The following is a 56158-nucleotide window of genomic DNA, read 5'->3' on the forward strand; positions in this document are numbered from 1 at the left end:
GCCTCGGGGTCGAGGTACTCGCCGCCGGCCACGGTGGGCCGCAGGTCGTCGTCGAGGCGGTAGACCAGCGGCATGCCGGTGGGGATGTTGAGCCCGGCGATGTCCTCGTCGCTGATCTGGTCGAGGTGCTTGACCAGCGCCCGGAGGCTGTTGCCGTGGGCGGCCACCAGCACCGTCCGACCGGACTGCAGGTCGGGGACGATCTCGGACTCCCAGTAGGGCAGGAAGCGCGCGATGACGTCCTTGAGGCACTCGGTGCGCGGCATGTCGTCGCCGAGGTCGGCGTAGCGCGGGTCGTCGGCCTGCGAGAACTCGTCGGTGTCGTCGAGCGGCGGCGGCGGGACGTCGAACGAGCGGCGCCAGAGCATGAACTGCTCCTCGCCGTACTGGTCGAGCGTCTGCTTCTTGTCCTTGCCCTGGAGGGCGCCGTAGTGGCGCTCGTTGAGCCGCCACGAGCGCCTGACCGGGATCCAGTGGCGGTCGGCAGCGTCGAGCGCGAGCGCGGCGGTGTTGATCGCGCGGCGCTGCAGCGAGGTGTGCACGACATCGGGCAGCACGCCCGACTCGCGCAGCAGCCGGCCCCCGTGGACCGCCTCGCCGCGACCCTTCTCGGTCAGCGCGACGTCCACCCAGCCGGTGAACAGGTTCTTGGCGTTCCACTCGCTCTCGCCGTGGCGGAGCAGGACCAGCGTGTGGGTCATGAGGCGTCGTCCTCAGTGGTGGTGTCAGTGGTGGTGTCGGTGGTGTCGGTGGTGGTGTCGGTGGTGGTGTCGGTGGAGCCGGAGGCGTCCATGCCCTCCCAGTAGCCGAAGTCGTCGCGCACGACCGGCACCTGCATCATCACGCGGTCGCCGTTGCCGAAGTCGATCGTCAGCGGGACGAAGTCGCCGGCGGCGAAGTCACCGGTGAGCACGATGGCGGCGGGCGGGTCGGCCAGGTTGACCAGGCCGCCGGGCGCGATCTGCACCGGCTCGAAGTCGGAGGAGGAGATGGTGGCGCCGTCGTCGCCGGAGACGGCGGTGAAGGTCTGCTCGGTCTCGGTGTCGTTGTTCGCCAGCGACGCGACGAACGTGCCCGAGCCCTCCTGGGCCGACACGACGACCGCGGACAGCACGTCGACGTCGCCCTCGCGGTTGTTGACCCCACCGGCCACGGTGTAGTCGCGTTCGGTGGCGTAGTCGAAGCCGCACGAGGAGAGCGCGAACGCCAGCACCGCTGCGCCGGCCGCGAGGTGTCGAAGCTGCATGGCGCACAGCCTAGCGTCGGCTCAGGCCAGTCCGACCGTCTGCCCCGCGATGAGGACGGCGACCGCCAGCAGCCCCGTCACGACCGAGGTCGTGAGCAGCAGCCGGGGAGTGCCGGTGCGCAGCGCCAGCACCATCGGCAGGGACCGCTCGCCCTCCTCGTGGTCGTCCACCAGGCCGGGCAGCGCGAGCAGGACGTGGACCGCGAGCCCGAGGGCGGCGGCGAGCCCTGTCATCACCGCGGTCGGCGGCGTGGAGGTGCCGACCCCGCCCCACCCGCCGTAGGCGAGGAACGCGGGGTAGAGCGCGAAGCTGACGACCCAGGGCACGAAGGAGAGAGGACGCGCGTGCAGGAGCCGGTCGCCGACCGCAGCCACGGCGAGGGAGGCGAGGTAGGCCAGCGCGGCGCTGCGGCCGTTGGCGACCGCGAGCGGCACGACCAGCAGCACGCCGCAGGCCACCGCGAACCAGACCGTGCCCGGGTCCACGAGCCCGGCCGGCAGTGGACGCCCCGGGCGACGCCGGGCGTCGCGGTCGCGGCCGGCGAGGTCGTCGAGCCAGCCGAGCACGGCCTGCCCGACCAGCACCGTCGCGCCCACCAGCGCCACCTCCCGCAGCGGGCGCCCGGCGACGGCGGCACCCGCCGCCAGCACAGTCGCCGTGCCCACCGCCTGCCGGGGGTGCGCGGCGCGGAGGAGGGGCAGCGCGGGGGCACTCGGCATGGACGGAGTATGGACCAGACGGTCCCCCGGGAGCCTCGCGCACCACAGGAACAGGCGATCTGTCAAGCCCGGAAGTGGCCTCTGACCTGCGGAAACGCGAACAGAGGACCATTCGAACCCGTGTTAGAATGGTCACCTAGGAAGGGGAACTGAACATATGACTTTCACCGTCGGCGAAACGGTCGTCTATCCCAATCACGGGGCCGCAGTCATCGAGGACATCGAGATGCGGAAGATCAAGGGGGAGGACCGCCAGTACCTCGTCCTCAGGATCGTCGCCCAGCAGGACCTGGTCGTGCGGGTCCCGGCCTGCAACCTGGACCTCGTCGGAGTCCGCGACGTCGTCGACAAGGAGGGCCTCGACCGCGTGTTCGACGTCCTCCGTGCCGCCCACGTCGAGGAGCCGACCAACTGGTCGCGACGCTACAAGGCCAACCTCGAGAAGCTGCACTCCGGCGACGTCATGAAGGTGTCGGAGGTCGTGCGCGACCTGTGGCGCCGCGAGCGCGACCGCGGCCTCTCGGCCGGCGAGAAGCGGATGCTCGCCAAGGCCCGCCAGATCCTCGTCTCCGAGCTCGCGCTCGCCGAGAAGACCAACGAGGACAAGGCCGAGGCCATGCTCGACGAGGTGCTCGCCTCCTGAGCGGCGACGACCTCGACCGAGGCCCCTGGGACGACGTTCCCCGGGGCCTCGGTCTCGTTCTGGACGAGGACCGCGGCTCCCTGCCGTACGCCCTCCTGCACGGCGAGGCGCTCGTCGCCTGCGCCGCCTGGGCGCTGGGCGAGGCGGAGGTCGACCTGGTCGACGCCAGCGTCGCGTGGGACGACATCGCCGGCTCGGGCCGCGACCTGGTGCTCCACGACGCGCTCTGCCCGATGACGCCCACCTCCTTCCTCACCGACTGCCTCGACCACGCGCGTGCCACCGGCCGCCCCGTGGTGGGTGTCCGGCCGGTGACCGACACGGTCAAGACGGTCGCCGACGGCCTCGTCGGCGCCACCCTCGACCGCGACGACCTGCACGCGGTCACCTCGCCGCTCGTCGTCCCTGCGGCGGTGCTCGCACACCTGGCGCAGCGACCGTCGACCGACCTGGCCCGGGCCGTCGCCGACCTCACCGCCGCGGGTCAGCGGGTCGAGGTGCTCCCGGCGCCGCCCGAGGGTCGCCGCGTCTCCGGGCCCGACGACGTCAGGCTGCTCGAGGCGCTCACCACCATGGCGCGGTGAGCCCGGCGAGCTCGTCGGCGAGCGCGACGTCCTCCGGGAAGGTCACCTTGAGGTTCGTGGCGCTGCCGGGGACCGCCGCCACGTCCACCGCGCGGTAGGTCGCCACGCAGGCGGCGGTGTCGGTGCCCTCGAAGCCGTCGCGGTCGGCGTCGGCGTAGGCCGCCAGCACGTCCGCGGCGCGGAAGGCCTGGGGCGTCTGCACCCCGCCGACCTGCTCCGTGACGGGGGAGAGGTCGGCGTGCAGCAGGTGCGTCACCGGCACGACCGGGATGGCGCCGCCGACCTCGCGCGCAGCCGCGACCACGTCGCTCCAGAGCGCGGCACCCGCGAGCGGACGTGCGCCGTCGTGCACGACCACGACGTCGACCTCACCCGCCCGGACGTCGTCGGCGAGGACCCGGATCGCCGCCCACTCGGACGCGTGCCGGGTCGCGCCACCGTCGACGACGAGCACCTCGCGCTCCCCGAGGTGGGGCGCGACCGCCTCCGCCACGGCCTCGCGGTCCTGCGGGCGCACCACCAGCACCACCCGTCGTACGTCGTCGAGCGCCAGCGCCTCGCGCAGCGACCAGACCAGCACCGGCACGCCGCGCAGCGGCAGGAGCACCTTGTTGACCTCCGCGCCGACGCGGCTGCCCGAGCCCGCGCCGAGGACGACGACGGCGACCGGCATCAGGCGGGCACCACCAGGGCGGTGGCGATCGCGGCCACGCCCTCGCCGCGGCCGGTGAGGCCGAGGCCGTCGGTGGTCGTGGCCGACAGGCTCACCGGTGCCCCGACCGCCTCGGTCAGCGCGGCCACCGCCTCGCCGCGGCGCGGACCGAGCCGCGGGACGTTGCCGACCACCTGGACCGCGACGTTGCCGATCTCGAAGCCGGCCGCGCGCACCCGGCGGGCGGCCTCGCCGAGCAGGGTGGCGCCCGATGCACCGGCCCACTCGGGCTCCGACGTCCCGAAGTGCGTGCCGAGGTCGCCGATGCCGGCGGCCGAGAACAGGGCGTCGCACAGCGCGTGGGCGGCGACGTCGGCGTCGGAGTGGCCGTCCAGCCCGGCGGGCTCGTCGGGCCAGTGGAGGCCCGCCAGGTGCATCGGGACCCCGGCCACGAGGCGGTGGACGTCGGTGCCGATGCCGGTGCGGGGGAGGGGCGCGGAGGCGCCGGTGGAGGACGTCACGTCGGCATCATGCCCGAGCACGGGACACAATGGAGCCGTGACCACTCGTCGCCCGCCCTGGGCGCTGGCCGGTGTCCTCGCCGGCTGCGCGGGCCTCGCCACCAGCTACGCGACCGCGATGGTGCTGACCATCCGCGAGTCGCCGCTCGTCGCCGTCGCCGAGCTCGTCATCCGGCTGACCCCCGGGTCGCTCGCCGAGCGTGCCATCTCGGTCCTGGGCCACCTCGACAAGCCCTTCCTCGTCGCCGTCATCCTGCTGCTCCTCCTCGCCCTCTTCGCGTGGGCCGGGAGGCTCGCCGCCCGGGGCTGGTGGCAGCCGACGCTCGTCTGGCTGGCCCTGGCCGCCGCGGGGCTCGGCGCGGTCGCCGCCCAGCGCGGAGCGGGGGTCGTCGACGCCGTGCCGGTGCTGGTGGGGCTGATGACCTGGATCGCCGTGCACTCGGCGCTGATCGACGCGCTGCGTCGCGAGCAGCGCCGGCCCGAGCTGGAGTCGCGCGAGCGGCGGGTGTTCGTCATGGTCGCCGGCGTCGTCGCCGTCGCCAGCGTGGGGATCGCCGTCGCGGGCCGCTTCGTCGGTGCCGGTCGCCGTCACGTCGAGGCCAGCCGCCGGCTCCTGCGGATCCCGGGCGTGACCCGGCGCGAGCCCCCGGCCGCAACGTCGATCGGCGTGGCCGGCGTGGCGACGTGGCAGACGCCCAACGAGGACTTCTACCTGATCGACACGACCATCGCGAAGCCCACCATCGAGCCCGACGAGTGGTCGCTGCGCATCCACGGCATGGTGGAGCGCGAGCTGGTCCTCAGCTACTCCGACCTCGTCGCGCGCCGGATGACCGAGTCGTGGATCACCCTCAGCTGCGTGAGCAACGAGGTCGGGGGCGGGCTGGTCGGCAACGCACGCTGGAGCGGCGTGCGCCTCGCCGACCTCCTGGCAGGCCTGGGCGTCGACCCGGCTGCCGACTGCGTCCTGCAGACCTCCCACGACGGGTGGACGTGCGCGACGCCCATCGAGGCGCTGACCGACGACCGCGACGCGATGCTGGCCGTGGCGATGAACGGGCGCCCGCTGCCGATCGAGCACGGCTTCCCGGTGCGCACCGTCGTGCCCGGGCTCTACGGCTACGTCTCGGCCACCAAGTGGGTCGTCGACCTCGAGGTGAGCACCTTCGCCGACTCGATGGGCTACTGGACCGACAAGGGCTGGTCCGAGCTCGGCCCGGTCAAGATCGCCTCCCGCATCGACGTCCCCCGCTCGGGCGACGACGTCGAGGCCGGCCAGGTGACGTTCGGCGGTGTCGCCTGGCACCAGCACACGGGCGTCGAGGCCGTCGAGGTGCAGGTCGACGGCGGCTCGTGGCAGCGCGCCCGGCTCGCCGCGACGCCGTCGGTCGACACGTGGGTGCAGTGGGCCGTCGACGTCGACGTCGCCGAGGGCGACCACGAGGTCCGGGTGCGGGCGATCGGCAAGGACGGCCAGACCCAGACCAGCGTCGTGCGCGCGCCGGACCCCGACGGCGCGACCGGCCTGCACACGATCGGGATCCGCGCCTCCTGAGGTCGGCGCGGCCCGCTCAGCCGTTGCGGATGACGTAGGCCGTGCCGCCGCTCGCCGCGATCCAGACCCGCTCGAGCTGGGCGCGGTCGTAGACCCGCCGCACCTGTGCGTCGTCGGCGCCGGCCGGGTCGTTGACCACGACGTCGCCGTCGGCCTCGAAGCCGACGATGACGAGGAGGTGACCGTTGCTGGCCGAGATCGGCGCGCCGGTGAGCTCGCCCCTCGCGAAGGCGACGGACACCACCAGCGGCACGCCGGCGGCGATGTAGTCCTCGGCCTCACGCAGGTCGCGCAGCCGGGTGACGTAGGAGTCGCCGGCGACGAGGGTCGCGGCGTAGGCGGTGTTGAAGGCCCAGTTGCCGGTCCCGTCGTAGCCGTGGTCGTAGACCATCTTCGCGGTGTGGTCGACGACCGCGTCGGCGTGGCCGGGCGTGATGCCGGTCGGCGTCGGGGCCACGCCGTAGTAGCCGAGCACCATGGCGGTGGAGGTGGCCGAGCACCACGCCTCGCCGCCGCCGCCCCACTGCGGGTAGTGGCCGGTGTGCACCATCTGCGACAGCGTCGGCACCGGCAGGACGGTGCCGGCGGCCGGACCGGGCGTGGAGGTGGGGCGCGGGGTGGAGGCGTCGACCGACGCCACCGCGCCGACGCGCTCGAGGCCGACCGCCTGGCTGCCGCCGCGGGGGCGCAGCAGGGTCACCCGCACCTGCCACGACGTGACGGACGTGCTGGCGACCCACGTGTCGACGTTGACCGCTCCGAGGTCGTCGGCCTGGCCGGAGTACGTCGTCCGCGGCACCGGGCGGTTGCCGGTCGACCAGTCCGCCACGGTGTCCCACGAGCCGGTGGTCCCGGCGGCCGTGCGCCCGCGCACCTCGACCCGCACCATGCTGCGCCCGGGCGTCGTCGCCTCCCAGCTCGGCACCAGCTGGGTGGCGCCGAACGGCAGGTCGGCCCACGGCGAGGTCCAGGTCCCGGCGTCGAAGGAGCGACCTGCGACCGTGCGCGGCCTCGGGTCCTGCAGGGTGACCTGTCCGCGACCGAGCTTCAGTCCGCGACGCTGGCCCGCCTTGAGGTCGCGGTAGGTGCTCCACGAGGTGAGCTGCACCTGCGGCGTCGCCCGCCGCGCGGCCGCGGCGGCCGGGGTGTCGGCCGCACCGGAGGCCTGGGCGGCCGGGACCGTCGTGCCGGCGAGGGCGAGGGCGAGGGGCGCGGTGAGGAGCAGGGGCAGGAGCCGGGAAGGGGGTCGGAGCACCGGTCGACGGTACCCCGAGAAGTCCCATGCGTCCCGCGAGTCACAGATGTCACCGGACTAGGGCGAATGTTCACCAATTTGAGGGATGAGTTCATGGGGTGGGATGTGCCACATGTCTGACAGGACACCTAGCGTGTGCTCCGGTCGCCACCCCCACGTTCGGCGGCCCCTGACCAAGGGACACACAGAACTTGTCTGCACGCATGCCCGGACGGGCCACCAGCTTCGCTTCCCTCGTGGCCCTGGTGGCCACGCCGTTGGCTCTTGGGCTGAGTGCCCCGGCCAGCGCCGTGCCCAGCACAGGACTGGTCATCACCGAGGTCTTCGGTGGGAACAGCGCCACCAACCTCTACAACCAGGACTTCGTCGAGATCTACAACCCGACGTCCGCAGCGATCTCACTGGACGGGAAGTCGGTCCAGTACCGGTCCGCGACCGGCACCGCGGCCCCCAGCGGGGTCACTGCCCTCACCGGCTCTGTCCCCGCTGGCAGCTACTTCCTCATCGGGATGGCCGCCACGGCCGGAGGCACGTCCCTGCCGGTGACTCCCGACGCCACCAGCAGCATCAACCTCAGCGGCACGACCGGCACCGTCATCCTCGCCAACAAGGCGACGGCCCTGACGGCCACCGAGCTCCCCGCCGGGGATGTCGCGACCAACGGCGCGACCAACGTCATCGACCTGCTGGGCTACGGGGGGTCGAACACCTTCGAGGGCGCCGTGCGCGCCGGCGCGCCGACCAACACCGCGACGGCGATCCGCACCCAGAACGACACCGACAACAACGCCAACGACTTCACGGGGTCGAGCAGCGCGCTGCCGCCGTCCCCGACGAACAAGGCGGCTTCGTCGACCCCTCTCGCCGCCACCGACCCCGGTGACAGGACGCTCTACGTCACCAAGGCGATGGCCCCCATCGCCCTGCAGGCCACGGGCGGGACCGCGCCGTACTCGTGGACGGCCTCGGGGACGCCGGACGGCATCTCGGTCAGCGCCGCCGGTGTCGTCTCCGGCACCCCGACCACGCTCGGCACCTCCACCGTGACCGCGACCGTCACCGACAGCGCCTCGGCGACCGCGACCACCCAGTTCGACCTCGTGGTGTCGGAGATCCCGGTCCGACCGCTCAAGACCATCCCCGAGATCCAGGGAGAGGGCGCCACCTCGCCGCTCGACGGCCAGGACGTGGCCGTCACGGGCGCCGTCACCGCGCGCTACCCCGACGGCGGCATCAACGGCTTCGTGATCCAGACCCCGGGCTACGACCCGGAGGACGACGCGACGCCCCAGGCCTCCGACGCCGTCTTCGTCTACGCCGGCGGCACGGTCGGCTACACGCTGCCCGCCATCGGTGACGTCGTCACCATCGCGAGCGGTCGCGTCAGCGAGTTCAACGGCGCCACCCAGGTCACGGTGACCAACGGTGACTTCGTCACCAGCCAGCCCGCCACCGCCGAGCAGGCGGTCACCCCGGGCACCGTCGTCCCCGGCACGGACTGCGCCCAGGGCAGCTGCCCCAGCGGCGCCGAGCTCGACGCCCTGCGGGAGGCCCACGAGTTCGAGTCCTTCCTGCCGTCCGGCACGCACACCGTCACCGACTCCTACAGCGGCGGTGTCGGCTCGTCGTCGATGCGCGGCGAGTTCGAGGTCGCGATGCGCTCGGACGAGCCGCTCTACATCGCCCTCGACCGGGTCCGTCCCACCGAGACCGCGCAGATCGCGGCCATCAACGCGTTCAACGACGCGCACGGCGTCGTCCTCGACGACGGCGCGACGGTGACCTACACCGCCACCACCGCCTACCCGTGGCTGACGCTGACCAACACCGTCCGCGGCGGCGCCCACGCCACCTTCGTGAAGCCGGTCGTCCTCGACTACCGGTTCAACAGCTGGCGCCTCCAGCCCTCCAGCCGGATCCAGCCGGGCAACGACGGCAGCGGCCAGGTGGCCTTCGAGCAGGACCGTCCGGCGGCGCCCGACGACGTCCTCGGCGCTCAGGGCAACCTCAAGATCGCCACGTTCAACATGCTCAACTACTTCGTCCACCCCGTGGACCAGTGGGTCGCGACCGGCGGCGACGCCTACCCGGGCACGAACCGCACCTGCACGACCTACAAGGACCGCAACGGCGTCCCGCTCACGGCCAACACCTGCACCTGGCGCGACCCGCGCACGCAGCCCCCGGGCGCCCTGCCCGACATCGGCCCGCGTGGCGCCGCGACCAGCGAGAGCCTCAGCCGCCAGCAGGTCAAGGAGGTCGCGGCGATCAACACGATGAACGCCGACGTGATGAGCCTCGAGGAGGTCGAGAACCCGGTCAAGCTGGGCTACTCCGACCGTGACGCGGCCCTGAAGGTGCTCGTCGCCGCGCTGAACGCCGACTGGGACGCCACGCACCCCGGCCAGGACCCGCAGACCCTCGGCAAGCGCTGGGCCTACGTGCCCACCCCGCGTGCGGAAGCGCAGCCGACGATCCAGGAGCAGGACGCGATCCGCTCCGCGTTCATCTACAACCCGCGGGTGGTCGAGACCGTCGGTCGCTCGGAGATCCTCGTGAACTCCCCGCCGTTCCGCAACGCGCGCGAGCCGCTCGCCCAGGGCTTCAAGCACGTCGGCGGCACCCACGACGACGCGTTCCTCGTGATCGTCAACCACTTCAAGTCCAAGGGCGGTCCCGACGACCCGTCGACCATCGCCGGCACGGACAACGAGGACACGGGCAACGGCGCCGGCTCCTACAACGGCGACCGGATCCGCCAGGCCAGGGCGCTCGACGCCTTCGCCGACGCGCTCGTGGAGGACAAGGGCATCGCGTCGGTCTTCATGACCGGTGACTACAACTCGTACTCGCAGGAGGACCCGATCACCACGCTCGAGGGCCTGGGCTGGAACCCCCTCGACGCCGACAACGGCGAGACCAGCTACTTCTACGGTGGCCTCGCCGGCTCGCTCGACCACGTCTTCGCCAACGACGCGGCCCTCGGCCTCGTCGAGGGCGCCACGATCTGGCCGATCAACGCCAACGAGCCGATCTACTACGAGTACTCCCGCTACAACTACAACGTCACGCCGCTCTACGACCAGACCGCCTTCCGGTCCTCCGACCACAACCCGGAGATCATCGGGATCACGGCGCCGGTCTCCGCGGCTCCCCCCGCGGTCGACACGGTCCAGGTCCTGGCCTCGAACGACTTCCACGGTCGCCTGCTCGACGACCCGGGCAGCGCGTCGGCGGGTGCCGCCGCGATGGCCGGCGCCGTCAAGGGCCTGCGGGCGGAGAACCCCGACACGACCTTCGTGATGGCCGGCGACATCGTCGGCGCCTCGACGTTCGAGTCGTTCATCCAGGACGACAAGCCGACGATCGACGCGATGAACGAGGCCGGCCTCGAGGTGTCCGCAGCGGGCAACCACGAGTTCGACCAGGGCTACGACGACCTGATGGACCGCATCATGTCGGCCGACGACCCCGAGGGCGGCGCCGACTGGCCCTACCTCGCGGCCAACGTCCGCGACGCCGACGGCGACTACGCCCTGGGGTCGGAGCGGACCGACGGCAACTTCGCCCACGCCAACGGCGCCACCTGGTGGAAGAGCTTCGACGACCTCGACGGTGGCGCGGGCATCCGCGTCGGCTTCGTCGGCGCGGTCACCGAGGACCTGCCCTCCCTGGTCTCGCCCGACGCCATCCGCGGCCTGGCCATCACCAGCGTCGTCGAGGAGGTCAACGCCGCCGCGGCCGACCTGAAGGAGGACGGGTGCGGCGGCCAGCCGTGCGACCTGGTGGTCGAGCTGGTCCACGAGGGCGCCCCGAGCCCGAGCTGCGCCACCATCGGCAGCGACACCGACAGCACCTTCGGGCGGATCGTCCACGAGACCAGCGACGACGTCGACGCGATCATCTCCGGGCACACCCACCTGAAGTACAACTGCAAGGTCCCGGTCGCCGGCAAGGCGCTCGAGCGCCCGGTCGTCTCGGCCGGCCAGTACGGCTCGTACCTCAACCAGCTGCAGTTCGACTTCGAGCCCGGCACGGACACCCTGGTGGGCATCCGCCAGCACGTGCTGGCGATGAAGGACTACGACGAGGACGCCGCCACGAAGGCGGTCGTCGACGCCGCCGTCGTCGTCGCGAACGACAAGGGCTCGGTCGAGCTCGGCCGGGTCGAGGCGCCGTTCAAGCGCGCTCGCCGGGTCGACCCGGCCAGCGGCGTCGTGGAGAACCGCGGCGGTGAGTCCACCCTGGGCAACCTGGTCGCGGAGATGCAGCGCGAGGAGACCGGCGCCGACATCGGCGTGATGAACCCCGGTGGCCTGCGCGACGACCTGGTCGGCACCGCCGACGGTCCCGGTCCGGTCACCTACCGCGAGGCGGCCAACGTCCAGCCGTTCGCCAACACCCTGGTGACGGTCGACCTGACCGGCGCCCAGCTCAAGCTGCTCCTCGAGCAGCAGTGGCAGCGCGACCCCGACGGCAACATCCCGTCGCGGCCGTTCCTGCGGCTCGGCACCTCGAAGGGCTTCACCTGGACCGAGGACGCCACCCGGAGCGAGGGCAACCGCATCACCGGCATGTGGCTCGACGGCGCCGCCGTCGACCCCACGGCCACCTACACCGTGTCGGCCAACAGCTTCATCGCCTCCGGAGGCGACAACTTCCGGGCGCTGACGCTGGGCACGGGACGCCAGGACACCGGCAAGACCGACCTGCAGGCGACCGTGGACTACCTGGCCGCCCACGCGTCGTCGGAGCCGCTCGCGGTCGACTACGCGCAGCACGGCGTGGGCGCCCGGGCCCCCGCCGGACCGTTCGCCCCCGGTGACACCGTCACCGTCCCGGTCGACTCCCTGTCGATGACCGGCGGCGGCACCTCGGCCGACATCACCGACGAGGTCGACACCCAGGTGACGGTCTCGCTGGGCGGCGCCGACCTCGGCACCGCCCCGGTCACCTCCACCCTGCCCACCACGCCGTACGACGTGCCGGGCGCGGCGACCGTCAGCTTCACGCTGCCGGCCGGCCTCCCCGCGGGCACGCAGTGGTTCACCCTCACCGGTGCCACCACCGGCACGGTCGCCCACCTCCCCGTCACCGTGGCGGCGGCGACCTCCACCGTGACCGGCACGGCCGACCCGATCACCTGGGGCCAGGCCGGCTCCGTCGCGGTGACGGTCACGCCCGGCACGGCGACGGGCACGGTCGAGCTCTACGACGGCGCCACCAGGGTCGGGCAGGGCACGGTCGTCGGCGGCACCGGCACGATCACGGTGGGCGCCCGGACGCTGGGCGTGGGCAGCCACACGCTGACGCTCCAGTACCTCGGCGACGCAGCCCACGCGGCCAGCACGGGCACCGTCACGGTCCAGGTGGTCCCGGCGACCTCGACCACGACCGCCACGGCCACCCCGGCCTCGGTGGTCCAGGACAGCGGCACCAGCTCGATCGCCGTCGCCGTCACCGGCACCGGCGTCGTCCCGACCGGCCAGGTGAGCGCCTGGCTCGACGGCGCGCAGCTGGCCACCGCCACCCTGGTCGACGGCCAGGCCACCCTCGCGGTCGGCCCGTTCGCCGCGGTCGGGTCGAAGGCCGTCGAGGTCCGCTACGCAGGATCGACGGACGTCACCGCCTCGTCCAGCACCGTGTCGATCACGGTGACGGCGAAGCCCGTCCCGCAGCCGACCGCCACCACGGTCACCGGCACCGACACCTCGGTGCAGTGGGCCAGGGCCGGCGCGGTCGCGGTCTCCGTGGCCCCGTCCGCGGCGACCGGCACCGTCGAGCTCTACGACGGCGCCACCCGGATCGGCACGGCCACCGTCGCGGGCGGCTCGGCCCGCGTGGCGCTGGCCCCGCGGTCGCTCGAGGTCGGTCGCCACGTGCTCGTGGTGAAGTACCTCGGCTCGGCGTCGTACGCCCCCTCGCAGGGGACGGTGACCGTCACGGTCACGAAGGCGAAGCCGAAGGTGAAGGTCGAGCGCCCCGACCGGATCGACGCGGGCGACAAGGCCAGGATCGCGGTCGACGTCGTCGGTGACGGCTACCGCGCCACCGGCAAGGTCGAGATCGTGCTCGAGCAGGGCAAGCGGGAGATCACGGTCCGCACGTCCCTGGACGGCGGGTCCGCCGTGGCCCGCGTCGCTGTCGGCAAGCCCGGCACGTGGAAGGTCACCGTCACCTACCTCGGCGACGAGCACACCCTCCGCGGCGAGGACACCACCACGCTGAAGGTCCGCCGCTGACCGACGGCACTGCACGAGCAGGACGTCCCGGGTCGCCCACGCGGCCCGGGACGTCGTGCGTCCCGGGGTCCCCGCCGCGAAGCGGGGAGTTCGGCGGGGGGCCACTAGGATCGACCGGGTGACACTCCGGCTCCATGACACCGCCACGCGCGAGACGCGCGACTTCGTCCCCCTCGTCCCGGGCCGGGCCGGCATCTACGTCTGTGGTCTCACCGTCCAGTCCGAGCCGCACGTCGGCCACGTCCGGTCGGCGGTCAACTTCGACGTCCTGCGCCGCTGGCTCACCGCCACCGGGCACGAGGTCGACTTCATCCGCAACGTCACCGACATCGACGACAAGATCCTCAAGAAGTCCGCCGAGCAGGGCGTCCACTGGTACGCCCTCGCGGCGTCGATGAAGCGCGCGCTCGACAGCGCGCTGGCCTCGATCAACGTCCTCCCGCCGACCTACGAGCCGGGCGCCACCGGCCACGTGCCCGAGATCGTCGAGCTCATCGAGCAGCTCGTCGCCCGCGGTCACGCGTACGCCGCCGACGACGGCAGCGGCGACGTCTACTTCGACGTGCGCAGCTGGCCCGCCTACGGCGAGCTGACCCGCCAGAAGGTCGAGGACATGGAGCCGGCCGGCGACGCCGATCCGCGCGGCAAGCGCGACCCGCGCGACTTCGCGCTGTGGAAGGGCTGGAAGAAGGAGTTCGAGCCGGGCACCGCGTCGTGGCCCTCGCCGTGGGGCCCGGGGCGTCCGGGCTGGCACATCGAGTGCTCGGCGATGGCCGGGAAGTACCTCGGCCCCGCCTTCGACATCCACGGAGGCGGCGTCGACCTGCGCTTCCCGCACCACGAGAACGAGCAGGCCCAGTCCCGCGCCGCCGGGCGGCCCTTCGCGTCCTACTGGCTGCACAACGCCTGGATCACCACGGCGGGCGAGAAGATGAGCAAGTCGCTCGGCAACTCGCTGCTCGTGCCCTCGGTGCTGGAGCGGGTCCGCGGCGTCGAGCTGCGCTACTACATGGTCGCGGCCCACTACCGCTCGCACGTGGAGTTCAGCTTCGAGGCGCTCGAGGAGGCCGCCAAGGCCTACCGGCGCATCGAGGACTTCCTCGACCGCGCGGCACCGGTCGTCGGCTCCTGGTTCGCCTCGATGCCCGACGCGTTCGTCGCCGCGATGGACGACGACCTCGGCACCCCGGCTGCCGTCGCGGTGATCCACGACGCGGTCCGCGAGGGCAACCGGCTGCTGGCCGAGGGGCCGTCCGAGGCGCTGGGGCAGAAGTTCGGCGAGGTCATCGCCATGCTCGACGTGCTGGGCCTCAACCCCGCCGACGAGGCGTGGCGCACGACCGGCGGCGACGACCGGCTGACCGCCGTCGTCGACGCGCTGGTGCAGGGCCTCCTGGCGGACCGCACCGCGGCGCGCGAGGCGAAGGACTGGGCGCGTGCGGACGCGATCCGGGATCAGATCAAGGCGGCCGGCGTGGAGGTCGAGGACACCCCGACCGGCCCGAAGTGGACCCTCGGGTCCGGGAGCGTGTGACGTGGCAGGCAACAGCAAGCGCAAGGGCGCCATCAAGAAGACCGGCAAGGGCAACCCCACCGCCGGCTCCGGCGGCCGGGTGCGCCGCGGTCTCGAGGGCCGCGGGCCGACGCCCAAGGCGGTCGACCGCCCGTACCACAAGGCGCACAAGGCGGCTGCGAAGGCGGATCGCGACAAGGCCAAGCAGGCCCCGCGCCGGCGCACGTCGTCCGACGCCGAGTGGGCGGCGGGCCGCAACTCCGTCGTCGAGCTGCTGCAGGCCGGCGTGCCGGTGACGGCGGTCTACGTCGCGGAGGGCGCCGAGCGCGACAACCGGCTGCGCGAGGCGTTCAAGCTCGCCGCCGAGCAGGGGGTCAAGCTCCTCGAGGTCACCCGCAACGAGATGGACCGGATGACCTCCGGCGCCGTCCACCAGGGCCTCGCCGCGCGGCTGCCCGCCTACGAGTACGCCCACGCCGACGACCTCCTCGAGCGCGCGGCGCACGACAGGGAGCCCGCGCTCGTCGTGGCGCTCGACCAGGTCACCGACCCGCGCAACCTCGGCGCGGTGATCCGCTCGGCCGCCGGGTTCGGCGCCCACGGCGTGCTGATCCCCGAGCGTCGAGCGGCCGGCATGACCGCGTCTGCGTGGAAGACCAGCGCCGGCGCCGCAGCCCGCCTCCCGGTCGCGCAGACGGTCAACCTGACCCGCCAGCTCAAGGCCTACCAGGACGCCGGCTGCATGGTCGTCGGCCTCGCCGCCGACGGCGACCTGTCGCTGCCCGAGCTCGTCGCGCCCGGCGGCCTCGCCGAGGGCCCCCTGGTCGTGGTCGTGGGCTCCGAGGGCAAGGGCCTGGGCCGGCTGGTGGCCGAGACGTGCGACCAGATCGTCTCGATCCCGATGGCCGGGCAGCTCGAGTCGCTCAACGCCGGCGTGGCCGCCTCGGTGGCGCTCTACGCGATCTCGCAGGCCCGCCTGGCATGACCGACGGCCCTCGGGCACCTCGCGCCGGCAGGTCGCGCCGCCTCCTCGCCGGCGCGCTGCTGCTCGCGGTGTCCGTCGTGATCGGGGTGACCGTCGCGGTCTCGCTGTTCCTCAGCAGCAGCCGCACCGTGGTCCTCGTGGGCCACGACACCGTCGTGCGCCCGACCACGACCGGTGACGCGGTCGTGCAGACCGGGCCGCTGCTGCCGGACTTCCGGTTCCGCGACGTCGGGCCGGTCGGGGTGACGCTGACCCTCGGCAAGACCGAGGTCGGCTCGATCGAGGAGCTCGTCCAGCGCTACGGCTTCATCGCCAACGACCCGACCGCGCAGGTGGGCAAGGTGCGCGCGGTGGTCGTCGACATGGCCGTCTCCGCGGCGGTGCGCGGCCTGGCCGCGGGCCTGATCCCGGTCGCGGTCTACCTGCTGCTGGGCCCCCACCGGCGCGGCGAGCTGTTCCGCGGCGTACGCACCGGCCGCGGCGCCGTCGCCGCCGTCCTGCTGGTGTCCCTGCCCGTGCTGCTCTGGCAGCCGTGGGAGTCCGACGAGCGGACCCAGGACGAGCAGGAGTCGTGGCAGACCCTCGCCGACCTCGCCGGACCCGACGTCACGCTGCCGGCCGAGGCGCGCGACATCGAGGTGCGGGTCGGGCCGGTGACGACCGAGACCAAGAAGCTCGTCCTCAGCGCGGTCGACACCTACGACCGCAGCAAGGCGTTCTACTCCACGGCCGCCGAGGAGGCGGCCGACCTCGACGTGCGCCAGCCCGAGGACGGCGAGACCCTGGCGCTGCTCGTCAGCGACCGGCACGACAACATCGGCATGGACCGGGTGGCGCGGGCGATCGGCGAGGCGGCCGGGGCCACGGTGGTCCTCGACGCCGGCGACGACACCTCGACCGGCCAGCCCTGGGAGGCCTTCAGCCTCGACTCCCTCGCCGGCACCTTCGACGACTGGGACCGCTTCGGTGTCGCCGGCAACCACGACCACGGGTCGTTCGTCAGCTCCTACCTCGCCGACCGGGGCTGGACGATGCTCGACGGCGAGGTCGTCGACGCACCCTGGGGCGGCACGTTGCTCGGCGTCGACGACCCGCGCTCCAGCGGGCTGGGCAGCTGGCGCGACGAGTCGGGCCTCAGCTTCACCGAGGTCGGCACCCGGCTGGCCGACGCCGCGTGCGCGGCGCAGGAGGACGGCGAGCGGGTGAGCACGGTGCTGGTGCACGACGCGAACCTCGGTCGCGAGGCGCTGAACCGCGGCTGCGTCGACCTGGTGGTGGGCGGCCACACCCACGTGCACGCCGGCCCCGACGCGGTCGAGGGCGAGGACGGCGAGGTCGGCTGGACCTGGACCAACGGCACCACCGGCGGCGCGGCGTACGCCATCGCGGTGGGCAGCAAGCCGCGCCGCGACGCCGAGGTCAGCCTCGTCACCTACGCCGACGGCCGCCCGGTGGGGCTGCAGCTGGTGCGCCTGCGCACCGACGGGTCGTGGCTCGTGGGGGACTGGGCGCCGGTCACTCCTGCCCCGTGATCGCCTCGTCGGGGCGCCGGGTGAGGAACCGCTCGATGTAGTCGCGGGCGGTGTCGTGGATGTCGACCTCGTGCCCGGCCTGCTCGGAGAGGTACCAGCGGTGCTCGAGGATCTCGTGGAAGACCTCCGCCGGCTCGAGCTTGCCGGTCGCGTCGGGCGGGATGAGCGCCATGATCGGCTCGAAGATCTGGTGCATCCAGCGGCTGGCGACGAGGTGGCGGTCCTCGCGGCCGAGGTCGTAGTGGGCGGTGAAGGCGGCGAGGTCGTTGAGGATGCGACGCGCCTGGTTCTCCTCCACCGACATCCCCGTCAGCGCCTGCAGCTCGCGGGCGTGGTGGCCCAGGTCGACGACCTTGGGCTGGATGCGGATGGTGTCCCCGCCCAGGTCCGTGACGATGTCGAGCTCGTCGACGTCGAACCCCAGGTCGTTGAGCCGCTCGACGCGCCGCTCGATGCGCCACATCTCCTCGGCGCTGAACTCCTCGAGGTCGGTCAGCTCGCGCCACAGCGCCTCGTAGCGGCCGCGGAGGTGCTCGATGATGGCGAACCCGTCGATCGGCTGCTGGACGGCTCCGCTGGCGCTGAGGTCCATCAGCTCGGCGAAGATGTTCTCGCACCCCACGGTGATGTCGTACTCGCGCAACCGGTCGCCGACGACGTCGTGCAGCTCACCGGTCTCGGCGTCGACGAGGTAGGCCGCGAACTCGCCGGCGTTGCGCCGGAACAGCACGTTGGACAGCGACACGTCGCCCCAGTAGAAGCCGGCGAGGTGCAGGCGCACCAGGAGCACGACCATCGCGTCGACGAGCAGCGGCACGTCCTCCGCCGTCGCCCCGCGGCTGAAGAGGCTGCGGTAGGGCAGGGAGAACTGCAGGTGGCGGGTGATCAGCGCGGCGGGCAGCTCCTCGCCGTCGGGTCCCTCGCGGCCGGTGACCACGCCCTGCGGGACCACCGACGGCATTCCCATCCGCTGGAGGTCGCGGAGCATGCGGTACTCGCGGAAGGCGATGTCGTCCTGCGTCTCCTTGACGGCGTAGACGTTGCTGCCGAGGCGGACGATGCGCACCACGTGGCGCGACAGGCCGCGCGGCAGCGGCACGACGACGTCGTCGGGCCACTCCTCCAGCGGGGTGCCCCACGGGAGGGTCAGGACGGCCGGGTCGGGTCGGCTCGCGGTGATGCGGAGCGCCATGTCGGCAAACTACTGCGACTGCTCGGCCACGGACCAGACGTCGAGGCGGGCGCCGGGGGACGACGGCACCACCACGCCGCCGTCGCCGCCGTCACCGGGCTCCAGGTCGGCGCCCCCGGGCTCGGTGCCGAAGAGGTGGGTCCCGCGGGCGAGGGGGAGCGTGAACGCCTCGCCGCCGGCGCGCCGCGCCACCACCAGCACCGTGCCCTCCGGGTGCTCGCGGAGCCACGCGATGGTGTCGTCGTCGACGTGGGCCCAGCGCAGCCCGCCGCGCAGGAACGCCGCCCGCGAGCGTCGCAGCCCGGCCAGCGCGCCGTAGGCCGCGAGCGTCTCGCGGTCCCAGCGCTCGGGCGCGTGCCACGGCATCGGCCGGCGCGAGTCCTCGCCCAGCACGCCCTCGAGGCCGATCTCGTCGCCGGCGAACACCATCGGCACGCCCGGCAGGAGGAACTGCAGCCCCGCCGCGACGCGGTGCACCGCGGCGTCGCCGCCCACCAGCGTGCGGATCCGGGCGGAGTCGTGGGAGCCGAGGATGTTCCAGCTGCTGCTCGTCGCGCGCCAGCCCAGCGAGCCCAGCCAGTCCTGGAAGGTGGCCACCACGCGCTCGCCCGAGCGCCGCGGCACCGCGGCGGGGCGACCGAACGGGCGGGCGGGGGAGGCCGGGTCGCGCAGCCACGACCACACCGGCCAGGAGAAGCCCGAGTAGTTCATCGACCCGTGCCAGCCGTCGCCGTCGACGTCACCGGTGGCGTCGTGGTTGTGCTCGGCGATCACCAGCGGGTCCTCGCGCAGCTCGGCCGCGGTGCGCCGGGCCGCGCGCGCGACCTCGTGGTTGACGTCGATCGCCCCGAGCCGGCCGGTCATGTTGGCCACGTCGATGCGCCAGCCGTCGACGTCGTAGGGCGGCCGCAGCCAGCGCCCGACCACCGAGTCGGGGCCCTCCACCATCGCGGCACGCAGGTCGGGGTCGGCGTGGTTGACCTTGGGGAGGGTGCCGTGCCCCATCCAGCACGCGTAGCCGCCGGCCTCGTCGAAGTAGTAGAAGGTGCGGTGCGGGTCGGTCGGGTCGGCCTGCGCGGCGCGGAACCACTCATGGGTGTCGCCGGTGTGGTTGGTCGTGAGGTCGCCGAGGATCCGCCAGCCGCGGGCGTGCACGGCGCTGCTGAGCCGGGCGTAGGCCTCGTCGCCACCGAGGAGCGGGTCGACCTCGCTGAACGTCGTCGCGTTGTAGCGGTGGTTGCTCTCGCCCGGGAAGACGGGCGTCGTGTAGAGGATGTCGGCCCCCACGTCCCCGACGTGGTCCAGGTGCTCGACGACGCCGTCGAGGTCGCCGCCGTAGAACTGCAGCGGGGTGCGCGGGTCGTGGGGCTCGAACGCCACCTCGTCGTCCCACTCCGCCGGCACCGCCCAGGCCGGCACCTCCCGCTCGTCGGCGGCGGCGGAGCGCGCGAAGCGGTCGGGGAAGACCTGGTAGACGACGCCGTCGCGGCCCCAGTCGGGCGCCGGGTCGAAGGCGCAGACCTTGAAGTCGCCCGCGTCGGGCACGTCGTGCTGGACCAGCCCGCGCCCGGTGAGCCACTCCTGGTCCTCGCCGCGCACGAGGAGGAAGCGGTAGTGGGTGACCGGGTTGTGCACCGGCAGGGAGCCCTCCCACCAGCCGCCGTCGGTGGGGTGCATCTGGTGGTAGACCGGCTCGGCGTCGAACGTCGTGCGCAGCCAGACCGCGTCGACCGGGTGCGCGGGGTGGGTGCGCACCCGCACCCGCACCGACGTACCGAGCCGCGGTGCCTCGTCGTCGAGGTAGATCGGCGACCCGTCGTGGTGGGGGAGGTGCAGCAGGCTCACGGGGCCCATCCTCCCAGCCTCGGCTGCTTCGCGCAGGCGGTGCTCACCTAGGATGGCGCGCGCCCGGTCGCGAACGGTCCGGGCACGCCGGTGTAGCTCAGTTGGTAGAGCGCATTACTTGTAATAATGATGTCGCGGGTTCGATTCCTGTCACCGGCTCCGGAGCGCACGTCTCCCTCGTGCTGCTGCTGCTCCACCATGGGATGTCGCCGGGTGCGCACTTCCCGTACGCCGTTGCGTGAGGAAGGTGCAGGACGTCCCCACATCCCATGGTGGAGCGTCAGCGCACCTGCTCGACCGCGAACTCGCACGCGGGGGACGCGATGGCGTCCTGGGCGGCGATGAGGCGCAGCTCGCGCTCGCCGGAGTCGAGGGTCTCCTTGAGCACGGCGTAGACCGACGAGGCGGTGCGGGCGAGCGCGTCGGCCGGCGAGCCGGTCCCGTGGAGGTGGGCGGTGAACAGCGCGGCGGTGATGTCGCCGGAGCCGTTGGCCTTCATCGGCAGCCGCGGCGTGGTCACCAGCCATGCCCCGTCGGCGGTGACGGCGAGCATCTCGATCGAGTCCTCGGGCGCCCCCTCGCGGATGACGGAGGTCACCAGCACGGTGGCCGGGCCGAGCGCGCGGACCTCGTCGACGGCCTCGAGGATCGCCTCCAGCGACGACGCGCCGCTGAGCGCGTCGCGGTCGGTGATGAAGCCGAGCTCGAACTGGTTGGGCGTGAGCACGTCGGCGACGGGGATGACGGTCTCGCGGTACTTCGGCGGGATGGCCGGGTTGACGAAGCACCCCGACGTCGCGTTGCCCATGACCGGGTCGCAGGTGTAGGTCGCGTCCGGGTTGGCGGCCTTGACCTGCGCGACCGCGTCGACGATGACGTCGGCGATCTCGGGGGAGCCCTGGTAGCCGGACAGGACGGCGTCGCAGGTCTCGAACGCCCCGCGCTCGCCGATGCCAGTGATCACGGCGGCGACGTCGTCGGCCGCGATCAGCGGTCCGCGCCACGCGCCGTACCCGGTGTGGTTGGAGAAGTTCACCGTCAGCACCGGCCACACCTCGTGGCCGAGGCGCTGCAGCGGGAAGACGGCGGCGGAGTTGCCCACGTGGCCGTAGGCGACGTGGGACTGGATCGACAGGACGCGCATCCTCCGAGGTTAGGCCACCTGCAGGGACCGCTTCGACAGGCCCATCCAGTAGCCGTCGATCACCTGGGTGCCGGGGGTGTCCGCGGCGGTCGCTGCGCCGAGCGTGACGAAGAGCGGCGTGTAGTGCTCGACGGTCGGGTGGGCGTACGGCATGCCGGGGGCCTTGGCCCGGTAGTCCGAGAGCAGGTCGACGTCACCACGCGCGAGGGCGTCGGCCGCCCAGAGGTCGAAGTCGACCGACCAGCCGGGCGCCGCTGCGTCGATGCGGAACTCCTCGAGGAACGGCAGGCCGTGGGTGAGGAAGCCGGAGCCGATGATCAGCACGCCCTCCTCGCGCAGCGGCCGCAGCCGCTCGCCGAGCTTCATCAGGCGGGCCGGGTCGTCGGTGGGCAGCGACATCTGGAGGACGGGGATGTCGGCCCCGGGGTACATGATCTTCAGCGGCACCCAGGCGCCGTGGTCGAGCCCGCGCGAGACGTGCTGGTGCACCGGCTCGGTGCTGGGCATCATCGCGGCCACGCGCTGGGCCAGCGCCGTGGCGTCGGGCGTCTCGTAGGTCATCTGGTAGTACTTCGGCGCGAAGCCGCCGAAGTCGTAGACCAGCGGCGCGCCGCTCGCGCTCAGGCTCACCGGCGCCGACTCCCAGTGGGCCGAGACGATGAGGATCGCCTGGGGGCGCGGCAGGTCCTTCGCCCAGGCGGCCAGCTGGCCCGACCACGTCGGGTCGTCGAGCAGCGGCGGGGCGCCGTGCCCGATGTAGAGGGCGGGCATGGGGGCGGCGGTCGCGTCGGTCATGGTCACCTCAATAGTCCGGATTTCAACTATATTCCCTCGGTGGTCCACCCGCAAGTGGGCGGCCGAGCCGCCGACCGACGACCAGGACCCGGTGGTCCACCTGCCCGAACCCGGTGGACTACCGGGGCGGCACGTCGTCGTACGCCGGCAGCGACCAGTCGACCGGCTCGGCGCCCTGCTCGACGAGCAGCGCGTTGACCCGGCTGAACGGCCGCGAGCCGAAGAACCCCCGCCGCGCGCTGAGGGGCGAGGGGTGGACCGACTCGACCGCGGGCACCGGACCCAGCAGGCGCTTCAGCGACTGCGCGTGGCGGCCCCAGAGGACGGCCACCAACGGCCCGCCGCGCTCGGCCAGCGCGGTGATGGCGCGCTCGGTCACCGCCTCCCAGCCCTTGCCCTGGTGGCTGTTGGAGTCGCCGGGTCGCACGGTCAGGGCGCGGTTCAGGAGCATCACGCCCTGGTCGGCCCAGGCTGACAGGTCGCCGTGCCTGGGCGGGACGACGCCGAGGTCGTCGCGCAGCTCGACGTAGATGTTGAGCAGGCTCGGTGGCAGCGGCCACACGTGCCGCTCGACCGCGAAGCTCAGCCCGATCGGGTGCGAGGGGTTGGGGTAGGGGTCCTGTCCCACGACCAGCACCCGTACGTCGGCCAGCGGGCGCTCGAAGGCCCGGAAGACCCGGTCGGCGGAGGGCTGGAAGCCGCGCCCGGCAGCCTCCTCGTCGCGCAGGAAGCGGCCCATCGCGGCGATCTGCTCGTCGACGGGCGCCAGCGCCTCGGCCCAGTCGGGCGCGACCCGGCCCTGCTCGACGAGCGCGGCCAGGGAGCTCATCGGAGCACCCCGCGCACCGGGCGCTGCAGCCGGTCGAGGAACGCCACCAGCAGCGCCTCGCGCATCGCCGGCGACGCCACGTCGAGCATCGCGTTGACCTCGGCCATCCGCGAGGGCAGCTCGAGGTCGCCGTCAGCGGACGTGCCGACCAGGCCGGAGGCCGCGAGGAGGCCGTCTAAGTCCTCGTCGCCCAGCGCGGCCGGGTCGAGGGCCTCGATGAAGGCGACGACCTGCTCGTCGACCGCCACCGGCCCGCTCGCCTGCGCGGCTGCCACCGACGCGTGCAGCGCGGTGCGCAGCTCGTCGACGTGCGCGAGCGTGCCCGCACTGACCGAGAGGTGGATCGTGGGTCCGTGGTCGCCGAAGGACAGCTGCGGCTGGACGTACCACCCGCGGGCGACGAGCTCGTCGGTGAGCGTGAACGGGTCGCACGAGTCGTCGGTGGCCAGCGTCACGAGCGTGGAGTCGGGCGGCACGACGACCCGCAGCGCGGGCTCCGCCCCGACCATCTCCACGATCGCGTCGACGGCCTCGAGCGCCCGGCCGGCGAGGCGGAGGTAGCCCTCGTCGCCGATCTGCTGGACGACCGCCCACGTCCCGGCGACCGGCCCGCCGGAGCGGGTGGACTGCGTCGTGGCGTTGAGCATCGTGTAGCCCGGCCACGCGGCCGAGGCGAAGAACTGCGGCCGGCGCAGCGCGGCGTCGCGGTGCACCAGCACCGAGGTCCCCTTGGGGGCGTAGGCGTACTTGTGGGTGTCGACCGAGATCGAGGTGACCCCCTCGACGGCGAACGTCCAGGGCCGCACGTCGCGGCCGAGCCGGGCGGCGTACGGCAGCACCCACCCGCCGATGCAGGCGTCGACGTGGCAGCGCACCCCGCGCGCGGCGGCTGCCGCGGCCACCTCGGCGACCGGGTCCACGACCCCGTGGGCGTAGGACGGGGCGCTGACCACGACGAGGACGGTGTCGTCGTCGATCGCCGCGGCCATCGCCGCGGGGTCGGCGCGGAAGTCCGCACCGACCGGCACCAGCACGGCCTCCACGCCGAAGTAGTGCGCGGCCTTGTGGAAGGCCGCGTGGGCGGTGGCGGGCAGCACCATCCGCGGACGTACGACGTCGGGGCGGCTGTCGCGCGCCCCCTGCACGGCCAGCAGGATCGACTCCGTGCCGCCGGAGGTGACGGTGCCGACCGCCGAGGCCGGCGCGTGGAGCAGGTCGCAGGCGACGCCGACGAGCTCGTTCTCCATCTGCAGCAGCGAGGGGAACGCGGTCGGGTCGAGCGCGTTGGACGCCGCGTAGGTGGCGACGGCCTCGCGGGCCACCCGGTCGACCTCGGGCTCCCCCGAGTCGTAGACGTAGGCCAGGGTGCGGCCGCCGTGCACCGGGAGGTCCGCGCCCTGCAGGGCCCGCAACCTCTCCAGCGGGCTCGTCGGGTCAGGCATGCAGGGCTCCTTCCGCGGCCGCCACCTCGGCGGCGTCGAGGGTGTACTGGCGCAGCCACCAGAGGCTGAGCAGGGTGAGCACGGCGGGCACCACCGAGAAGCCCATCGTGATGGCGTCCAGCGCGGAGTCGGGCTGGCGCACCTCGCGCCCCTCGCTGGACAGGTAGCCGCCGAGGCCCAGTGCGACGGCGAACACCGCCGGGCCGAGGGCCAGGCCCAGGGTCTCGCCGGCGGTCCACACGCCCGTGTAGACGCCGGTGCGGTTCTCGCCCGTGCGCGCGGAGTCGACCGCCGCCGCGTCGGGCAGCATCGCCATCGGGAACACCTGGCACCCGGCGTAGCCGACGCCGACCAGGGCGGTCGCCGCGAACACCACGGCGGGCGGGGCCACGCGGGCGGTGACCGCCAGCAGGGCGCCCGCGGCGAGGACCAGCGAGGCGAGGACGTAGCCGCGCTGCTTGCCGACACGCGTCCCGAGCGCCGTCCACGCCGGCGTCAGCACCAGCGCCGGGCCGACGAAGCAGACGAACAGCACCGTCGAGGCGCTGCTGCGACCGAGCACGTCACCGGCGAGGTAGTCGACGCCCGCCAGCATGCAGCCGGTCGCCAGCGCCTGCAGGACGAACGTCGTCAGCAGCACCCGGAAGTCGCGGGCCCCGGCGACGACCCGCAGCTGCTCGCGCAGAGAACCCGCGCCCGCCGCGACCGCCCCGACCGGGGCACGACGGGTGCCCCACCATGCGCTGAGCACGCCGACGACGATCACCGTCGCCATCACCACGCCCATCACGCGGTAGCCGTCGCGCCCACCGACCGCGTCGCGGATCACCGGTGCGCTCGCGCCGGCGAGCATGATCGTGAGGGCGAGGATGGCCACCCGCCACGTCATCAGCCGCGTGCGCTCGTCGTAGGAGGCGGTCATCTCGGCCGGCATCGCGACGTAGGGCACCTGGAAGAACGCGTACGCCGACGCCGCCAGCACGAAGAACACCAGGACCCACGCGGCCTCCAGCGCGGCGCTGCCCAGGTCGGGCGCGGCGAAGACGAGCGCGAACGCCCCCGCCAGCATCAGGCCCGCCCGCACCAGCCAGGGGCGTCGCGGCCCGGCCGGGTCGACCGTGCGGTCGCTGACGCGGCCCGCGACCGGGTTGAGGAGCACGTCCCACGCCTTGGGGGCGAACACGATGACGCCCGCCCAGATCGCGGCGATGCCGAGCTCGTCGGTGAGGTAGGGCAGCAGCATCAGCCCCGGCACGGTCCCGAAGGCGCCCGTGGCGACCGACCCGCTGCCGTAGCCGATCCGCACCGAGCGCGGCAGTGACGTGCCGGGCGTGCCGGTCGGTGTCGTCCCGGTGGCGCGCATGGCCCGCACTCTAGGCCGGAGCAGGCGCGGCGGGGCGGATCAGCGCTGACCCAGCGCCCGCGACCCGCCCGAGCCGTAGCGGCGCGACGGGTTGGACCCGATCGTGGCGGCGGACGCCTTCTTCGCCGGTGCCGTCTTCGCGGTGGCCTTCCTCACCGGTGCCTTCTTCGCCGGCGCCTTCTTGGCGGGCAGCTTGGCGGACGGCGTGGACGCGACGGTCTCCGTGACGGCCGGCGTCCTCGTCGGGGCCTTCGGGGTGGGGGCCTTCCTCGCCGACTTCTTGGTGGCTGCCTTCTTCGCCGCCGCCTTCTTCGCCGGGGCCTCGGGTGCGGGCGCCGAACCCGACCAGCGCTCCACCCAGGCGTCGATCGCGGTCCACGTAGTGGCGCGGGCGGCCCGGCCGGTGAGCATCCCGAGGTGGCCGCCGGGCACCACCTCGAACTGGACCTCCGGCGCGCCGCTCAGCAGCGGCAGCACCGGTCGTACGGCGGGCAGCGGGGCGATCCCGTCGGTGTTGCCGGCGAACACCAGCACCGGGACGTCCACGTCGGCGAGGTCGACGGTGCGCGCGCCCACCTCCATCCGGCCGCTCGCGAGCGCGTTGCCCTTCACGAAGCGGTGGTAGAGCTGGCCGAAGGTGCGGCCGGGGTAGGCCGTCATGCTCTGCATGAACCGGGTGACCGCCTGCATCTGGGCCAGGTAGTCGGTGTCGTCGAGGTGCGTCAGCACCGCCAGCGGCTTGGTGACGACCTTCTGCGCCGACGCGGCCGTGAACGCCCAGTTGACCAGCGGGATCGGCACACCCCCGAGGGCGCGGTAGGCCCGGGTGACGGCGCCGCGGCCCTGGGTGAGGTTGAGCAGCGGGCGCACCGGCGCGACCAGCGGCACCTTGGTCACGTCGACGGGGGAGCCGACGACGGTCAACGACGCGATCGGGAGGTCCTGGCGGTCGGCGGCGACGAGCAGCGCGAAGATGCCGCCCAGGCTCCAGCCGACCAGGTGGACCGGGCGCCCGCCGGCGTGCTCGTGCACGGCGCGGATGGCCTCGGGCAGCACCTCGTCGACCCAGTGCTCCATCCCGAGGGCCCGGTTGCGGAACGACACCTGGCCGTACTCCACCAGGTAGGTCGGCCGGCCGAGCTCGACGAGGTGCTCGACGAGCGAGCAGCCGCGCCGCAGGTCGTAGCAGAGCGACGGCGCGGCCAGCGGCGTCACGAGCAGGACGGGGTCGCCGGTCTGCGCGACGTCGCGCAGCGGGCGGTAGTGGTAGACCTCGCGCAGCTCGCCGTCGTCGATCAGCGTCCGGGGCATCGGACGCAGGTCGGCGAGGCCGCCGTAGAGCAGCGAGTGCGCCACGTTGCCCGCGGCCGAGACCACCTGGTCGGGCGTCGGGATGAGGTCCATGGAAAGAAATCTACGGGCAGGTGCATCCGCAGGCACGGCTCCGGCCGAGAAGGTGGTGACGGGCGCGAACGGCGCCCCCGACGGAAGGACCCCCCATGAAGCGACGCGTACCTGCCCTGCTCGCGGCCTCCGCTCTCGCGCTCGGTGCCGTGCAGGCCACCGCGCCCGCCGCCAACGCCGCGCCCGCCACCCAGAGGGCCGCCGCCGGCGAGGACAGCCTGGCCGGGCTGCTGCTGTCGGACAACGACGAGTTCGACAAGAACAAGAACGACTTCGACATCCTCACCCAGGCCGCGCTCGCCGTGGTCACGGCCAAGCCGGACTCGCCGGTCGCGCTGGTCACCGACGGCTCGAAGCGGCTCACGGTCTTCGCCCCCACCGACGAGGCCTTCCGCAAGCTCGCCCAGGACCTCACCGGCAAGAAGATCCGCAGCGAGAAGAAGATCTTCGACACCCTCGTCGCGGCCGCCGGCGTCGACGCCATCGAGCAGGTCCTGCTCTACCACGTGATCCCGGGCAAGACCCTCACGAGCGCCAAGGTGCTCAAGGCCAACGGTGCCAAGCTCACCACCGCCGAGGGCGCCAAGATCAAGGTCAAGGTCACGATGCACCCCGTCTCGGTCACCCTCAAGGACCGCGACAAGAACGCCGAGGACCCGCAGGCCATCCTCAAGGCGCTCGACCTCAACAAGGGCAACAAGCAGATCGCGCACGGCATCGACCGCGTGCTGCGCCCGTTCGACCTGTGAGGCCCAGCCCGGGGTCCCGTCGCGGACCCCGGGCCGCACCACACCGCGCACCTCTGCAGCACCAGCGAGGCCCGGACCGGGAGGGAGGATCGGCGATGACCGTCGTCAGGCTCCCCGCCCGGTCGGGCCCCCGCTACGGTGGGCGCGTGGTCGGAGCAACGGTCTTCGAGGAGACGCCCGAGGAGGAGTCGGTCGAGGGGCTCGCGCTGCGCTTCCGCGACGGTGACGAGCTCGCCCTCGGCCGGGTCTTCGACCGGTGGTCCGCCCTGGTCCACACCTACGCGCTCCGCTCCCTCGGCGACACCCACGACGCCGAGGACGTCACGCAGCAGGTCTTCGTCGCCGCGTGGCGCAGCCGCGCCACCCTGACGCCGAGCCCCTCGACGTTCCCGGCGTGGCTGCTGGGCATCGCGCGCCACAAGGTGGCCGACGCCCGCGCGGCGCGCGCCCGCGACGCCCGCAAGGTGCACGCGGTCGCGGCGGTCACCACTCCCGACGACGCGGTCGCCGCGGACGACGCCGCCCTCGCCGACCGGCTGGTGGTGCGCCAGCTCGTCGACGAGATGGACGAGCCGCGACGCACCGTCCTGCTGCTGGCCTTCTGGGGCGACCAGCCCCACTCCGACATCGCCGCGACCACGGGCCTCCCCCTCGGCACCGTGAAGAGCCACCTGCGCCGCGGCCTCGCCCAGCTCCACCGCGTCCTCGAGGAGGTGCGCCATGGTCCACGCTGACCCCGACTCCCTGGCCGACCTCGTCCTCGACCCCGACGCGGTCGCCGACCAGGTCCGCGCCCACGTGGCCGAGTGCCCCGACTGCTCCGCCGCTCTCCTCGCGCTCACCGACGTACGCCGCTCCGCCGGCGCCGAGCCCCTCGTCGCCCCGCCGGCCGGGCTGCGCGAGCGCGTGCTCGCCGAGGCCCTCGCCAGCCCCGGCGGCGCCACGCACCCGGAGGTGCCCGACCGCTCCGTCGTCCCGTTCCGGCGCCGCGGTGCCGTGCCGCTGTGGCTGGCCACCGCCGCCGCGGTGGTCGGGCTGGTCGCCGGCCTGGCCGTCGGCCGCTGGACCGCCGACGACCCGGTGGCCGCCCCCCGCCCCGCCCCGACCCCGACCGTGGTGGCCAGCGCGGCCCTCACGTCGCTCGACAGCGACGCGCCGCGCGGCGACGTGGAGGCGTTCGACGCCTCGCCCGAGGTGGTCTCGGTGTCGGTGCGGGCGCGTCAGCTCGGCGGCGAGCCCGGCTACCACGAGGTGTGGCTGATCAACGTCGACGGCAAGCGGATGGTCGCCCTCGGCTTCCTGGCCCACGGCGACGACGGCACGTTCGACGTGCCGCGCCGGCTGCTCGACGAGGGCTACCGGATCCTCGACATCTCCGTCGAGCCCGACGACGGCGACCCCACACACTCCGGGGTGAGCCTGGCACGCGGGCAGCTCGCCTGACGCTCGACATCGGGCCCCGCGGGGTCTAGGAACGACCCATGAGGTGGCGGTACGCGATCCTGGGCGGCACGGCGGCGGCAGCAGCGGCGACGGCGGTGCACGACCTCGTGCAGACCCGTCACGCGATCCTGCGCAACTTCCCGGTGGTCGGCCACGGGCGGTTCCTGGTGGAGCGGATCGGTCCCGAGCTGCGGCAGTACATCGTGACCGGCAACGACGAGGAGCGGCCCTTCAGCCGCGACCAGCGCAGCTGGGTCTACGCCAGCTCCAAGCTGGAGAACAACTACTTCGGCTTCGGCACCGACAACGACGTCGAGCGAGGCGAGGGCTACCCGATCATCAAGCACCGCACCTTCACCGGTCCGGGCGCGGCGGTGATGCCGCACGCGCAGGAGGAGATCCGGCTGCCCTGCGCGAAGGTGATGGGCGCCGCCCGCGGCCGCCGCCACGCCTTCCGGCCGGGGTCGGTGGTCAACATCTCGGGGATGAGCTTCGGGTCGCTGTCGGGCAAGGCGGTCGAGGCGCTCAACAAGGGTGCCCTCGCGGCCGGCTGCCTGCAGAACACCGGCGAGGGTGCGCTCGCCCCGCACCACCGGCACGGCGGCGACATCGTCTTCCAGATCGGCACGTCCTACTTCGGCTGCCGCGACGACCGGGGACGCTTCGACCTCGCGCGGCTGGTCGACGTCGTGCAGTCCGCGCCGGTACGCGCCATCGAGGTCAAGCTCAGCCAGGGCGCCAAGCCCGGCCTCGGCGGGATGCTGCCCGGGCCGAAGGTGAGCCGGGAGATCGCCGAGATCCGCGGCATCCCCGAGGGCGTGGACTGCGCCTCGCCGAGCCGCCACACCGCCTTCCACGACGTCGACTCGATGCTCGACTTCGTCGAGCAGGTCGCCGACGCCACCGGGCTCCCGGTCGGCATCAAGTCGGCCGTCGGCAACCTGGCCGTGTGGGACGAGCTCACCGAGGCCATGGCACGGGGCGGGCGCGGCGTCGACTTCGTCAACGTCGACGGCGGCGAGGGCGGCACGGGCGCGGCGCCGATGATCTTCGCCGACTCGGTCGCCTACCCCTTCCGCGTCGGGTTCGCCGAGGTGCACCGCCGCTTCGTGCAGGCCGGCCTCGCCGACGACGTGGTCTTCATCGGTGCCGGCAAGCTCGGCATCCCCGAGAACGCCGTGGTCGCCTTCGCGCTCGGCGTCGACATGGTCAACGTCGGTCGCGAGGCGATGATGGCGCTCGGCTGCATCCAGGCCCAGAAGTGCCACACCGACCACTGCCCGGTCGGGGTGGCGACGCAGGACCCGCGCTACACCCGCGGGCTCGACGTGACGCTCAAGAGCGAGCGCGTGGCCAACTACGTCCGCTCCCTGCGGCGCGACCTGCTCAAGGTCTCCGAGGCCGTCGGCGTCGTGCACCCCGGCCTCATCGGCCCCGGCGACGTCGACCTCCTCGACGGCACCCGCACCGCGGAGGGGCTCGCCGAGGTCTACGGCTACGACCCGTCGTGGCCGCGGCTCGCGCCGCGCCTGGTAGAGGAGATCGAGGCGATCATGGTCGCCCAGGACGCGACCCACCGGGCGGCCGACGAGGAGCCGGCCTGAGGCCCGGTCGAGCCAGGCTGGGCCGGGCGGGCCGGGCTCAGTGGGCGCGGGAGCGGCGGACGGTCTTGTCGTGGTGGTCCGGCAGGCCGTTGAACTCGCTGAGGAAGTCGCGGGCCCACCGCGCCACGTCGTGCTGCACCACGGTCTTGCGCATCGCCCGCATCCGGCGGGTGCGCTCCTTGGCGTCGGCAGCGGCGGCGTCGAGCAGTGCGGCCTTGATCCCGTCGATGTCGTAGGGGTTGACCAGCCAGGCCTGCCGCAGCTCGGCGGCGGCGCCGGCGAACTCCGAGAGCACGAGCGCACCGTCGCCCTCGACGCGGCACGCGACGTACTCCTTCGCGACGAGGTTCATGCCGTCGCGGAAGGGGGTGACGACCATGACGTCGGCCGCACGGTAGAGCGCGGCCATCTCCTCGCGCGGGTGCGAGGCGTGGAGGTAGGAGATCGCCGGGCGCCCGATGCGGCCGTGGTCGCCGTTGACCCGTCCCACGAGCAGCTCGATCTCGTCGCGGAGGATGCGGTACTGCTCGACCCGCTCGCGCGACGGGGTGGCGACCTGCACGAAGACGGCGTCCTCGACGTCGAGCCTGCCGTCGCGCACGAGCTCGCCGTACGCGCGCAGCCGGGAGTGGATGCCCTTGGTGTAGTCGAGGCGGTCGACGCCGAGGAAGACCGTGCGGGGGTTGCCGAGCGCCTCGCGGATCTCCGCGGCGCGCGCCACCACCCCCTCGGAGCGGGCGAGCTCCTCGAAGCCCGCGGTGTCGATCGAGATCGGGAACGCCGTCGCCTTCACCGGGCGGCCGTCGGGCAGGTAGATGGTGTCGCGGTGGGTCTTGTGCCCGACGCGGCTGCGCACCAGCCGCACGAAGTTGGCTGCCGCTCCGGGAAGCTGGAACCCGATCAGGTCGGCGCCGAGCAGCCCCTCGAGGATCTGGCGGCGCCACGGCAGCTGGGAGAACAGCTCCGCGGGCGGGAACGGGATGTGGAGGTAGAAGCCGATCCGCAGGTCGGGGCGCCGCTCGCGCAGCATCTGCGGCACGAGCTGGAGCTGGTAGTCCTGCACCCACACCGTGGCGCCCTGGGCGGCCACCTCGGCGGCGCGGTCGGCGAACCGCTCGTTGACCGCGACGTAGCTGTCCCACCACTCCCGGTGGAACTCCGGCTTGGCGATGACGTCGTGGTAGAGCGGCCACAAGGTGCCGTTGGAGAAGCCCTCGTAGAACTCCTCGACCTCCTGCGCGCTCAGCGACACCGGCACCAGCTGCAGGCCGTCCTCGACGAACGGCTCCACGTCCTCCTCGTCGGCCGAGCCAGGCCAGCCGATCCAGGCGCCGTCGTTGGCCCGGAGCACCGGCTCGAGCGCGGTGACCAGGCCGCCGGGGGAGGTGCGCCACGACACGGAGCCGTCGGGCGCCGTCACGCGGTCCACGGGCAGCCGGTTGGCCACGATGACGAGATCGGCCTGGGGGGTAGCACTCACCCGCCCGACCCTACCGAGGGCGGAGGTGGGGCAGACCACCCGCGACGGTGGCCGCCCGTGGGTTTTGTCCAGACGACTCGCCGGAGGCGAATGACATCGTTGTCGTTCGTCGCCTAGACTCGGGTCCAGTCCACCTGCTCCCGGTGGACGTGGGGTCGACAAGGAGTGGTTGATGGACGCCGCGAAGCACATCGCAGCCGAGCAGGAGGCTGCTGCCGGGCTGAGCCAGCGCGACCGCGAGATCCTCGAGTTCGAGCGCCACTGGTGGAAGTACGCGGGCGCCAAGGAACAGGCCGTCCGCGAGAAGTTCGACATGTCCTCCACCCGCTACTACCAGGTCCTCAACGCGCTGATCGACCGTCCCGAGGCGCTCGAGGCCGACCCGCTCCTCGTGCGCCGGCTGCGCCGCCTGCGCGCCTCGCGCCAGCGGCAGCGCTCGGCGCGCCGCCTCGGCTTCGACGTCTGACGCCCACCCGTCCACCCCTCACGGATCGGTTCCTTCCCCATGGCCTCCTTCCCCAGCCCGGGCCGCACCTCCACCCGCACGTCCACCCGCCCTTCCACCCGCACCTCTGCCACCGCGCCCGCCCGTCGCGTGCGTGACGAGCGCGGGGTCGCCTTCCCCTCGCCCCTGGTGATGCTCTCGGTGCTCGCCGTCGCGATGGCCTCGATCACCTTCGTCGCCACCCGTGACCAGGCCCCCACCGAGCGCCGCGTCGACACCGCGACCATCGCCAGCGCCGAGCAGACCGCGAGCGAGGAGCCCACGCCGACGCCGGTCGAGAAGCCCGAGCCGAAGCCCGAGCCGCAGGTCAAGCGCGGTGAGGTCTACGTCGAGGTGTTCAACAACTCCGGCATCACCGGGCTCGCCGCCGACATCGCCGCACGGGCCACCGACGTCGGCTGGTCGGTCGTGGGCGAGGACAACTGGGTCGGCAACATCCCGACCACCACCGTCTACTTCCCGCCGCGGCTCAAGGCCGCCGGCGAGCAGCTGGCCCTCGACCTGGGCATCAGTCGCACCATGCCGGCCGTCGGCGTGATGAAGCGCGACCGGCTCACCGTCATCCTCACCACCGACGCGCCCCGCTAACCCCCTGGGGGGTGACCCCGACCCGGGACGGTGCGGCACCGCGCGGCCGGGTCTGGTTGGCTTGACCCATGGAGTTCACCTCCGAGGCCGCACGCACCCACTACGACGCCGTGCGCGAGGTCCTCGCCGGCGTGGTGGTGGGCCTCGACTTCGACGGCACCCTCTCCCCGGTGGTCGACGACCCCGAGTCGGCGCGGCTGCACCCGGGCGCGCCCGGGGCGCTGCTCGAGCTCGCCGAGGCGGTGCGCGCGGTCGCGGTGATCACCGGGCGGCCGGCCCGCCAGGCCATCGCCATGGGTGACCTCGACGCCCTCGGCGACGCGATGCTCGACCGCGGCGCCGAGCTGTTCGTCTTCGGTCAGTACGGCAACGAGCGCTGGTCGGCCACCGAGCAGCGGATCCGCTCGCCCCGTCCGCCCGCCGGGCTGGCGACCTTCGAGCGCGAGCTGCCCTCGGCACTGCGCAAGGCCGGCGTGCCCGAGGCCTACATCGAGGAGAAGGGCCTCGCCGTCGCGGTCCACACCCGCCGCCTGGACGACCCCGCCGGCGCCTTCGCCCGCCTCGTCGACCCGATCACCGCGCTCGCCGAGCGCCACCACCTCAGCGTGGAGCCGGGCCGCAACGTGATCGAGGTGCGCTCGGGCGACATGCACAAGGGGCGCGCGGTCCGCACGTTCGTGGCCGAGCAGGAGGCCACCGGCGTGGTCTTCGGCGGCGACGACCTCGGTGACGTCGAGGCCTTCGAGGCCGTCCGCGACCTCCGCGCCGACGGGCTGCCCGGCCTCGTGGTCTGCTCCGCCTCCACCGAGCAGCCCGACCTCGTCGAGCTCGCCGACGTCGTCGTCGACGGGCCCCCCGGCGTCGTCGACCTGCTCACCCGCCTCGCCCGCTGACCCACGCCCGGGGCTGCCGCGCCTGCCCCGTTGGTCATCTGAGGACGCTCTGGGACCCCGGACGGCCTCCTGCGTCCCGCCACGTCCTCAGACGCCTCGCCGACGACGCCGGCGGGGCCGCACGCTTCATCTCGCATCGCGGACTTCGTGTGCACATCGTGAGACACGGATCTACTGTTGACCTCGCTCATCACGAGGGACTGAGGGAACGGCCCGACGAAGTCCCGGCAACCGCCCATGAGCCTCCTGCCGGACCCCGTCCGGCAGACATGGGAGCAGGTGCCAAATCCGACCCGCGCGATCGTCGCCGGGACAGATGAGGAGGAGGACTTCCATGAGCACCCTGCTGGACGAGAACACCACCCACACCCTGCGCGAGGGTGCCTTCGGCAACGCCCGCGCCCTGGCCTGTCGCGAGTGCGGGCACGAGGTCGCGCTCGGCCCGTCGTACGCCTGTCCGGAGTGCTTCGGACCGCTCGAGGTCGCCTACGACTTCCCGACGGTGACCCGCGAGGAGATCGCCGCCGGACCGCGCAACATCTGGCGCTACAAGGCGCTGCTCCCGGTGCCGTCCGACATCGAGCAGAGCCCCAACACCGAGCCCGGCTTCACCCGGCTCCTCGAGGCGAAGAACCTGGCCCGCGAGCTCGGCCTCGAGAAGCTCTGGGTCAAGGACGACTCGACCAACCCCACGAACTCCTTCAAGGACCGCGTGGTCGCCTGCGCGCTGAGCGCCGCCCGCGAGCTCGACGCCAAGGTCTTCGCCTGCCCCTCGACGGGCAACCTCGCCAACGCCGTCGCCGCGGCCGGTGCCCGTGCCGGGATCACCACCGTCGTCTTCATCCCGAGCAACCTCGAGACGCCCAAGCAGGTCAACAGCGCGGTCTACACCGACCGGCTGGTCGCCGTCGACGGCAACTACGACGACGTCAACAAGCTCGCCTCCGAGATCGCGGGCGAGGAGGAGGGCTGGGCGTTCGTCAACGTCAACGTGCGGCCCTTCTACGCCGAGGGCTCCAAGACCCTGGGCTACGAGATCGCCGAGCAGCTCGGCTGGCGGCTGCCCGACCAGATCGTCATCCCGGTGGCGTCCGGCTCCCAGCTCACCAAGGTCGACAAGGCGTTCCGCGAGCTGATCGCTCTCGGCCTGGTCGAGGACAAGCCCTACAAGGTGTTCGGTGCCCAGGCCACCGGCTGCTCGCCGGTCTCGGTCGCCTACAAGGCCGGCACCGACGCGATCCGGCCCGTCAAGCCCGACACCATCGCCAAGAGCCTGGCGATCGGCAACCCCGCGGACGGCATCTACGTCCTCGACGTGTGCCGGCGCAGCGGCGGTGCGGTGGAGGACATCACCGACGACGAGGTGCGTGACGCGATCGTGCTGCTGGCCCGCACCGAGGGCATCTTCACCGAGACCGCCGGCGGCACCACCGTCGGCGTGCTGAAGAAGCTCGTCGAGACCGGCCAGCTCGACACCTCGCTGGAGACCGTCGTGATCAACACCGGCCACGGCCTCAAGACCCTCGACGCGGTCTCCGACCGGGTCTCCGCCGCCGCAACCATCGCCCCCAGCTACGACGCCTTCGTGGCGTCCGGCGTCCTCTGAGAGGAAGATCGGCAGACATGAGCGTCTCGGTCCGCATCCCCACCATCCTGCGCACCTACACCGGCGGCGAGTCCGAGGTGAGCGCCGAGGGCGAGACCCTCGCCGCGGTCCTCGACGACCTCGACAGCAACTACTCCGGCATCAAGGGTCGCATCCTCGACGAGGCCGGCGCGCTGCGCCGGTTCGTCAACGTCTACGTCGGCAACGACGACGTGCGCTTCCTCGAGGACCTGCAGACCCCGACCCCGGACGGCGTCCAGGTCTCGGTGATCCCCGCGGTCGCCGGCGGCTGAGCGGCGGCGGGTCGCGGGAACCGGAGGGGCCTGCCGCGGCGTCAGAGCGGCATGATCCCCTCGACGCTCCGGCGCACCCTCGCTCCCGCCCTGCTCGCCGTCCTGCCTGCCGTCCTGGTCGCCGCGGCAGCCCCGTCGGCGCACGCCGCAGCGGACCCGCGGCCCGTACGCCCGTTCGTGCCGGCCGCCGACGAGGATCCCGACGTGCTGGCCGCCTGGCAGGACTGGGAGGCCAGGGACGTCGACGACTACGTCATCAGCGTCCGGCTGAGCTGCTTCTGCGTGCCGAGCGAGGCCGTGCGGACGGTGGTCCGCGGCGACCGCACCGTCCGCGTCACCCGCGGTGAGCGCGTCCTCCCGCCCGGCCGTGGCTGGTCGGTCGACGAGGTGTACGAGCTGGTCAGCCGGGCCCTGCCGGAGTCGGACTCCGTGGACGTCGAGTGGAGCCGCCAGGGCGTGCCCACCCGTGTCGCCGTCGACCCCAGCCAGCTGGTGGCCGACGACGAGAGCTACTACACCGTCTCGGTCCGTCGGCTCGGCTGACCGGGAGTCGTCAGGGAGCGTGCACGCCGACCACCGCGGCGTGGCCGCGGTCGTCGATGCGCACCTCGGCCACCGCTCCGTCGCGCAGCAGCCGCTCGGCCGCCGCGGCCCGGTCCTGCGGCAGGAACCAGGTGTCGACCCCGCACCGCACCTCCCAGCTGCGGTCGTCGCAGGACAGGTAGGGGCCGTCGTCGGGCCGCTCGCGCGTCCACCGGTCGCCGACCCACACCTCGCCGTCGCGACGCAGGGTGACGAAGAGGTCGCCGGATCGTCCGTCGTCGAGCGGCCCGATGACGCCCGGGGCGTCGCGCCGTGACGCAGGTCGGGGTAGTCGAGGGCGACGTACGCGCCCCGCAGGGGGTCGATCGGGTCGACCAGCGCCACCCGCAGGTCGTAGGTGTCGCCGGTCAGGCGCGCGGAGAGCTGCGGGGCGACGGCCGTGCCGACGAGGGCGAGCTGCGCCAGGGCGACCACGACGGTGGTGACGGTGCGCCTCATCGGGTGGCTCCTCGGGCGTCGGTGTCGCTGTCGGTGTCGAGTGCCTGGGCCACCTCGCGTCGGGCCCGGTCGAACAGGAACCCGGTGCCGAGGAAGACGCTGCCGAGCACCACGAACAACCAGGCACCTGTGACGATCGGGGCGAACACCGCGAAGGCCTGGAAGGTCGTGAAGACCACCAGCCCGCCCATCGCCATCCAGGTGGTGGGGGCGTGGTCGCGGACGGTGCCGAGCACCACCAGGGCGACGGCGAGCACGACGTAGACCGCGACCGAGACGGCGGCGTGCAGCCAGTCGGCGGTGTCGACCGACGCGGTGTCGCTGCCGGTGTGCCAGAGCGCGAGGCCGGCCGCGACGGCGAGGACGCCGACGGCCCCGACCGGCTCGAGGACGGGACGTGCGGCGCGGTGGACGGCGAGCGCGCCCACCAGACCCGCCGCTGCGGCGCCCAGCGCGACCACGAGCCACGGGTTCCACACGAGGTCGTTGGACCCGAGGTCGGGGACCGCCGCCAGGAACACGGCTGCGAGGGCCATCCCGACCCCGACGGTGCGCCAGGTCCGGGCGAAGGTGCCGAGGCGTCCGGTGTGCAGCACCGCCAGCGAGGCCGCGAGGACGGCGCCCGCGCCGAGCAGGACCACGACGGCCAGGCCCGAGGGCTGCTCCCACAGCGGCTGCGCGAACCACCAGGCCACGCCGGTCGCGACGCCGACGGCGAAGGGCAGGTGGGCGCGGGCCAGGTAGCCGTGGAGCAGCGCGCCCACAGACCACAGGCCGAGCAGGCGGGGCTCGAACGCCGGCACCTGGAGCGACTGGGCCGCCTGGAGCAGGAGGGCGCCGAAGGCGAGTGCTGCGAGCAGCCGCAGCGCCCCGACGAGCGCCCGGCTCGAACCGCGGGCGGCGCGCACCTCGCTGCCGACCAGCAGGCCCAGCCAGAGGACGGCGACGGCGCCGAAGCGGGCGCCGGGGGAGAGCTGGTCGAGGTTGGCGGCGACCAGCCACAGGATCCCGACGCCGATGAAGCCGCCGCCCAGGAGGAGCAGCATGCGGCCGGCGAGCGTGCGGTGCGCCTCGTCGCGGTAGCGGGTGGAGATGCGCGCGGCCTGCTCGTCGGAGACGAGGCCCTCCGCGGTCCAGTCGGCGAGCTCGCCCCGCAACCACGCGAGCTGTCGGGGTGGCACGGGACGGTCGGTGTCCGGAGCGGGGTCGAGGGAGGTGTCCATGACGCCAGCGTGGCGCGGCGCGGGCGTCGCGGCCTGAGTACTCGGACCCAACTGTGGGGTGCCGTACGGACGGTCGTCGCGCAGGGTTGACCGCCCGTTCAGCGGCCGGTGGTTGAACTGCCCCGTGGACGATCACGACGCGCCCGGTCCCGCACGAGCGGCTGCGGAGGGCCGGGTGCCGGTGGCGGTGGCCGTCACCGCGCTGGTGGGCGGCACGGCCGCGGCGACGGCGTACGCCACCGGGCGGGTGCTGCGCCGCCAGGCCGCCCAGGCCCGGCGTGCCATCGGCAAGCCGCTGGGGGAGGAGGCGCCGCCCGGCGACCGGCACTGGCGCAGGTCCTACGGCGACCCGATCGACCTCCTCGTCCTCGGCGACTCGATCGCCGCGGGGCTGGGTGCGGAGAAGGCGAAGCACACGCTCGGCGGCCGGCTCGCGCGCGGCCTGGCCAAGCGGACGAAGCGCTCGGTGCGGCTGCGCACGGCGGCCGTCGTGGGCTCCGAGAGCAGCGCGCTGGCCGGCCAGCTCGACGCCCTGCCGCCGTCGTACCGCCCCCACGTCGCGGTCGTCGTCGTGGGCGGCAACGACGTGACGCACCGGGTGCCCGTGGCGGACTCGGTGCGGCACCTCGCCGAGGCGGTCGACGCGCTCCGGGCGCGCGGCGCGGAGGTCGTCGTGGGCACCTGCCCCGACCTCGGGGCGCTGCGGCCGGTGCCGCAGCCCCTGCGCGCGCTCGGCTCGCGCGCGTCCCGGCAGCTCGCCGAGGCCCAGCGCGTGGTCGCCCTGGAGCACGGCGCGCGGGTGGTCTCGCTGGCCCACGTCGTGGGCCCGTTCTTCGTCGCCAACCCGGACGAGATGTTCAGCCTCGACCGGTTCCACCCGAGCGCGCAGGGCTACAAGCGCACCGCCGCTGCGGTGCTGCCGTCCGTCCTCGCGGCGCTCGGGGTGGTGCAGGAAGTGCCGTTCGGGCACCACGCACCGGCCGTGGGTGCGTCAGGCTAGGGTCTGCGGGTGCGCACCACTGCTCGACGGGCCGGCGAGGTCGTGAAGAAGGCTGCCCGCAAGGCCGGCCTGCAGGTGTCGTCGCCCGAGCCGGGGCCGGCCGAGCCGGTCGCCGGCCGCACCCCCGACCCCAAGGCGGAGCGTCGCCGGCGGCTGCTGGCGAGCAACCTGACCGAGCTCGCGATCGAGTTCCGCACCGACAAGTGGGGCGTGCACCGCTACACCCCCCACTACGAGCGCCACCTCCAGCACCTGCGCGGTGAGTCCTTCACCCTCCTCGAGCTCGGCATCGGCGGCTACAAGAAGCGTCGCCGCAGCGGGGCGTCGATGAAGATGTGGCGCTGGTTCTTCCCCAAGGCACGCATCGTCGGCCTCGACATCGAGGACAAGACGTGGCTCACCAAGGGCCACATCCACGCCTACCTCGGCGACCAGACCGACCCCGAGGTGCTGCACCGCATCATCGAGGAGCAGGGTGCCCCGCTGGTCGTGATCGACGACGGCAGCCACATCCCCGCCCACGTGCGCGAGTCGTTCCGGATCCTGTTCCCGCTGCTGCCCGACGGCGCGATCTACTGCATCGAGGACATCCAGACCTCCTACTGGCCCGCCTGGGGCGGGCAGCTCGACCCGCGCGCACCCGGCACCTCGATGGACCTGGTCAAGGACCTCGTCGACGGCCTCAACCACGAGGAGTTCCTCGTCGAGGGCTACGAGCCGACCTACACCGACCAGTGGGTGCGGTCCGTGCACTGCTACCACAACCTCGTGATCATCGAGAAGGGCGACAACCGCGAGGGCACCAACCGCGACGCCGTCGCCCACGAGCTCTACGGCGCCAGTGAGATCCCGGCCGACGACTCCAGCGAGGGCTGAGGACGCGATGACCGTCCTGCTCGCCACGAGCGGTGACTACCCGGACGGCGAGTCCGGAGCCGCCCTGCTCGACGCCGCCCTCGCCGAGCGCGGCGTCGAGGCGGCGTGGGCACGCTGGGACGACCCGGAGGTCGACTGGGACGCCGCCGACCTCGTCGCCCTGCGCTCGACGTGGGACTACGTCACCCGCCACGACGAGTTCCTCGCCTGGACCGCCCGCCTCGACCAGTCCCGCCTGCTCAACGGCGCCGACGTGTTCGCCTGGAACCACGACAAGCGCTACCTCACCGAGCTCGGCGACCTGCCCGTCGTCCCGACGCTGCTCGCCGACGACCGCGACGCGCTCGCCGACGCCGTACGACGCCTCGGCACGGCGGTCGTGAAGCCGCGCGTGGGTGCCGGCGGAGCGGGACTGGTCGTGGTGACCGACCCCGACGACCCGCGGCTGGGCCGCCCCGTGCGCAGCCACCCCGACTACCCCGAGGTCGGCGGCCCCTGGGTCGTGCAGCCCCTCGTCGACTCGGTCCGCACCCACGGCGAGTCCTCCGTCTACGTCATCGGCGGCGCCGTGACCCAGCGCTTCGACAAGCGACCGGGGGAGGAGGACGTGCGCGTCAACGAGGAGTTCGGGGGCACCGTGCGCGCCGTCGAGCTCGGTGACGTCGGCGACCTCGTGCTCCGTGCGGCCGACGCGATGGCCGCCCGCTTCGGCCGGCCGATGGACTACCTGCGCGTCGACCTGCTCCGGTGGGAGGACCACTGGGTGGTCAGCGAGCTCGAGCTGATCGAGCCGGGCCTCTACCTCGGGGTGTCGCCCGCCAACGCCGCTCCCTTCGCCGACCTGGTCACCACGCGCCTCTTCTAGTGCCGTCCTGGCGCGCCGCACATGGTCATTTCGGGCTATTAAGTCTGGCTCATCTGCTGAGGCATCCTTGGTCGGCTGTCACTAGCGTTCCCCAAGATCGGGCGCGGTGCGCCCTCCCGCACCGACACTGGGCGGAGGGCGAGAGGTACGCCCGTAGTCGGGGCAACGAGGGAGTGAACAGGTGAGGTTCTTCATCAGGCGGCGCGACGACCGTGGAGCGGTCGCCGTCGAGTTCGCGCTCACGGTGCCCATCCTCCTCACGTTCCTGCTCGGCACCGTGGAGCTCGGGCTCTACATGAAGGACTACATCTCGATGAGCAGCAGCGTGCGCGCAGGCGCGCGCTCGGCCTCGGCAGCCGCCGACGCCGGCCCCGGCACCTGCGAGGCCAGCGCCTCGCCGCCGCCGTGCTCGCCGGCCTCCGTGCCCGCCTTCGCCCAGGCGGCGGCGGACACCATGCAGACGGCCGGCATGGCGATGAACAGCCAGGACATCCAGTGGGTGATGATCTACAAGGCCAACGCCAACGGCTACCCCGGCTCCGCCACCAGCATCCCCTCCTCGTGCGGCGGCGTCGCCAACTGCGTCGTCTACGTCTGGGACCCCGGCGTGGTCACGGCCAACGGCACGGGCCGCTTCCGCTACGCGAGCGGCTCGTGGGCCTCTGCCTCGGTCAACGCCTGCCTCAACGAGACGGACGCCGTCGGCGTCGCGCTCCGCGCCAACCACAACTGGATGACCGGCCTCGTCAGCGGGCTGATGGGCGGCAACAAGGTGATGACCGAGCGCACGGTGATGAAGTTCGAGCCGCTCGAGCAGGACCGCTGCAAGCCCGGCACGCCCAACGCGCACAACTGATCGGACCTGGCATGCGAATCCCCCGGATCTCCCGTCGCAAGCGCGACGAGGTCGGCGCCACCGCCGTCATCGTGGCGATGTTCTTCGCCTTCATCGCGCTGCCGCTCGGCGCGGCCGCGGTCGACATCGCCCGGCTCTACGTCGAGCTCGAGCGGGTGCAGGCGGGCGCCGACGCCGCCGCGACCGCCGGGGTGACCTACATGCCCGACGACTTCAACGCCGCGCGTGCCCGCGCGATCGAGGTCGCGGAGGACAACGGGTTCCCGAACTCGGGCACCTCCGCGGTGCAGGTCTCGGTCGGCGACAAGCCCACCCAGCTGCGGGTGACCGTGTCGTCGACGGTGCGCAACTCCTTCGCCAAGGCCTTCGGCGTGCCCACCTCGACGATGTCGCGCTCGGCCCTCGCGGACTTCAACGGCCCGGCCCCGATGGGCAGCCCGTGCAACAGCTTCGCCAACGAGCCCGCCGGGTCTGCCCAGCAGGGACCCCAGACGTCACAGACGAAGGTGCCCACCTACGCGAACTGCTCCAGCCCGCAGTTCTGGGGCGCGATCACCGGTCCCGAGACCTGGAAGGACCAGGGCTCGGAGTTCGACGCCCGCAAGTGCGGTGGCACCGAGGACGGCTGCAACGGGTCGACCAACAAGGAGTTCGACCCGCGCGGGTTCGTGTACCTGGTCCGGGTCGCCCCCTCGGGCGTGGGTCAGTCGGTGAACCTGCAGGTCTACGACCCGGCCTACGTCGAGACCGCCGCCGACTGCTCGGCCGGACCGGTCGCCATGACCGACCAGCACTACTACGCCAACAGCAACATCGCCTCCGGCGACAACAACAAGTACCCGCTGGCCACCTCCGACGCCAACGTGCGCTACGACAACGACAACGTCGCGTCCAACATGTTCTGCACCGGTGACTCCGACAACGCGGGCAGGCGCTTCGGCAGCGAGGTGCCGACCATCACCTCGTTCACCCTGCGCAGCCCGGTCGACAACCTCGACCCCTACAGCGCCCCGGCGCTGAACCCGTCCCAGTGCACCAAGCAGTGGCCCGGCTACTCGAACACGGTCGCTGGCCAGTACAACCACAACGACGGCCAGGGCAACCACTACGACTGGACCGGCGGGATGCGCGAGCGCAACCTGCGCAACTCCGGCGACAACAACGACTACAAGCCCGAGCTCGCCAGGGTCTTCCACCAGTGGGTCAACCTCTGCACCTTCACCCCGACGCAGGCCGGTGACTACTACCTCCAGGTGCGCAGCAACGTGGCTCTGCCCGCGTCGTACACCCTCGACGCGACCGGTGCCGTCGCAGGCAACGCCGCGGTCTACAACCAGGCGGGTGACAACACCGCGGTGCTCGGCAACGGCACCAACCAGTTCGCCATCCGCGCCGTGACCGGTGCCGCCGCCGGCGCGATCTCGGTGTCGCCGTGGGAGAAGATGCGCATCTTCGCCAACGCCGACTCCGCCAGCACCCAGTTCAACCTCGTCCGCGTGGTGCCCGCGGCAGCCAACAAGACCCTCGTGATCACCTACTACGACGTCGGCGAGGCCACCGGCACCACGGCCGGCAGCGTGCAGGTCCTGCCGCCTGGCGACGCCAAGCTGGGCACCACGGCGATGACGACGATCGCGGGGTGCCAGGCGACCGGTCCCACGACAGGTGCCCTGAGCAACTGCAAGGTCAACAACGTGACGTCGGCGACGAACAACGGAAAGCTCCAGGTCGTGCGGGTCCCGATCCCGAACACGTACACCTGCCAGGTCACCAGTGCAGGCGGGTGCTGGTTCCGGGTCGGGGTCAACTTCCCGGGCGCCACCGTCACCGACGCCACGACGTGGACCGCGCGCATCGTGGGCGAGCCCGTCCGCCTCATCGAGTAGGTCCTGCCACGCCCGCTCGACCCCTGCCAGACGCCGTCCCGGACCCCGGGGCGGCGTTTGCACTCTCGGGGGTCGAGTGCTAAACATGAGGTTGGCACTCTCGACTGGAGAGTGACAACGACCCGGGTGACGCTGAGGTCGGGGACGCCGGTGGGAATGGATCGCCGGTGGAGCCGGTCGTCCGTCGCGGGCAGCCCTCCCGGGGTCACCACACCAGACTCACGTCGATAGGAATCGCGAAGAGTTATGCCGAAGCTGATTGCTTTCAACGAGGAGGCCCGCCGCGGCCTCGAGCGGGGTATGAACACCCTCGCCGACGCGGTCAAGGTCACCCTCGGCCCGAAGGGCCGCAACGTCGTCCTGGAGAAGAAGTGGGGCGCCCCCACGATCACCAACGACGGTGTCTCGATCGCCAAGGAGATCGAGCTGGAGGACCCCTACGAGAAGATCGGCGCCGAGCTGGTCAAGGAGGTCGCCAAGAAGACCGACGACGTCGCCGGTGACGGCACGACGACGGCCACCGTCCTGGCCCAGGCCATGGTCCGCGAGGGTCTGCGCAACGTCGCGGCCGGCGCGAACCCCATGGGTCTCAAGCGCGGCATCGAGGCCGCCGTCGCCGCCGTGTCCGAGCAGCTGCTCGCCATGGCGAAGGACGTCGAGACCAAGGAGCAGATCGCGTCCACCGCGTCGATCTCCGCCGCTGACACCACCGTCGGCGAGATCATCGCCGAGGCGATGGACAAGGTCGGCAAGGAAGGCGTCATCACCGTCGAGGAGTCCAACACCTTCGGGCTGGACCTCGAGCTGACCGAGGGCATGCGGTTCGACAAGGGCTACATCTCCGCCTACTTCGCCACCGACCTCGAGCGCATGGAGGCCGTGCTGGAGGACCCCTACATCCTCATCGCCAACTCCAAGGTGTCGACGGTCAAGGACCTGCTGCCGCTGCTGGAGAAGGTCATGCAGTCCGGCAAGCCGCTGCTGATCATCGCCGAGGACGTCGACGGCGAGGCGCTGTCGACCCTGGTGGTCAACAAGATCAAGGGCACCTTCCGCTCCGTGGCCGTCAAGGCCCCGGGCTTCGGTGACCGCCGCAAGGCCATGCTCCAGGACATCGCCATCCTCACCGGTGGCCAGGTCATCTCCGAGGAGGTCGGCCTCAAGCTCGACACCGCCGGCCTCGAGCTGCTCGGTCAGGCCCGCAAGGTCGTCATCACCAAGGACGAGACCACCATCGTCGAGGGTGCCGGCGACCAGGGCCAGATCGAGGGCCGGGTCAACCAGATCCGCGCCGAGATCGACAAGTCGGACTCCGACTACGACCGCGAGAAGCTGCAGGAGCGCCTCGCCAAGCTGGCCGGCGGCGTGGCCGTCATCAAGGTCGGCGCGGCCACCGAGGTCGAGCTCAAGGAGCGCAAGCACCGCATCGAGGACGCCGTCCGCAACGCCAAGGCTGCGGTCGAGGAGGGCATCGTCGCCGGCGGCGGCGTGGCGCTCGTCCAGGCGGCTGCCACCGCGTTCGACAAGCTCGACCTGACCGGCGACGAGGCCACCGGCGCGAACATCGTCCGCGTCGCCACCTCGGCCCCGCTCAAGCAGATCGCCATCAACGCCGGCCTCGAGGGCGGCGTCGTGGCGGAGAAGGTCGCGAACCTCGAGGCCGGTCACGGCCTCGACGCGGCCACCGGTGACTACGTCGACATGATCGCCGAGGGCATCATCGACCCGGCCAAGGTCACCCGCTCGGCGCTGCAGAACGCCGCGTCGATCGCCGCGCTGTTCCTCACCACCGAGGCCGTCGTGGCCGACAAGCCCGAGAAGGCGCCGGCCATGCCCGGCGGCGACATGGGCGGCATGGGCGGCATGGACTTCTGATCCGTCCCCCTCAGCTCCACCGGCAGGGCCTCCGCTTCGGCGGGGGCCCTGCTGCCATTTCGTGATGCGTGGGTCGTTCCGCCTGCGGTTTCCAAGCCCTACTGTGTGCCTGCAACGCTTTTCCGTCGTACCGACCGGAGGATCCTGCATGAGCGACGCCGCAGTCGAGCTGGTCGGCCTGAGCAAGTCCTTCGGGCCGGTCACGGCGGTCGACCACGTCGACCTGCGGATCGAGCAGGGTGAGTTCTTCTCGATGCTCGGGCCGAGCGGCTCGGGCAAGACCACGGTGCTCCGCATGGTCGCCGGCTTCGAGCAGCCCACCTCCGGCCGCGTCCACCTCGGCGGGACTGACGTCACCGACCGGCCGCCGTTCGCCCGCGACGTCAACACCGTCTTCCAGGACTACGCCCTCTTCCCGCACATGGACGTGCTCACCAACGTCGAGTACGGCCTGCGGGTCAAGAAGGTGCTGCGGGCCGAGCGGCGCGAGCGGGCGATGGCGGCGCTGGAGTCGGTGCAGCTCGGCCCGCTCGCGGCACGGCGACCCACCCAGCTCTCCGGCGGTCAGCGCCAGCGCGTCGCGCTCGCGCGAGCACTGGTCAACCGGCCGCAGGTGCTCCTGCTCGACGAGCCGCTCGGCGCGCTCGACCTCAAGCTGCGCCGGGCGATGCAGCTCGAGCTCAAGCAGATCCAGCGCGAGGTCGGGGTGACGTTCGTCTTCGTCACCCACGACCAGGAGGAGGCGCTGACGATGAGCGACCGCATCGCCGTCTTCAGCGACGGACGCATCGAGCAGGTCGCCACGCCCGCCGAGCTCTACGAGCGGCCGGCCACCCCCTTCGTCGCCGGGTTCGTCGGCACCTCGAACCTCCTCGACGGCGACGCCGCGCGGGCCCTGCTCGGTCGGACGGGCAGCTTCAGCATCCGCCCCGAGAAGATCCACCTCGACCCCGACGCCGCACCCGGTCAGCGCACCGCCCGGGGCACGGTGAGCGACGTGGTCTACCTCGGCTCGGTCAACCACTACCTCGTCGCCCTCGACGCCGGACCGACCGTGACCGTCCTGCGGCAGAACCTCCACGGCACCACCGACCAGGCGATGGCCCGCCGCGGCGAGACCGTCACGGTCGGGTGGGCCGACGAGCACGTCATCGACCTCTCGGACCACCCCACGGAGAAGGAGAAGCCATGAAGCGGACAGCCATGATCGCGACGGCGGGCGTGCTCGCCCTCGCGCTCGGCGGGTGCGGGACGTCGTCGGGCGACGGGGGCGGCGGCGCCACCGGGTCGGAGTCCCAGGGCGGCTTCACCGCCCCCGACGTCCCGATGACCCAGGAGCTCGGCGACAACGAGGGCAGCCTCACCGTGCTGGCGTGGCCCGGCTACGCCGAGGACGGCTCGACGGACAAGAGCGTGGACTGGGTGACGCCGTTCGAGAAGGAGACCGGCTGCCAGGTCGAGGTGAAGTACTTCGGCACCTCCGACGAGGCGGTGAACCTGATGAAGTCCGGCCAGTACGACGTGGTCTCCGCGTCCGGCGACGCGTCCCTGCGGCTCATCGCCGGCGGCGACGTGGCGCCGGTCAACACCGACCTCATCCCCAACTACGCCGACGTGTGGTCCTTCCTCAAGGACCGCGACTGGAACTCCGTCGACGGCCAGATGTACGGCATCCCGCACGGCTACGGCGCCAACCTGCTGATGTACAACACCGACGTGGTCAGCCCGGCGCCGACCAGCTGGAGCGCGGTCTTCGACGACGCGTCCTCCTACGCCGGCAAGGTCACCGCCTACGACTCGCCGATCTACATCGCCGACGCGGCGCTCTACCTCGCCAAGACGCAGCCCGACCTGGGCATCGAGGACCCCTACGCGCTCGACGAGGACCAGCTCGCCGCGGCGGTCGACCTGCTGAAGAAGCAGCGCGAGGACGTCGGGGAGTACTGGTCGGACTACCTCAAGGAGATCCAGGCCTTCAAGACCGGTGACTCCGTGGTCGGCACGACCTGGCAGGTCATCGCGAACCTGGCGAAGGACGAGAAGGCGCCCGTCGAGGCGGTGCTGCCCGAGGAGGGCGCCACCGGCTGGTCGGACACCTGGATGGTGTCGTCGAAGAGCGAGCACCCCAACTGCGCCTACGCCTGGATGGACCACATCATCAGCCCGGAGGCCAACGCCGCTGTCGCGCAGTGGTTCGGTGAGGCGCCGGCCAACGAGAAGGCGTGCGACCTCGCTGCCAAGGGCTTCTGCGACACCTACCACGCGGGCGACGAGTCCTACGCCGAGCAGATCCACTACTGGACGACGCCGATCGAGCAGTGCCTCGACGGTCGCACCGACGTGACGTGCACGACGTACCAGGACTGGACGCAGGCCTGGACCGAGATCAAGGGCTGAGGCGTGGTCGGACGGCGTCCGCCGGGCGGCGGTGGAGCAGTGCCGGCAGGCGTGCTCCACCGCCGTCCCCGCCTGCGGCTCGGGCTGCTGCTCGGGCCTCCGGTGCTGTGGCTCGGGGTGCTCTACCTGGGCTCGCTGGCGGCGCTGTTCGTCACCTCGCTGTGGAGCGTCGACGCGTTCGGCGGCAACATCCAGCGGGTCTGGAACCTCGACAACTACCGCGACCTCGCCACCCTCGACGTCTACCGCACCATCACGGTGCGCACCCTGCTCACAGCGGTGGCGGTGACGGTGATCGACGCGGTCCTGGCGTTCCCCATCGCGCTCTACATGGCCAAGGTCGCCTCGCCCCGTGCGCAGCGGCTCCTGGTCGTGGCGGTGCTGATGCCGCTGTGGGCGTCCTACCTGGTCAAGGCCTACGCCTGGCGAGGGATGCTCGCCACCGGCGGCCCGCTCGACTCGGTCGGGCTCTCGCCCGGCTACGGCCTGGCCGCCACCGTGCTGACGTTGTCCTACCTCTGGCTGCCCTACATGATCCTGCCGATGTACGCCGGCCTGGAGCGGCTGCCGGGCTCGCTGCTGGAGGCCTCGGCCGACCTGGGCGCCTCCACCGCGACCACGATGCGACGCGTCGTGCTGCCGGTGCTGTTCCCGGCCGCGGTCGCCGGGTCGATCTTCACCTTCTCGCTGACGCTGGGCGACTACATCGCGGTGAAGATCGTCGGCGGCGCCAACCAGATGCTCGGCAACGTCGTCTACGACTCGTTCCTCACCGGCAACAACATGCCGTTCGCCGCGGCGGTGGCGACCATCCCGGTCGCGGTGATGCTGGTCTACCTCACGGCCGTGCGCCGGACGGGAGCGCTGGACTCGCTGTGACCTTCTCCCGGACCACCCGCACGGTGCTGCTCGTCCTGAGCGCGCTGGTGCTGCTCTTCGTCTACGCCCCGCTCGCGCTGGTGGTGCTCAACTCCTTCAACACCTCGCGCACCTTTGAGTGGCCGCCGCCCGGCTTCACGACGCAGTGGTGGGGATCGGCCATCGAGAACCCGGGCGCGCGCAACGCCGTCGTGGTCTCGGTCGAGGTGGCGGTCATCGCCACCGCCGTCGCGCTCGTGCTGGGCACCATGGCCGCGCTGGCCCTGCAGCGCTTCCGCTTCTTCGGCCGCGACACGGTGTCGCTGCTCATCGTGCTGCCCATCGCGCTGCCGGGCGTGGTCACCGGCATCGCCCTGGCCAACGCCTTCCTGACGATGTTCGGCATCGAGCTCGGGATGTTCTCCCTGGTCGTCTCGCACGCCACGTTCTGCATGGTGACGGTGTTCAACAACGCGATCGCCCGGCTGCGCCGTCTCGGCGGCAACCTGGAGGAGGCCTCGATGGACCTCGGCGCCGGCACGTTCCGGACGTTCTGGTCGATCACGCTGCCGATGATGCGCTCGGCCCTGCTCGCCGGCGCGCTGCTGTCGTTCGCGCTGTCCTTCGACGAGATCATCGTGACCACGTTCACCGCGGGCCAGGGCATCCAGACGCTCCCGATCTGGATCTACCAGAACCTGTTCCGCCCCAACCAGGCGCCGGTCGTCAACGTCGTGGCCGCGGCCCTCATCGTGCTGTCGATCGTCCCGATCTGGCTGTCGCAGAAGCTCGCCGGCACCGACGAGGCCGTGGCGGCGGCACGGTAGCCCGATCGGGTCGTCCGCGGGCGGGTTCACCCAAACCCGGGACTCGGGCCGGCGTCACTCCCTAGGGTCCGAGCGTCGCACCGCCGTGGGAGTGGTGCGGCACCTCACCCTGGGAGAACCGTTGAAGCACCTGACCGTCGCGTCCCTGCGCACGCGCACCGTCCCCGCCCTGGCCGTCGCCGGAGCCCTCGTCGTGTCGGCGGGTGTCGGCGGTGCCACCGCCGGCGCCCTGGTCACCGGCAAGGACATCCGTGACAAGACGATCACGGGAGCCGACATCGCCGACCGCGCCGTCGGCAAGCAGCAGATCACCATCGAGGCGCTCGACCTGCTGCGCACCAGCTGGAACTCCGGTGCCGGTGCGCCCAAGGCCAGCGACGGTGACACCAACAGCTGGTACCTCGACACCACCACCGGCGACGCGTACAAGAACACCCCCAGCGGGTGGCAGTTTCGGGTCAACATCATGGGCGCGACGGGCGCGCCGGGTGCCGTCGGCCCCCAGGGGGCGAGGGGGGATGCCGGGGCGACGGGCGCGACCGGTGCCGCCGGCGCACCGGGCGCCAAGGGCGACCGCGGCGCCGCGGGTGCCGACGGCGCGAAGGGCGACCAGGGCGACACGGGTGCCGCCGGCAGCCAGTGGCTGCAGGGCACGGGCGTCCCGGACGTCACCGTCGGCGCGCTCGGCGACTGGTACCTCAACACGTCCACGTGGGACGCCTTCCGCAAGGGCGCCCAGGGCTGGGTCGCCATGGTGAACCTCCGCGGCCCCGTCGGGCCGAAGGGCGACCAGGGCGAGACCGGCCAGACCGGTGCGACCGGCGCCACGGGCTCGACCGGTGCGCCGGGGCAGACCGGTGCGCAGGGCCCCCAGGGGGTGACGGGCTCGACCGGCTCGACCGGTTCCCCGGGTGCGCAGGGCCCGATCGGCCCCCAGGGCCCGATGGGCCCCCAGGGCGCCACCGGCCCGCAGGGTCCGATCGGCCAGACCGGCGCGACCGGCGCGACGGGTCCCCAGGGCCCGGCCGGTGGCGGCCTGACCCTGACCGACGGCAACTCCAACGCCATCGGCAAGGTCGTGTCGATGGACTCCTACGGCATCTCGTTCGTGACCTCGACCGGCTACCAGCTCTGGGTCACCTGGGACGGCATGGCCAGCCCGGGCCAGATCTACTACACCGCCCCGTGCGCGAGTGCTGGCAGCGGCCAGGCCTACCTCAACGACGGCGGCATCTCCGGCCAGCCGAACTTCGGCAAGTCAGCCGTCTACAGCGGGTCCCTCAACTCGTGGATGGTGCCCGCGACGGTCACCTCCGGCTACACGACGTCGGTGTCCTTCACGTCCGCCTCGATCGACAACCCCAACTGCTACGCGAGCTCGGGCACCAACAGCGGCTGGCTGCTGAAGACTGCGACGCGCGCCGAGCTCGGCCTCCCCGCGAACAGCACGGTGAACAAGATCGCCGTGCCGCTGACGGTCGGCTGAGCACCGACGCCCCCTAACAGGGCCCCCGCTTCGGCGGGGCCCTGTCGCCATTTCGCGCCGACCGGTAGGAAGGGGCCATGCGCCTGCCCGTGCCCGGCCCCCGTGACGTGATGTCCCTCCTCGAGCGCGGGGGTGACCAGGTCGAGGCCCTGGCGGGCGCCGTGCCGCGTGCCCTGGCCCTGCTGTCCCAGGCCGAGGTGCTGCTGGCCCGGGTGACCGCCCTCGTCGACCGCGTCGACGGTGTGGTGGACGCCGTCACCGTGGAGGCAGCACGGGTGGCGAGCGTGATCGACGACGCGCAGACGCAGGTCGACCGCGTCGGTGGGGTGATCGACGGCGCGCAGCAGCAGATCGACCGCGTCGGTGGCGTGGCTGACGGCGCGCAGCAGCAGATCGACCGCGTCGGTGGCGTGGCCGACGACGCGCAGCAGCAGATCGACCGCGTCGGGACCGTGGTGGACGGCGCGGCCGTGCAGGTCGGGCGGGCCGGGTCGCTGATGGACGCCCTCGAGGCGCCGCTGGCCACGCTGCAGCCCACGCTGCAGGCGCTGGCCGACACGACCAGCCCGGCCGAGGTGGAGGCCCTCGTGCGGTTGGTCGACCAGCTCCCCGCGCTGACCGACGCGATGGAGAAGGACGTGATGCCGGTCCTGGCGACCCTGGGCTCCGTGGCCCCCGACGTGCACGAGCTGCTCAACGTCTCGCGCGAGCTCAACGAGATCCTCGGCAAGATCCCGGGGGTCGGTCGGCTCAAGCGGCGGGTGGAGGAGGAGGAGGCCGAGCAGTGAGGGGAACGGACCTCGCGCCCCGTCCGTCCCACCTGCACGGGCCGGTGACCACCACCGGTCCGGCCAGACCAGGAGGAACCGTGAAGACCCTGCGCAGCCTTGTCGCCGTCCCCGTCGCCGTGCTCGCCCTCGGCGCCCTGTCCGCCTGCGGGAGCAGCTCGGACGACGCCGAGCAGCCCGCCTCGGCCCCGACCTCGGACAGCACGACCTCGGACGGCACGTCCGACAGCACCGCCTCCGACAGCACGGGGGGCGGGACGCTGGCCCTCACCGCCGACGGCTCGACCGCCGGCAAGTGCGCGGTCCCGAGCGCGGAGGTGCTCTCCGGCTTCGACACCGCCTTCGCCGGCACCGTCACCTCCCTCGACGACGGCACCGCGACCCTCGCGGTCGACCAGTGGTACACCGACGGCGATGCCGCCACCGTGACCGTCGACGCCCCGAGCAAGGACATGCAGGACCTGCTGATGGCGGTGGACTTCCAGGAGGGCACGTCCTACCTGGTCAGTGCCAGCGGCGGGCGCGTCTCGCTGTGCGGGTTCACCGGCCCGGAGACCCCCGAGCTGCAGTCGGTCTACGACCAGGCGTTCACCGGGTGACCTCCGTCGCCGGGCTGCTGCTGGCGGCGGGGGAGGGGCGCCGGTACGGCGGCCCCAAGGCGCTGGCCCGCGACGACGACGGGACGTCGTGGCTGCTGCGCTCCCTGCACGCCCTGCGCCCGTGCGACGAGGTCGTGGTGGTCCTGGGCGCGGCGGCCGAGGAGGCGGCGGCGCTGCTGCCGATGTCGGTCGTCCGGGTCCGCGCCGACGACTGGGCTGAAGGCATGGGCGCCTCCCTCCGGGCAGGTCTGCAGGCCCTCGTCGAGACCGACCACGACGCCGCCCTGGTGTCGCTGGTCGACCTGCCCGACGTCGACGGCGCGGTGGTGCAGCGCCTGCTGGCCGCGGCGACCGGGCGCGACGTCCTCGCCCGGGCGGCGTACGACGGCGTCGCGGGGCACCCCGTCCTGATCGGGCGCGAGCACTGGGACGGCGTGCGGGGCGCGGCGAGCGCCGACCGCGGCGCGCGCGACTACCTCGCCACCCACGCCGTCACGCTCGTGGAGTGCGGCGACCTCGCCACAGGTGTTGACGTCGACACCCGCTGAGGTCCGTGGTCCCACGCCAACGTGCGACCAACGTGCCGGGTCGTAGCCTGACGGCATGGTTGCAGGGATCGACTCCACCGCCGACGTCGCCGCCCGCCTGGGCACCACCGGCTACCTCGCCGACGACGAGCTGGCGACCGTGGTCTTCCTCGCCGCCCGGATGCAGCGGCCGCTGCTGCTCGAGGGCGAGCCGGGCACCGGCAAGACGGCTCTGGCCGAGGCGCTCGCGCAGACCCTCGACCTGCCGCTGGTGCGGCTGCAGTGCTACGAGGGGATCGATGCGAGCCAGGCCCTCTACGACTGGGACTTCCCGCGCCAGATCCTGCACCTGCGGGCCCTCGAGGCGGCCGGGCAGGTCGACTCCGACGAGGCCGAGAAGAGCCTCTACGACGAGCGCTTCCTGCTCGCCCGCCCCGTCCTTTCCGCGCTGCGCCGGGCGCCGGCCGTGCTGCTGGTCGACGAGGTCGACCGGGCCGACGACGAGTTCGAGGCGTTCCTGCTCGAGGTGCTCTCGACCTGGCAGGTGACCATCCCGGAGTTCGGCACGGTGACCGCGCCGGAGCCGCCGCTGGTGGTGCTCACCTCCAACCGCACCCGCGAGCTCCACGACGCGCTCAAGCGGCGCTGCCTCTACCACTGGATCGACCACCCGGGCCTGGACCGCGAGGTGGAGATCGTCCGTTCCCGCGCGCCCGAGGTCAGCGACGCCCTGGCCCGGCAGGTGGTCGGGCTGGTCCAGCAGCTGCGGGCCCGCGACGACCTGCTCAAGCCGCCGGGTGTCGCGGAGACCCTCGACTGGGCGCGCGCGCTGACCCACCTCGGCACCACCGAGCTCGACCTCGCCACCGCCGCGGCGACCCTCGGCGCGCTGCTGAAGTACCGCGAGGACGCCGACCGGGTGAAGGCCGCGCTCGACCGGATGCTGGCGCGATGAGCGAACCCGCGGGCCCGGCCCAGGAGCGGCACGCCGTCGACGAGGTGCTGCTCGGCTTCACCCGCGCGCTCAGGGCCTCGGGGGTCGCGGTCACCCAGGACCGCGCCCACGGCTTCCTGACCGCCGTCGCGGCGGTCGGGCTCGGCGACCGGCAGGCGACCTACTGGGCCGGTCGGGCGACCCTGTGCGGCTCGCCCGACGACCTCGCCCGCTTCGACCAGGTCTTCGCGGCGTGGTTCGACCACCGCGACGGCCTGCCCCGGGCGCGGCCGCGCCAGGACCCGCGCCCCGCGACCGCCCACCTGCTGCCCGACACCGAGGCCGGCGGCTCGGGGTCGCCCGACGACGAGGATCTCCAGCGCGTCGCCGCGTCCACGTCGGAGGTGCTGCGCCACCGCGACGTCGCCTCGCTCGACGCCGCGGAGAAGCGGCGCCTCGACGCGATGTTCGTCCGCCTCGCGCTCCGGCCGCCGACGCGGCGCACGGCCCGCCACCGCCGGTGGCGCCGCGGCCGGCTCGACGCGTCCCGCACGCTGCGCAGCTCCCTGCGCCAGATGGGCGAGCCGGGTGAGATCGCCTGGCGACGCCGGGCCGTCCGGCCGCGCCGGGTGGTGCTGCTGGTCGACGTGAGCGGGTCGATGAGCGCGTACGCCGACGCGCTGCTGCGCCTGGCCCACCGACTGACCCAGTCGGCGCGGGCCTCGGGCGGGGTGGTCGAGACCTTCACCGTCGGCACCCGCCTCACCCACGTGACCCGGGCCCTGCGCTCGCCCGACGCCGACCGCGCCATCGTCGCGGCCGGCGAGGTGGTGCCCGACTGGTCCGGCGGCACCCGGCTCGGCGAGACGCTGCGGGTCTTCCTCGACCGCTGGGGCCAGCGCGGGATGGCGCGCGGGTCGGTGGTGGTCGTGTTCAGCGACGGGTGGGAGCGCGGCGACGCGACCCTGCTCGGCGAGCAGATGGCGCGCCTGCAGCGCGTGGCCCACCGCGTCGTGTGGGTCAACCCGCACCGGGGGAAGGCGGGCTACGAGCCGCTCCAGCGCGGGGTGGTGGCCGCCCTGCCCCACTGCGACGACTTCCTCGCCGGCCACTCGCTGGCGACCTTCGCCGACCTCACGGAGGTGATCTCGCGTGCGTGACGTGCTGCCCGAGCTGATGCAGTGGTGGGAGGCCGGCGACACCGTCGGCGTCGGCACCGTCGTGGCGACCTTCCGGTCGGCCCCCCGGCCGGCCGGGGCGTCGATGCTGGTCGGACCCGACGAGACGGCCGTCGGCTCGGTGTCCGGCGGCTGCGTCGAGGGGGCGGTCTACGAGCTGGCCCAGTCGGTCGTGGAGTCCGGCGAGCCGGTGCTGGAGCGCTACGGCGTCTCCGACGACGACGCCTTCGCCGTGGGCCTGACCTGCGGCGGCATCCTCGACGTCTACGTCGAGCGGGTCTCCCGCGAGACGTTCCCCGAGCTGGGCGACGTGGCGGCC

The 56158-nt window shown here is 72.8% G+C and carries 51 protein-coding genes, 1 tRNA gene, 1 pseudogene and 1 riboswitch; of the genes and pseudogenes, 35 read left to right on the forward strand and 18 right to left on the reverse strand.

Annotation, left to right across the window (positions count from 1 at the left end):
• The 3 genes from ACFFJG_RS13630 to ACFFJG_RS13640 all read right to left on the reverse strand — a co-directional run.
• Nucleotides 1-701: phosphoglyceromutase (locus ACFFJG_RS13630; protein WP_378519268.1), on the reverse strand; the 701-nt coding region annotated here is incomplete at its 3' end.
• Nucleotides 698-1246, reverse strand: coding sequence for a hypothetical protein (locus tag ACFFJG_RS13635; protein WP_378519269.1), 549 nt, complete (start codon nucleotides 1244-1246; stop codon nucleotides 698-700). The genes ACFFJG_RS13630 and ACFFJG_RS13635, both read right to left, overlap by 4 nt.
• 21 nt (nucleotides 1247-1267) lie before the next feature.
• The gene (locus ACFFJG_RS13640) at nucleotides 1268-1966 is read right to left on the reverse strand and encodes a UbiA family prenyltransferase (RefSeq protein WP_378519270.1); all 699 of its coding nucleotides are present in this window, start codon (nucleotides 1964-1966) and stop codon (nucleotides 1268-1270) included.
• Nucleotides 1967-2123: 157 nt separating this feature from the next.
• On the opposite strand from ACFFJG_RS13640, the gene ACFFJG_RS13645 reads away from it, so the two are divergent.
• Both ACFFJG_RS13645 and ACFFJG_RS13650 read left to right on the forward strand, forming a co-directional pair.
• Nucleotides 2124-2609: a CarD family transcriptional regulator gene (locus ACFFJG_RS13645; protein ID WP_121141777.1), complete on the forward strand. Its 486-nt coding sequence runs from the start codon at nucleotides 2124-2126 to the stop codon at nucleotides 2607-2609.
• A gap of 185 nt (nucleotides 2610-2794) precedes the next feature.
• The gene (locus ACFFJG_RS13650; RefSeq protein ID WP_378519499.1) at nucleotides 2795-3193 is read left to right on the forward strand and encodes a 2-C-methyl-D-erythritol 4-phosphate cytidylyltransferase; all 399 of its coding nucleotides are present in this window, start codon (nucleotides 2795-2797) and stop codon (nucleotides 3191-3193) included.
• Here ACFFJG_RS13650 and ACFFJG_RS13655 read toward each other — a convergent pair.
• Nucleotides 3174-3866, reverse strand: a complete 693-nt coding sequence (locus ACFFJG_RS13655) for an IspD/TarI family cytidylyltransferase (protein WP_378519271.1) — start codon at nucleotides 3864-3866, stop codon at nucleotides 3174-3176. The genes ACFFJG_RS13650 and ACFFJG_RS13655 overlap by 20 nt on opposite strands.
• Nucleotides 3866-4366 (reverse strand): 2-C-methyl-D-erythritol 2,4-cyclodiphosphate synthase, encoded by a 501-nt coding sequence (ispF, locus tag ACFFJG_RS13660; RefSeq protein WP_378519272.1) that lies wholly within the window; start codon nucleotides 4364-4366, stop codon nucleotides 3866-3868. The genes ACFFJG_RS13655 and ispF overlap by 1 nt, the downstream gene beginning before the upstream one ends.
• Before the next feature lie 37 nt (nucleotides 4367-4403).
• Here ispF and ACFFJG_RS13665 point away from each other — a divergent pair, with 37 nt between their 5' ends.
• Nucleotides 4404-5921 carry a molybdopterin-dependent oxidoreductase gene (locus tag ACFFJG_RS13665; protein ID WP_378519273.1) on the forward strand — a complete coding sequence of 506 codons (1518 nt, stop codon included), beginning with the start codon at nucleotides 4404-4406 and terminating at the stop codon, nucleotides 5919-5921.
• Between the two features lie 16 nt (nucleotides 5922-5937).
• Here the strand turns inward: ACFFJG_RS13665 and ACFFJG_RS13670 are convergent, their stop codons facing one another.
• A complete protein-coding gene (locus ACFFJG_RS13670) occupies nucleotides 5938-7176 on the reverse strand; it encodes a C39 family peptidase (protein WP_378519274.1) in 1239 nt (412 codons plus the stop codon).
• 203 nt (nucleotides 7177-7379) lie between these two features.
• On the opposite strand from ACFFJG_RS13670, the gene ACFFJG_RS13675 reads away from it, so the two are divergent.
• From ACFFJG_RS13675 to ACFFJG_RS13690, 4 genes are all read left to right on the forward strand, one after another.
• Nucleotides 7380-13418 carry an ExeM/NucH family extracellular endonuclease gene (locus ACFFJG_RS13675; protein WP_378519275.1) on the forward strand — a complete coding sequence of 2013 codons (6039 nt, stop codon included), beginning with the start codon at nucleotides 7380-7382 and terminating at the stop codon, nucleotides 13416-13418.
• A gap of 118 nt (nucleotides 13419-13536) precedes the next feature.
• Entirely contained in the window at nucleotides 13537-14952 is a 1416-nt protein-coding gene (gene cysS, locus ACFFJG_RS13680; protein WP_378519276.1) for a cysteine--tRNA ligase, read from the forward strand.
• 1 nt (nucleotide 14953) lies between these two features.
• Nucleotides 14954-15916 carry a 23S rRNA (guanosine(2251)-2'-O)-methyltransferase RlmB gene (rlmB, locus tag ACFFJG_RS13685; protein ID WP_378519277.1) on the forward strand — a complete coding sequence of 321 codons (963 nt, stop codon included), beginning with the start codon at nucleotides 14954-14956 and terminating at the stop codon, nucleotides 15914-15916.
• Nucleotides 15913-17448, forward strand: a complete 1536-nt coding sequence (locus ACFFJG_RS13690) for a metallophosphoesterase family protein (protein ID WP_378519278.1) — start codon at nucleotides 15913-15915, stop codon at nucleotides 17446-17448. Before rlmB ends, ACFFJG_RS13690 begins: the two co-directional genes overlap by 4 nt.
• On the opposite strand, the gene ACFFJG_RS13695 is transcribed toward ACFFJG_RS13690, so the two are convergent.
• Nucleotides 17432-18640, reverse strand: a complete 1209-nt coding sequence (locus tag ACFFJG_RS13695) for a DUF4032 domain-containing protein (RefSeq protein WP_378519279.1) — start codon at nucleotides 18638-18640, stop codon at nucleotides 17432-17434. The genes ACFFJG_RS13690 and ACFFJG_RS13695 overlap by 17 nt on opposite strands.
• Nucleotides 18641-18649: 9 nt before the next feature.
• A complete protein-coding gene (locus ACFFJG_RS13700) occupies nucleotides 18650-20485 on the reverse strand; it encodes a glycoside hydrolase family 13 protein (RefSeq protein WP_378519280.1) in 1836 nt (611 codons plus the stop codon).
• Between the two features lie 86 nt (nucleotides 20486-20571).
• Between ACFFJG_RS13700 and ACFFJG_RS13705 the strand changes: the two genes are divergently transcribed.
• A tRNA-Thr gene (locus tag ACFFJG_RS13705) sits at nucleotides 20572-20644 on the forward strand.
• Between the two features lie 121 nt (nucleotides 20645-20765).
• Here the strand turns inward: ACFFJG_RS13705 and pdxY are convergent.
• From pdxY to ACFFJG_RS13735, 6 genes are all read right to left on the reverse strand, one after another.
• Entirely contained in the window at nucleotides 20766-21629 is an 864-nt protein-coding gene (gene pdxY, locus ACFFJG_RS13710; RefSeq protein ID WP_378519281.1) for a pyridoxal kinase PdxY, read from the reverse strand.
• 9 nt (nucleotides 21630-21638) lie between these two features.
• Nucleotides 21639-22424 carry a dioxygenase family protein gene (locus ACFFJG_RS13715; protein WP_378519282.1) on the reverse strand — a complete coding sequence of 262 codons (786 nt, stop codon included), beginning with the start codon at nucleotides 22422-22424 and terminating at the stop codon, nucleotides 21639-21641.
• A gap of 118 nt (nucleotides 22425-22542) precedes the next feature.
• Nucleotides 22543-23253 carry a uracil-DNA glycosylase gene (locus tag ACFFJG_RS13720; protein ID WP_378519283.1) on the reverse strand — a complete coding sequence of 237 codons (711 nt, stop codon included), beginning with the start codon at nucleotides 23251-23253 and terminating at the stop codon, nucleotides 22543-22545.
• Nucleotides 23250-24695, reverse strand: coding sequence for a pyridoxal phosphate-dependent decarboxylase family protein (locus tag ACFFJG_RS13725; protein WP_378519284.1), 1446 nt, complete (start codon nucleotides 24693-24695; stop codon nucleotides 23250-23252). The genes ACFFJG_RS13720 and ACFFJG_RS13725 overlap by 4 nt, the downstream gene beginning before the upstream one ends.
• Nucleotides 24688-26058, reverse strand: a complete 1371-nt coding sequence (locus ACFFJG_RS13730) for an MFS transporter (protein ID WP_378519285.1) — start codon at nucleotides 26056-26058, stop codon at nucleotides 24688-24690. The genes ACFFJG_RS13725 and ACFFJG_RS13730 overlap by 8 nt, the downstream gene beginning before the upstream one ends.
• A gap of 39 nt (nucleotides 26059-26097) precedes the next feature.
• Nucleotides 26098-27462, reverse strand: a complete 1365-nt coding sequence (locus ACFFJG_RS13735) for an alpha/beta fold hydrolase (RefSeq protein ID WP_378519286.1) — start codon at nucleotides 27460-27462, stop codon at nucleotides 26098-26100.
• A gap of 95 nt (nucleotides 27463-27557) precedes the next feature.
• Here ACFFJG_RS13735 and ACFFJG_RS13740 point away from each other — a divergent pair, with 95 nt between their 5' ends.
• The 4 genes from ACFFJG_RS13740 (at nucleotide 27558) to ACFFJG_RS13755 (ending at nucleotide 31258) form a co-directional block, all read left to right on the forward strand.
• Nucleotides 27558-28211: a fasciclin domain-containing protein gene (locus ACFFJG_RS13740; protein ID WP_378519287.1), complete on the forward strand. Its 654-nt coding sequence runs from the start codon at nucleotides 27558-27560 to the stop codon at nucleotides 28209-28211.
• A 95-nt stretch (nucleotides 28212-28306) separates the two neighbouring features.
• Nucleotides 28307-28945 carry an RNA polymerase sigma factor gene (locus ACFFJG_RS13745; RefSeq protein WP_378519288.1) on the forward strand — a complete coding sequence of 213 codons (639 nt, stop codon included), beginning with the start codon at nucleotides 28307-28309 and terminating at the stop codon, nucleotides 28943-28945.
• The gene (locus ACFFJG_RS13750; RefSeq protein WP_378519289.1) at nucleotides 28932-29654 is read left to right on the forward strand and encodes an anti-sigma factor; all 723 of its coding nucleotides are present in this window, start codon (nucleotides 28932-28934) and stop codon (nucleotides 29652-29654) included. Before ACFFJG_RS13745 ends, ACFFJG_RS13750 begins: the two co-directional genes overlap by 14 nt.
• 38 nt (nucleotides 29655-29692) lie before the next feature.
• Nucleotides 29693-31258 carry a glutamate synthase-related protein gene (locus ACFFJG_RS13755; protein WP_378519290.1) on the forward strand — a complete coding sequence of 522 codons (1566 nt, stop codon included), beginning with the start codon at nucleotides 29693-29695 and terminating at the stop codon, nucleotides 31256-31258.
• 37 nt (nucleotides 31259-31295) lie between these two features.
• Here ACFFJG_RS13755 and ACFFJG_RS13760 read toward each other — a convergent pair whose 3' ends face one another.
• Nucleotides 31296-32738 carry an alpha,alpha-trehalose-phosphate synthase (UDP-forming) gene (locus ACFFJG_RS13760; RefSeq protein ID WP_378519291.1) on the reverse strand — a complete coding sequence of 481 codons (1443 nt, stop codon included), beginning with the start codon at nucleotides 32736-32738 and terminating at the stop codon, nucleotides 31296-31298.
• Nucleotides 32739-32910: 172 nt separating this feature from the next.
• Between ACFFJG_RS13760 and napA the strand changes: the two genes are divergently transcribed.
• From napA to ACFFJG_RS13790, 6 genes are all read left to right on the forward strand, one after another.
• Nucleotides 32911-33204 carry a nucleoid-associated protein NapA gene (napA, locus tag ACFFJG_RS13765; protein WP_378519292.1) on the forward strand — a complete coding sequence of 98 codons (294 nt, stop codon included), beginning with the start codon at nucleotides 32911-32913 and terminating at the stop codon, nucleotides 33202-33204.
• Between the two features lie 39 nt (nucleotides 33205-33243).
• Entirely contained in the window at nucleotides 33244-33831 is a 588-nt protein-coding gene (locus ACFFJG_RS13770; protein WP_378519293.1) for a LytR C-terminal domain-containing protein, read from the forward strand.
• Between the two features lie 68 nt (nucleotides 33832-33899).
• The gene (gene otsB, locus ACFFJG_RS13775) at nucleotides 33900-34724 is read left to right on the forward strand and encodes a trehalose-phosphatase (protein ID WP_378519294.1); all 825 of its coding nucleotides are present in this window, start codon (nucleotides 33900-33902) and stop codon (nucleotides 34722-34724) included.
• 184 nt (nucleotides 34725-34908) lie between these two features.
• A riboswitch (SAM riboswitch) is annotated at nucleotides 34909-35047 on the forward strand.
• A gap of 11 nt (nucleotides 35048-35058) precedes the next feature.
• Nucleotides 35059-36330 carry a threonine synthase gene (gene thrC / locus ACFFJG_RS13780; protein ID WP_378519295.1) on the forward strand — a complete coding sequence of 424 codons (1272 nt, stop codon included), beginning with the start codon at nucleotides 35059-35061 and terminating at the stop codon, nucleotides 36328-36330.
• A gap of 17 nt (nucleotides 36331-36347) precedes the next feature.
• Nucleotides 36348-36623: a MoaD/ThiS family protein gene (locus tag ACFFJG_RS13785; protein ID WP_378519296.1), complete on the forward strand. Its 276-nt coding sequence runs from the start codon at nucleotides 36348-36350 to the stop codon at nucleotides 36621-36623.
• Between the two features lie 51 nt (nucleotides 36624-36674).
• Nucleotides 36675-37166 carry a DUF6174 domain-containing protein gene (locus ACFFJG_RS13790; protein ID WP_378519297.1) on the forward strand — a complete coding sequence of 164 codons (492 nt, stop codon included), beginning with the start codon at nucleotides 36675-36677 and terminating at the stop codon, nucleotides 37164-37166.
• A gap of 10 nt (nucleotides 37167-37176) precedes the next feature.
• On the opposite strand, the gene ACFFJG_RS13795 is transcribed toward ACFFJG_RS13790, so the two are convergent.
• The 3 genes and pseudogenes from ACFFJG_RS13795 to ACFFJG_RS13805 all read right to left on the reverse strand — a co-directional run bounded on the left by ACFFJG_RS13795 (nucleotide 37177) and on the right by ACFFJG_RS13805 (nucleotide 38887).
• Nucleotides 37177-37458, reverse strand: a complete 282-nt coding sequence (locus ACFFJG_RS13795; RefSeq protein ID WP_378519500.1) for a GDYXXLXY domain-containing protein — start codon at nucleotides 37456-37458, stop codon at nucleotides 37177-37179.
• 47 nt (nucleotides 37459-37505) lie between these two features.
• A pseudogene (locus tag ACFFJG_RS13800) lies at nucleotides 37506-37664 on the reverse strand (GDYXXLXY domain-containing protein); the annotation flags it as partial.
• A complete protein-coding gene (locus tag ACFFJG_RS13805) occupies nucleotides 37661-38887 on the reverse strand; it encodes a DUF2157 domain-containing protein (protein WP_378519298.1) in 1227 nt (408 codons plus the stop codon). The pseudogene ACFFJG_RS13800 and the gene ACFFJG_RS13805, both read right to left, overlap by 4 nt.
• A 124-nt stretch (nucleotides 38888-39011) precedes the next feature.
• On the opposite strand from ACFFJG_RS13805, the gene ACFFJG_RS13810 reads away from it, so the two are divergent.
• The 17 genes from ACFFJG_RS13810 to ACFFJG_RS13890 all read left to right on the forward strand — a co-directional run.
• The gene (locus tag ACFFJG_RS13810; protein WP_378519299.1) at nucleotides 39012-39887 is read left to right on the forward strand and encodes an SGNH/GDSL hydrolase family protein; all 876 of its coding nucleotides are present in this window, start codon (nucleotides 39012-39014) and stop codon (nucleotides 39885-39887) included.
• Nucleotides 39888-39896: 9 nt separating this feature from the next.
• Entirely contained in the window at nucleotides 39897-40763 is an 867-nt protein-coding gene (locus tag ACFFJG_RS13815) for a hypothetical protein (RefSeq protein WP_378519300.1), read from the forward strand.
• Nucleotides 40764-40770: 7 nt separating this feature from the next.
• Nucleotides 40771-41628, forward strand: a complete 858-nt coding sequence (locus ACFFJG_RS13820) for an ATP-grasp domain-containing protein (RefSeq protein ID WP_378519301.1) — start codon at nucleotides 40771-40773, stop codon at nucleotides 41626-41628.
• A gap of 181 nt (nucleotides 41629-41809) precedes the next feature.
• Entirely contained in the window at nucleotides 41810-42484 is a 675-nt protein-coding gene (locus ACFFJG_RS13825) for a TadE family protein (protein WP_378519302.1), read from the forward strand.
• 11 nt (nucleotides 42485-42495) lie between these two features.
• Complete coding sequence (locus ACFFJG_RS13830; RefSeq protein ID WP_378519303.1) at nucleotides 42496-44370, forward strand: pilus assembly protein TadG-related protein; 1875 nt, start codon at nucleotides 42496-42498, stop codon at nucleotides 44368-44370.
• A gap of 246 nt (nucleotides 44371-44616) precedes the next feature.
• The gene (gene groL / locus ACFFJG_RS13835; protein ID WP_378519304.1) at nucleotides 44617-46245 is read left to right on the forward strand and encodes a chaperonin GroEL; all 1629 of its coding nucleotides are present in this window, start codon (nucleotides 44617-44619) and stop codon (nucleotides 46243-46245) included.
• A gap of 148 nt (nucleotides 46246-46393) precedes the next feature.
• The gene (locus ACFFJG_RS13840) at nucleotides 46394-47437 is read left to right on the forward strand and encodes an ABC transporter ATP-binding protein (protein ID WP_378519305.1); all 1044 of its coding nucleotides are present in this window, start codon (nucleotides 46394-46396) and stop codon (nucleotides 47435-47437) included.
• Nucleotides 47434-48642: an ABC transporter substrate-binding protein gene (locus ACFFJG_RS13845; RefSeq protein ID WP_378519306.1), complete on the forward strand. Its 1209-nt coding sequence runs from the start codon at nucleotides 47434-47436 to the stop codon at nucleotides 48640-48642. Before ACFFJG_RS13840 ends, ACFFJG_RS13845 begins: the two co-directional genes overlap by 4 nt.
• Nucleotides 48643-48645: 3 nt before the next feature.
• Nucleotides 48646-49521, forward strand: a complete 876-nt coding sequence (locus tag ACFFJG_RS13850; protein ID WP_378519307.1) for an ABC transporter permease — start codon at nucleotides 48646-48648, stop codon at nucleotides 49519-49521.
• Nucleotides 49518-50327: an ABC transporter permease gene (locus ACFFJG_RS13855; RefSeq protein ID WP_378519308.1), complete on the forward strand. Its 810-nt coding sequence runs from the start codon at nucleotides 49518-49520 to the stop codon at nucleotides 50325-50327. Before ACFFJG_RS13850 ends, ACFFJG_RS13855 begins: the two co-directional genes overlap by 4 nt.
• A 121-nt stretch (nucleotides 50328-50448) precedes the next feature.
• Nucleotides 50449-51813, forward strand: coding sequence for a collagen-like domain-containing protein (locus ACFFJG_RS13860; RefSeq protein ID WP_378519309.1), 1365 nt, complete (start codon nucleotides 50449-50451; stop codon nucleotides 51811-51813).
• A 77-nt stretch (nucleotides 51814-51890) separates the two neighbouring features.
• Nucleotides 51891-52601, forward strand: coding sequence for a hypothetical protein (locus ACFFJG_RS13865; RefSeq protein ID WP_378519310.1), 711 nt, complete (start codon nucleotides 51891-51893; stop codon nucleotides 52599-52601).
• Between the two features lie 80 nt (nucleotides 52602-52681).
• On the forward strand, nucleotides 52682-53200 hold the full coding sequence (locus tag ACFFJG_RS13870; RefSeq protein ID WP_378519311.1) for a hypothetical protein: 519 nt from the start codon (nucleotides 52682-52684) through the stop codon (nucleotides 53198-53200).
• Complete coding sequence (locus ACFFJG_RS13875) at nucleotides 53197-53748, forward strand: nucleotidyltransferase family protein (protein ID WP_378519312.1); 552 nt, start codon at nucleotides 53197-53199, stop codon at nucleotides 53746-53748. The genes ACFFJG_RS13870 and ACFFJG_RS13875 overlap by 4 nt, the downstream gene beginning before the upstream one ends.
• Before the next feature lie 55 nt (nucleotides 53749-53803).
• Nucleotides 53804-54682 carry an AAA family ATPase gene (locus ACFFJG_RS13880; protein WP_378519313.1) on the forward strand — a complete coding sequence of 293 codons (879 nt, stop codon included), beginning with the start codon at nucleotides 53804-53806 and terminating at the stop codon, nucleotides 54680-54682.
• Nucleotides 54679-55821 carry a vWA domain-containing protein gene (locus ACFFJG_RS13885; RefSeq protein WP_378519314.1) on the forward strand — a complete coding sequence of 381 codons (1143 nt, stop codon included), beginning with the start codon at nucleotides 54679-54681 and terminating at the stop codon, nucleotides 55819-55821. Before ACFFJG_RS13880 ends, ACFFJG_RS13885 begins: the two co-directional genes overlap by 4 nt.
• Nucleotides 55814-56158, forward strand: a 345-nt coding sequence (locus tag ACFFJG_RS13890) for an XdhC family protein (RefSeq protein ID WP_378519315.1), incomplete at its 3' end; no start/stop codon positions are given. The genes ACFFJG_RS13885 and ACFFJG_RS13890, both read left to right, overlap by 8 nt.

This window comes from Nocardioides zeicaulis (genome assembly GCF_042432345.1).
GTDB lineage: Bacteria > Actinomycetota > Actinomycetes > Propionibacteriales > Nocardioidaceae > Nocardioides > Nocardioides zeicaulis.

Excerpts from the sequence above, each read along its gene's own strand:
- ACFFJG_RS13730 (WP_378519285.1), bottom strand. The coding sequence starts at position 26,058 with ATGCGCGCCACCGGGACGACACCGACCGGCACGCCCGGCACGTCACTG.
- ACFFJG_RS13785 (WP_378519296.1), top strand. The coding sequence starts at position 36,348 with ATGAGCGTCTCGGTCCGCATCCCCACCATCCTGCGCACCTACACCGGC.
- ACFFJG_RS13880 (WP_378519313.1), top strand. The coding sequence starts at position 53,804 with ATGGTTGCAGGGATCGACTCCACCGCCGACGTCGCCGCCCGCCTGGGC.
- pdxY (WP_378519281.1), bottom strand. The coding sequence starts at position 21,629 with ATGCGCGTCCTGTCGATCCAGTCCCACGTCGCCTACGGCCACGTGGGC.
- ACFFJG_RS13755 (WP_378519290.1), top strand. The coding sequence starts at position 29,693 with ATGAGGTGGCGGTACGCGATCCTGGGCGGCACGGCGGCGGCAGCAGCG.
- ACFFJG_RS13830 (WP_378519303.1), top strand. The coding sequence starts at position 42,496 with ATGCGAATCCCCCGGATCTCCCGTCGCAAGCGCGACGAGGTCGGCGCC.
- ACFFJG_RS13790 (WP_378519297.1), top strand. The coding sequence starts at position 36,675 with ATGATCCCCTCGACGCTCCGGCGCACCCTCGCTCCCGCCCTGCTCGCC.
- ACFFJG_RS13820 (WP_378519301.1), top strand. The coding sequence starts at position 40,771 with ATGACCGTCCTGCTCGCCACGAGCGGTGACTACCCGGACGGCGAGTCC.
- ACFFJG_RS13845 (WP_378519306.1), top strand. The coding sequence starts at position 47,434 with ATGAAGCGGACAGCCATGATCGCGACGGCGGGCGTGCTCGCCCTCGCG.
- ACFFJG_RS13655 (WP_378519271.1), bottom strand. The coding sequence starts at position 3,866 with ATGCCGGTCGCCGTCGTCGTCCTCGGCGCGGGCTCGGGCAGCCGCGTC.
- ACFFJG_RS13690 (WP_378519278.1), top strand. The coding sequence starts at position 15,913 with ATGACCGACGGCCCTCGGGCACCTCGCGCCGGCAGGTCGCGCCGCCTC.
- ACFFJG_RS13745 (WP_378519288.1), top strand. The coding sequence starts at position 28,307 with ATGACCGTCGTCAGGCTCCCCGCCCGGTCGGGCCCCCGCTACGGTGGG.
- ACFFJG_RS13635 (WP_378519269.1), bottom strand. The coding sequence starts at position 1,246 with ATGCAGCTTCGACACCTCGCGGCCGGCGCAGCGGTGCTGGCGTTCGCG.
- ACFFJG_RS13865 (WP_378519310.1), top strand. The coding sequence starts at position 51,891 with ATGCGCCTGCCCGTGCCCGGCCCCCGTGACGTGATGTCCCTCCTCGAG.
- otsB (WP_378519294.1), top strand. The coding sequence starts at position 33,900 with ATGGAGTTCACCTCCGAGGCCGCACGCACCCACTACGACGCCGTGCGC.
- ACFFJG_RS13695 (WP_378519279.1), bottom strand. The coding sequence starts at position 18,640 with ATGGCGCTCCGCATCACCGCGAGCCGACCCGACCCGGCCGTCCTGACC.
- ACFFJG_RS13805 (WP_378519298.1), bottom strand. The coding sequence starts at position 38,887 with ATGGACACCTCCCTCGACCCCGCTCCGGACACCGACCGTCCCGTGCCA.
- ACFFJG_RS13840 (WP_378519305.1), top strand. The coding sequence starts at position 46,394 with ATGAGCGACGCCGCAGTCGAGCTGGTCGGCCTGAGCAAGTCCTTCGGG.
- napA (WP_378519292.1), top strand. The coding sequence starts at position 32,911 with ATGGACGCCGCGAAGCACATCGCAGCCGAGCAGGAGGCTGCTGCCGGG.
- ACFFJG_RS13675 (WP_378519275.1), top strand. The coding sequence starts at position 7,380 with ATGCCCGGACGGGCCACCAGCTTCGCTTCCCTCGTGGCCCTGGTGGCC.
- ACFFJG_RS13740 (WP_378519287.1), top strand. The coding sequence starts at position 27,558 with ATGAAGCGACGCGTACCTGCCCTGCTCGCGGCCTCCGCTCTCGCGCTC.
- ACFFJG_RS13645 (WP_121141777.1), top strand. The coding sequence starts at position 2,124 with ATGACTTTCACCGTCGGCGAAACGGTCGTCTATCCCAATCACGGGGCC.
- thrC (WP_378519295.1), top strand. The coding sequence starts at position 35,059 with ATGAGCACCCTGCTGGACGAGAACACCACCCACACCCTGCGCGAGGGT.
- ACFFJG_RS13735 (WP_378519286.1), bottom strand. The coding sequence starts at position 27,462 with ATGGACCTCATCCCGACGCCCGACCAGGTGGTCTCGGCCGCGGGCAAC.
- ACFFJG_RS13725 (WP_378519284.1), bottom strand. The coding sequence starts at position 24,695 with ATGCCTGACCCGACGAGCCCGCTGGAGAGGTTGCGGGCCCTGCAGGGC.
- ACFFJG_RS13640 (WP_378519270.1), bottom strand. The coding sequence starts at position 1,966 with ATGCCGAGTGCCCCCGCGCTGCCCCTCCTCCGCGCCGCGCACCCCCGG.
- ACFFJG_RS13770 (WP_378519293.1), top strand. The coding sequence starts at position 33,244 with ATGGCCTCCTTCCCCAGCCCGGGCCGCACCTCCACCCGCACGTCCACC.
- ACFFJG_RS13750 (WP_378519289.1), top strand. The coding sequence starts at position 28,932 with ATGGTCCACGCTGACCCCGACTCCCTGGCCGACCTCGTCCTCGACCCC.
- ACFFJG_RS13720 (WP_378519283.1), bottom strand. The coding sequence starts at position 23,253 with ATGAGCTCCCTGGCCGCGCTCGTCGAGCAGGGCCGGGTCGCGCCCGAC.
- ACFFJG_RS13885 (WP_378519314.1), top strand. The coding sequence starts at position 54,679 with ATGAGCGAACCCGCGGGCCCGGCCCAGGAGCGGCACGCCGTCGACGAG.
- groL (WP_378519304.1), top strand. The coding sequence starts at position 44,617 with ATGCCGAAGCTGATTGCTTTCAACGAGGAGGCCCGCCGCGGCCTCGAG.
- ACFFJG_RS13715 (WP_378519282.1), bottom strand. The coding sequence starts at position 22,424 with ATGACCGACGCGACCGCCGCCCCCATGCCCGCCCTCTACATCGGGCAC.